Origin of the sequence: Dactylosporangium sp. NPDC000555 (assembly GCF_040300025.1) — a bacterium.
Taxonomy (GTDB): domain Bacteria; phylum Actinomycetota; class Actinomycetes; order Mycobacteriales; family Micromonosporaceae; genus Dactylosporangium.
In genome coordinates this window covers 1-57,062 of record NZ_JBEPDB010000032.1, presented here as the reverse complement: position 1 = coordinate 57,062, position 57,062 = coordinate 1, and the positions used below count along the sequence as shown (strand labels likewise).

Here is a 57,062-nt window from a genome sequence, read left to right as displayed (position 1 = left end):
TCGCCGAGGTACTGAAGAACGCGCTGCTGGCCGAGGAGCTCGGCTTCGACGGGTTCGGCGTCGGCGAGCGGCACGAGCGCCCCTTCATCTCGTCCTCGCCGACCGTCGTGCTCAGCCACATCGCCGCGCTGACCACGCGGATTCGGCTGTTCACGGCGGTCACCACCCTGAGCCTGCTCGACCCCGTCCGCGCCTTCGAGGACTACGCCACCCTCGACCACCTCTCCCAGGGCCGGCTGGACCTGATCATCGGCAAGGGCAACGGCGAGGCGCAGCGCAACCTGTTCAACGTCACGCCCGAGGACCAATGGGACCGCAACGCCGAGTCCTACGAGGTGTTCCGCGGCCTCTGGCACGAGAACAAGATCACCTACGCCGCGAAGTTCCGGCCGCGGCTGAAGGATGCCGAGGTCTGGCCGCGGCCCTACCAGCGCCCGATCCGGATCTGGCACGGTAGCGCCACCAGCAGAGAATCGGTGGACCTGGCGGCCCGCTACGGCGATCCGCTGTTCTCCGCGAACGTCACCAACCCGATCGACCCGTACGCGGAGCTGATCGACCACTACCGCGAGCGCTGGGTGCACTACGGCCACGACCCGAAGCTGATTACCATCGGTGCCGGCACCGCGGGTTTCTACGCCGCCAGGAACAGCCAGGACGCGATCGAGACGTACCGGCCGATCTTCGCGGGTCACCTCAAGTTCGCCGAACGGCTCGGCGTCCCGCCGGTGTTCCCGACGCTGGAGGACTTCGTTGAGCGCTCGTCAGCCCTGATCGGCAGCCCCGCGCAGATCATCGACAAGGTGCACCGCTACCACGAGCGGTTCGGCCACCAGGTGCTGCACCTGCAGGCGGACGCGAGCGGCCTGACCGACGCCCAGCACCGGGACAGCCTGGAACTGTTCCAGGCCGAGGTCGCCCCCGTGCTCCGCCGGGAGATTCCCGACCCGCCTCTGGGCTGGGAGCCCGGCCCGATCGTCTCCGACGAGGTGGTGGCGGGCACGCCGAGAACCGAATCCGCCAGCGGCATCGCCGCCCCCATCACCGTCACCGGCTGAAAGACATCACATGACCCGTACGCCGGCCGCGCCGTAAATCTCGATCCCGGAGGTGCGCAGGCTCTCCGCGGCGAGAGCGAGCGCGCCTCCGGCCGACTCGCCGACCTGGACCAGCAGGGTCGGCTTCGCATCAATGACTACCTCGTCGCCGGCCACGGGATCCGGGAAGTCCTCTCGTGCGACACCGCCGCCCTCATCGCAGCTCCTGGCCGAAGAACGCCGCGATCCGACGCTGCCAGGCCGGCATGAACCGGGGAGCACGGGCGGGCGAGTGGTTCCACCGCCGGGGCCACCTCCTGACGCCCCGCATGCCGGCCGGCACGCGGTCGGTGGGGGCTCGCGTGCTCTGGTGCGCGGTGAGCGATGCCTGTGCCTAGTCGGCGCCGGGGATCTGCACGGCGTGCATCGCCGCGCGGCGGCGCAGCCGGAAGCCCAGCTTCTCGTAGAGGCGGATCGCGTTGACGTTGGTACCGACGGCGTGCAGGAACGGGGTCTCCCCACGTTCGCGGATGCCGGCGGCGACGGCGAGGACGAGCCGGGTGCCCAAGCCTTGCCCGCGGAACTCGGCGTCGGTGCAGACGGCGCTGATCTCGGTGAAGCCGGGCGGGTGCAGTCGCTCGCCGGCCATCGCGATCAGGCGCCCGTGGCGGCGGATGCCGACGTAGGCGCCCATGTCGATCGTCCTGGGCAGGTACGGGCCGGGCTTGGTGTGCTCGATCAACTCCAGGATCTCGGGGACGTCGTCCGGAGTGAGCAGGACCGCCTCGGGGTCCGGTCGCGGCTGAACGGACTCGTCGATGAGTTGCACACCTTCACCGCCGCCGATCTCCTGCCACCCTGTCGGCGCTACGACCGTGGGGGGCAGGCCCACGGTCCCGCCAGGGCCGAGCAAACCGGCGAGGTCGGCCCAGTCCTGCTCGGTCGGTTGGTCGGGGATGCCGGTCCACGGGGACACGTCGGTGAGGTAACGGGCCACCTCGCCGCGGCGCTCGGCGAGGTGGGCGTGGTGGCTGTTCAGTGAGGCCAGCGCCGGGTTGTCCAGCGCCCGGGTGGGCGTGCCGTCCGCGGCGGTGGTCAGGTCCAGGCCGAACGCGAGCAGCCGTGTTCCGCCGTCCACGACGCGGGTCTCCCGCTCCGGCAGGCGCGAGAATCCCAACTGCTCGTAAAGGCGGTGCGCACCGAGCATCTGCGGGCCGCTGTTCATCACCACCGCGGCCGCGTAGCGGGCCCGGGCCAGGTCGATCACGTGCTCCGCCAGCAGTCGCCCAACTCCGCGCCGACGTGCGGCAGGAGAGACGGCCAGCAGCCGGAAGTCCAGCTCGCCGGGGCGTGCCAGTTCGCTGAGCCGCCCGCCTGGGCGTGGGGTGGCCACGGTCCCGACTAGCTCGCCGCTGCCGACGTCCACGGCGACCCACACCTGATGTTCGACCGCGCGGGTGGCGACGTCCCGGATGTCGGCCCGGTAGACGTCGCTGATCGTGTAGTCGTGGCGGTAGGCCGCCTCGGCCAGCTCACCGGCGGCGTCGTACTCGCTCGCTGTGACCAGCCGGACCTCGATGTCAGCCATCGTTTCGCACGTCCTGTCCCGTCGTTCCGTGAACGGCTTAATCCCTATCATGCCTACCGAGATAATAGTATTAACCGACGACAGCGACACCCCACGCAGCGTGTACCGCTGCCGGAACAGCCGGGCAATCAGCTCCGCCATCCGGGCCGGGGTCCAACGCTGGTTCTCGGTGTGGCCGGCTCGTCGTGCGGCAGGCACCGCCAGGTCGCCCTCGCTATGAACGCCCGGCGCGGTGTCGTTCTCACCTGGACGAACGGTCGCCGGTACCGACCGGCGGCGGCGGTGGCGTTCCGTTTGAGCGATCGGGCGTAGTCGCTCTGGCGCCGCGAAGGCTCCTTGACAGGGCGTGAGACTTACAGGACTATCGCGATGAGACACTGTCTTGTTTCCTGGAGGAGCTCTCATGACCGCGCCGCGCACGATCGCCACCGTGAAGGAACTCGGCCTGAAGTACAGCAACTGGGGCCGATGGGGTAACGACGACGAGCTGGGCACGCTGAACTACGCGTCGCCGGAGGCGGTCGTCCGGGCGGCAAAGCTGGTCAGGACGGGACGAATCGTGGCGATGGGGCTACCGATCGATGACACGGGGCCCCAGTCCGGTGGAGGCCCATTCGGGCGGTTCAACCCCATCCACCTGATGATTCGGGACGGTGCGGACGTCGTGGCCGGCACGACGATCCGCGACTTCTACGGTGGCGACGACCGGCACCTTCGCGGCGCCGACGACGTGCTGATCATGCCGCTCCAGAGTGGAACCCAATGGGATGCTCTGGCGCACATCTTCTTCGAGGGGAAGATGTACAACGGCTTCGCCGCCGATCAGGTGAGCAGCAAGGGCGCGCTGAAGAACGCCATCACCGCCGGCTGCACGCGTATGGTCGGGCGCGGCGTACTGCTGGATGTCCCTGCTGCCTTGGGCGTGCCGTGGCTCGAGCCTGGTCACGCGATCACTTCCGAGCAACTCGATGCGTGCGAACGCCGCCAGGGCGTCAAGGTTGGCCGAGGCGACTTCGTGTTCGTTCGCACCGGTCAGATGGCCCAGGTGCGGGACCGGGGAGCCTGGGGCGACTACGCGGGCGGGTCCGCGCCGGGTCTCGGCCTCGATGCGGTTCCTTGGGTGGGTGACCGGCAGATCGCCGCACTGGCCACTGACACCTGGGGAATGGAGGTGCGCCCGAACGAGACGCCAGACACCAACCAGCCGTTGCACATCATCTTCCTCGTCTACATGGGGCTCTGGGTCGGGGAGATCTTCGACCTCGAGGCGGTCGCCGAAGCCTGCGCGGAGGAGCAGCGCTGGGAGTTCATGTTCTCTGGGCCGCCCCTGCCGATCACGCGGGCCGTCGGTTCGCCGCTGACGCCCGTCGCGGTGTTCTAGGCGTGGCTGCCGCCAAGCTCAGCGCCATTCCCATGGGCGGACGTCGAGCTCGTCGGCTGCGCGTCATCTGAACTGCCCGGATCGGCGGCGTCCTCCGTCATCGGTCCGGGCACTCGGGAACCGGCTCATCTCGCCACGTGGGGCAGCGCCTGAGCCCGTACCGAGTGCGGCAAGCTGTCGAACTCACTGTCCACCTACGAGGAATGGAGACGGGCCGATGCCTTGCGACGGCGTTCGCATCACCGTTCTCGACGAGAACTTCATCGACATTCTGCTGCCCTCGACCAGCCGCGTCACTCGCTACGGGATGGACCAACACTTCAACTCGAAGTACGGCGAGATCCTCGCCGAGAACGGGCTGTGCTTCTACGTGGAGACGTTCTCCGCCGGAACTGTCACCACGGTGCTGTTCGACGCCGGGCTCACCGCGCCGGTAGTGCTGCACAACGCCGCCCTGCTAGGAATCGATCTTGCAGACGTCGACGCAGTCGTGCTCAGCCACGGCCATCCCGACCACACCGGCGGGGTAATTGGCGTACTGGAAGCCATCGGCCATCCGGTGCCGGTCATCGTCCACCCCGGCGCCTTCGACCCCCGAATGATCGTCAAACCGTACGTCACGCTGCCGATGATCAACATTGGCCTCAATCGCGAGCGGGTCGAGCGCGCGGGTGGCGGTCTGATCCAGGCGCGTGGACCGATTCAGCTCGGTCCTGGCCTGTTCACCTCCGGTGAGATGGAGACGACCTTCGACTTCGAACTCGAGGCGCCGACCGGCCGTTGGTGCGTCCACGCCGACGGCGCCGTCGAACCTGACGACATCAACGACCACCAAGTGCTCGGCATCGACATCGCGGGTGAGGGTGTCCTCGTGATCGACCCGTGCGGACATCGCGGAATCGTCAGCTCGACCGAGCACATGCGCAAGCTCCTCTCCAACGAGACCATCTACGGCGTCATGGGCGGCTTCCACACGGGTCATCCCGGCATCAGTGCCCATCGAATCGAGAACACCGCACGCCGGCTCGCGGAGTATTCACCGCAGCTCATCGCTCCCATGCACTGCAGCGGATTTTCGCTGAAACGTGCAGTCGCGGAGGTCGCACCTGATGCTTTCGAGCTGATGACCGCCGGATCCGTGATCACAGTCGGCGAGGTTCCCCCGCAGACACGCAAGCTCCAGACCAGTTCTGTGCGCATCAACTGAGAGGCAAGCCAAATGACGTTTCAGTATTTTCCCGATGAGCCCATGTACTCCCAAGGTGTACTGCTCGCTCTCAACACCGGAGCCGACGTCAACGAGGTCGATCGTGCCTGCCGGAGCTTCGCCGAGCGTGGCGATACCCCCGCCGGGGTGGCTTGGTACGAGTCCTGGTCGGCGGTCGCCAACCTGGTCGCTGGCCAGGCGAGCGTCGACGAGAGGGCCGGCAGGCTGTTCACCGCCGCGCACAAGCACCGCAGGGCGTGCATCTATTACATCCTCGCCGAGCGCTACCTGGACGCCACGGACGAGAGGAAGCAGGTCGCCTACCGCTCGGTCCTGGACGAGTTCGCTGCCTTTGTCGCGTGCTCAGGTGAACCGGTCGAGTTCGTGGAGGTTCCCTATGCGGGGACCAGCCTGCCCTGCCTCTTCATACCCGCCGGCGGTCCCGGGCCGTCGCCGACCGTCATCAACATCGACGGCTTCGACATGTTCAAGGAGATCTTGTACCTGCGTCGCGGTGATCAGGCCCGACTGCGCGGACTCTCCATGCTCGTCGTGGACACCCCGGGCGTCGGTGAGGCGTTGCGGCTGCGAGGCATGCCCGCACGGTTCGACACCGAGGTGCCCATCGCGGCCTGCGTGGACTATCTCGAGACTCGCGCTGACGTGGATCCAGACCGTATCGGCCTGCTGGGCAACAGCCTGGGCGGCTACTATGCGCCGCGAGCGGCCTCGTTCGAGAAGCGCCTGAAGTGCTGCGCCGCATGGGGGGCCGCTTTCAACGCCGGGCCGCGGGTCCGTCAGATGTACGGCTCTGACGCCGTGCTGTCGGCTCCCGCCAGTCAGCTCCTGTGGGTGACGGGACAGGAAACCCTGGAGGAGGCGCTACGGGTCATGGACGACTTCAACCTGGCGCCAGTCCTGTCGCAGCTGAACGTACCACTGCTCGTGCTGCACGGCGAGAACGACCACCTCGTGCCGTGGGAGAACGCGGAGCAGACCGTGGCGGCGGCAACGGGCTCACCGCGCGTGGACCTTGTCCGCGGAACGGCCGAGCTCGGCGGCGCCGGTCACGTGTCGATGGACAACTTCGAATCAGGCGCGGACATTATTTTCGACTGGCTCGCCGAGATCCTGTCCGGCCGTCTGAGCAACGATTCCGGTGCCCATGAGCGCACGCGCTCCTCGACCGGGCGCTGAGCGCCATCCATACGCGGTCACGTACGCACCGCCCTCGGCCACCGTCCGCCGCACGTCGTTGCGGCAAGGAGACGACAGCGCGATGAAAGCAAGGCAGACAATGGGAAAGCTTGAAGGCAAGTCCGCCATGGTGACCGGCGGCGGTCGCGGCATCGGTCGCTCGATCGCCCTGAAGCTCGCCGAGGAAGGCGCTCGGGTCGTGGTGAACGACCTCGACGCCGATCCCGCGAACGAGGTGGTCGCGGAGATCGTCAAGAGCGGCGGCGAGGCGCTCGCGGTCCCCGGCAGCGTTACGGGGAAGGGCTTCGCGGACCGCTTTGTGGCCGCCGCGGTAGACAACTTCGGCGGGATCGACATCATCATCAACAATGCCGGATACACGTGGGATGCGGTCATCCAGAAGATGACCGACGAGCAGTGGCACGCGATCGTCGACCTGCACCTCAAGGCGCCGTTCGACATCCTGCGCGCTGCGCAGCCTGTCATCAGCGCAGCTGTCAAGAAGGAGCGTGCGCAGGGGCTGGTCGTCCACCGCAAGGTGGTCAACATTTCCTCCGTCGCCGGTGTCTTCGGCATTGCCGGGCAGTCGAACTACTCGTCGGCCAAGGCCGGGGTCATCGGCCTCACCAAGACTCTCGCGAAGGAGTGGGGCCGCTACAACGTCAACGTCAACTGCGTCGCGTTCGGCTTCATCCACACGCGTCTGACCGAGACGAGCGCGGACGCCAATTCGACGATCACCGTCGAGGGGCGAGAGATCAAGGTTGGAGTGAACCCGCAGCTCCTGGACGCGCTCAAGGACCGCATCCCGCTCGGGCGACCCGGCAGCACTCAGGAGGCAGCCGGCTCGGTCGTCATGCTGACCTACCCGGAAGCCGACTACGTGTCGGGGCAGCTGATCGTCACCGGCGGCGGGTACGAGGGATGACGTCCGCGTGAGGCTGGACGGGCTCAGGCCCTCGTGACGGGTGGTTCCCCGCGGAGCGCCATCGATGCTGCGTCGACGGCAGCCCAGCGTCCATCCAGCCCACTGGTCCACCGGCCCCACGCCTCGGCCTAGCCAAAAGGATGACCCATGAACCTTGAACTCGCTCCCGACCTGAAAGACCTTCTACGGTCGTTGGACACCTTCATCGAGCGAGAGATCGTGCCGCTTGAGCAGGAGGACGACAACGCACGCTTCTTCGATCATCGAAGGGAGTTCTCGCGGACGGACATCGAGCAGGGCGGTGTTCCTCGCGAAGACTGGCTGGAACTGCTGGCCGAAGCTCGCCGGCGGGCCGATCGGGCGGGCTTCTATCGCCACAGCATGCCCAAGGAACTCGGCGGCAACGGCGGAGACAATGTTGAGATGGCCGCGATTCGTGAGCACCTGGCACGTCGCGGACTAGGACTGCACAACGACCTGCAGAACGAGCACTCGGTCGTGGGCAATCTCGTCATGGTCGAGCTGATGCACCGCTTCGGCACGGCGGCTCAGCGTGAACAGTTCGTCGAGCCGTGCATCACCGGGGACATGGGACTTGCCTTTGGGCTGACTGAACCCGAACACGGCAGTGATGCGACGTGGATGTCTACCCGTGCGGTACGCGATGGCGGTGACTGGGTGATCACGGGGACCAAGCGCTTCAACACGATCGCGCCGGGGACCACCCATGACGTGATCTTCGCTCGGACGTCCGGCAAGGCCGGCGACGCTACGGGCATCACCGCGTTCATCGTCCCACTGGACGCCCCGGGCCTCGACATTCCGTTCTACTGGTGGACCCTCAACATGCCCACCGACCATGCCGAGTTGACGATCGATCAAGTGCGGGTCCCCGACGACGCGATCCTCGGGGGAGAGGGGGAGGGCTTGGCGGTGGCTCAGACGTTCGTCCACGAAAACCGCATCCGGCAGGCTGCCACAGGCGTGGGTGCCGCCCTGTACTGCATCGATCGGTCGGTCGAGTACGCGAAGAACCGGGTCACGTTCGGTCGTCCGCTCGCTTCGCGCCAAGCGATCCAGTGGCCGCTGGTCGAGTTGCGCACGGAGGCCGAGCTTGTCCGGACGCTCATTCACAGGACCGCATTCGAAATGGACCAGCTTCACGCTGCGGGATTGCCGGCCGTGACGATCGGTCATCTGGTGTCGATGTGCAACTACCGGGGCAACCGGTTGGTGTGCCAGGCGGCGGATCAGGCCATGCAGGTTCACGGTGGCGTCGGCTATACCCGGCATGAGCCGTTCGAGCACATCTACCGGCACCACCGGCGCTATCGGATTACTGAGGGAAGCGAAGAGATGCAGATCCGGCGGGTGGCCGGCCACATGTTCGGGTTCCTATGACCGCGATGGAGAGTCAGCGCTCGCGGCGACTCGAGCAGATCGTCCGAGGCGCGATCGGCACGAACGATGACGTCTGCCTTGACCGGCTCACAGGTGGTGCGAGCCGGGAAACGCTGCTCGTGACCTTCGGCGAAGCGGGCCGCGAGCGGCGGTACGTCTTACGCATCTCCACTGCGGAGAACATTGGGTCCGGTTCGCTGCGGCTCGAGGCCGATGCCATGGCAGCTGCGGCGGCGGCCGGGGTCCCAGTTCCTCGCGTGCACGTCGTCGGCAGCGACGACGTCGTCGGCGGCACCTACATGTTGATGGACCATGTCGACGGAGAGACCATTGCGCGTCGCATCCTGCGCGAAGACGCCTTCGCGGATGTGAGGGCACATCTCGCCGGTGACCTGGGAAAAACACTCGGGCGCATCCACGGCGCCTCGATCGATTCCGAAGAGCTGCGAACGCTGGATCCGGACCCCATCCTGCGACTGCTCGCATCGTCCGGTCGCGACAGGCCGCCCGACCCAGGCCTCGCGCTCGGTGTGGCGTGGCTGCGCGACAATCGGCCCCCACCAGCGTCGCAGTGCCTGGTGCACGGTGACCTGCGGCTCGGCAACCTCATCCTGGGACGCGAGGGCTTGCGTGCCGTGCTCGACTGGGAGTGCGCCCATATCGGGGATCCCGTGGAGGACATCGGCTGGCTGTGCGCGAAGGTCTGGCGATTCGGCTCAGCGCTCCCAGCCGCCGGCGTAGGCACCCGGGATGAGCTGCTTGACGGTTACGAATCGGTCACCGGATGGCGGCCGAGTGCGGCGCAGGTTCATTGGTGGGAGCTGTACGCCACCATCAGGTGGGGACTCGGCTGCGCTCTGCAGGCTGACCGGCACCTCAGCGGGGCTGAGACCTCGATCGAGTTGCTCGCAATCGGTCGCCGTGCCGCTGAGCAAGAGTTCGACGTTATGCTCGGCCTTGGTCTTGACGCGCCGTTCCGTGCGGAAGACGTACTCGAGGAGGGCGGGCCGGAACCGCACGGCGGGTACGGCCGGCCTACCGCGGACGACCTGGCGGCCGGCGTCGAGGCATTCTTGGAGTCCGAAGCGATTCCCCTGGGGGCACGCTTCGGTTTCAACGCGCGAATTGCCGCCAACGTGATGCGCACGCTTCGCAGAGAGTTGCGTCTTCGCGATGAACATGGCGTTCGCCACCGTGCTCGGCTGGAAGGGCTCGGGGTTTGTGACGACGAGGCGCTGAGCCGAGCAATTCTCGATGGCTCTCTGAGCGACCGCTCTGATGAGGTCATTGAGACCGTCCGCGCGAGTGTGCGGGAACGATTGCTCGTGTCCAACCCGCACCATCTCTCGCGTCCTGCCTGACCGCCACGACCTGTAGCCTCTGGCAACGCCTGGTGTCAATCCCCTGGATACGATCTCGGCCGTGTCGCCGCACCGGGCCACGTCCGGCGCGGGCGTGGTGAGCTTCCGCTTGACCAGGTCCGGGGCGGCTGGCCGCATGCCCGGCCGGGTCAGCTCACGCCGGCGTCGTTGCACCCTGGCGACGAGGCCCAGCTCGGCCATGAGCTGGGCCTCGTGTTGTCCGGCATCGGCCAGCCCTGCTCGCGCAGCTCGTCACTGATACGTGGGCTGGCCTGGCGGTTCATGGTCGCTGGTCGCTCTTCTTCTTGGTGGTTCGTTCGGAGGCGCGGCCCATCGCGCGTCGCGCTGCGCCGGTCAGTCCTGCGATGACCTGAGCCCGTGCCTCGGCGTCGAGATGCTCGCGCAGGCCGGAGGATCCACCAGCGTTGATCAGATCCTTGCTCGTCTGGACCCCGAACGAGGGGAAGTCAGCCACCCCCGCGGCGTACTCCATCGCCTCCGCCAGTGGGTCGGCGCTGACGTGGGTCGCCAGCCCCCACTCGACAGCTCGATCGGCCTTGATCACGCCGGCGGAGTAGAACAGTTCAGCCGCTCGGCCGAGGCCGATGATCCGTGGCAGGAACCACGAGAGTCCGAGGTCGCCGACGGTCAACCCCAGCCGAAGGAAGGGGGCCGAAAACGCCGCCTCCGGGCCGATGACTCGGACGTCGGCGGCAGCAGCCAACGCGAACCCAGCGCCGATCGCGTGCCCCTGTACGACAGCGATCACCGGCTGACGGATCGTACGCATCGCCCAGATCACGTCTGTGCCGTGACGAAGCCCGGCCTGCATCGCCTCCACGGGGTCGCTGAACGACGTGTCGCCGACCCCAGCCTCGAGGTCGGCCCCCGCGCAGAAGGCTCGGCCTTCGCCACGAAGGACCACCGCACCGACCTCCCGACGCGCATCCATCGCGAGCAATGCGTCCCGCAACTCCACGGTCGTCTGGCTGGTCAGCGCGTTGAGCCGGTCGGGACGAGCGATAGAGATCAGCCCGACACCACCATGGACCTCCGCAGTCACCCCTGGCGCTGTAGGAGTCTCCGTCACTGCTTCAGATTGCACGAGAGATCAGATCCTTCTTGATGAACGTCTGGGTCCCGATGGCCTGCAGTTTTCGACCCGGTCCCGGGCTCGGACATCGCAATCGCGGCGACGACCTCAGAGAGTCAAGACCACCTTGCCGAGCACGCGACGCTCATCCATCTCGCGCAGGGCTTCGGCGGCCGTCTCAAGCGGGAACGTGGTGAGCTGCGGTAGATCGAGGAGCCCTGACTCGATATGCGGGAGCAATGCATCCCACTCGGCTTGCTCGTAGCCTGCGCGCCGAGATGTGTAGGCGCCGTGACCGGCACCGACGACGCTCACATTGTTGAGGAGTAGTCGGTTGACCTTGACTGTCGGGATCTCGCCGGCGGTGAACCCCACGACAAGGAGCCGACCGTCGTCACGCAACGCCCGCAGCGAATCGGTGAATCGGTCTCCGCCAACAGGGTCGACCACGATGTCGACGCCCCCCAGGTTGCGGGCATGGCTGACAAAGCCTTCGACCAGGACGAACTCGTCTGCGCCTGCGCGAATCGCGACCTCTCCCTTGGCCGGGGAGGATACGACGGCGACGACGTGCCCAGCGCCGAACGCTCTGGCGACCTGTATGGATGCGCTTCCGAGGCCGCCGGCCGCCCCGTGCACCAGAACACTCTCGCCGGCCGCAAGCTGGGCCCGGTGGACCAACGAGAAGTATGCGGTGAGGTAGTTGACAGGCATCGCGGCCGCGGTCTCGAGTGCGAGGCCGTCGGGGATCGGCAAGACGAACTCTTCATTCACGACGGCGTACTGCGCGAATCCGCCCAGCCCCGGAACTGCTGCGACACGGTCACCCGGTCTCCAACGCGACCCTCGCGCGGACTCGACCACAACGCCGGCGATCTCCGCGCCGGGCACGAACGGGAGCTCCGGCTTCATCTGATACCGGCCGCGAGTCATCAACAAGTCCGGGAACGACACCCCGGCCGCGGACACCTCGATCAGCACCTGACCTGGACCTGGCACTGGTCGTGGCATCTCCACGAGCTCGACCGCTGCCGGGCCATCATGACAGGCGATCTGAACCGCTCGCATGAGCGCAGGAGACGTCATCGACGTACGCCCTTTGAGCTCATTGGACCTCCGAATCGAACTACAATTGAGACGGTGTCTTACTGAAGCTATCCGCCTGCGGTGTCAGGTGTCAACGAGGGCGTGCAGGCGGATTCGTTGACAACGGGTGTGGACGTATGGCAGCTTGCGATGAGACAGCGTCTCAGTTTGATGGGAGTCCTATGAGTGCGCGGCCGGACGATGAGTTCTGACAAGCCGGTCCCGGTTGCCCGGGGCGAAGAGGCCACTTGGTTCGCGGCGGCGCGGGAAGGTCGCTTGGCGTACCAGCGCTGCGGGGATTGTGGTGCCGTGCCGTCGTACCCGCGGGCGATCTGTCCGACCTGCTGGTCGTCGAAGCTGCACGAGGAGCAGTCAGCCGGCCACGGCATCGTCTACTCGTTCACGGTTCAGTATCGCGCCGGTGCGAAGGGCTTTGAATCCGAGGTGCCCTACACGCTCGTGCTGGTCGATCTCGACGAGGGATTTCGCGTCCTGGCCGACCTGCACGAATGCGACGTCGATTCGGTTGTGGTGGGACTCGAGGTTCAGGCCTACTTCGACGAGGTTGCGACGTTGCCGCACTTCCGTCCCGTGGAAAAGGTGAACGCCGCATGAGCATTCGGAGCAAGGTCGCCATCGTGGGAGTGGGCGAGGCGGATGTTGCGCCGGGTCACGGCCTTTCGCCCCTGGGCCTGGCGGCTCAGGCATCCCAGCGTGCGATAGCCGACGCGGGGGTGACGAAGAATGAGATCGATGGCGTATTCGTCGCCTCGGCGTACCACGCGTTCCCGGCTCTCAGCGTGTCGGAGTACATGGGACTTCGACCACGGCACATGGACTCCAGCAATCTTGGAGGTTGCTCCTTCATCGCTCATCTGGCTCACGCCGCGGCGGCGATCGAAGCCGGCCTGTGCGAGACGGCTCTGGTCACGTATGGCAGCACCCAGAGGTCGGACGGAGGCAAGCTTGTCAGCCTTTCGGAAAAGCTGGCTTACGAGGAGCCGTACGGACTCATCCACCCGGTGGGCAGTTTCGGCATGATCGCGAATCGTCACATGTCCGAGTTCGGTACGACGAGCGAACAACTCGCGCAGGTTGCGGTCTCCGCACGCGAGTGGGGAGTCAAGAACCCGAGGTCTCGATTTACGGATCCGCTCTCCGTGCAAGACGTGCTCGCCTCACCACTGATCGCCTCACCTCTGCACAAGTACGACTGCTGCCTCGTCACCGATGGAGGTGCGGCCGTCATCGTGACGTCCGCAGCCAGGGCGCGGTCGATGCGAAGGCCGCCGGTGTATGTGCGAGGCGTAGCCGAGGAAAGCAACCATCGCAACATTCTCGGCATGTCTGACCTGACGAGGACGCGCGCCGACGTGAGCGCCACACGTGCACTACAGATGGCAGACGTCGACCTTGCTGACATCCATACGGCCCACGTCTACGACGCCTTCACGATCAGCCTGCTGATCCTGCTCGAAGATCTCGGATTCTGCCCCAAGGGTGAGGGTGGGCCTTTCGTCGCCGACGGCAATATTGCTCCGGGCGGCTCGCTCGCACTCAATCCGAGTGGCGGAGGGCTTGCTTACCTGCACCCGGGCATGCTGGGTCTCTACCTGATTCTCGACGCAGTGGAGCAACTGCGAGGGGAGGCGGATGAACGGCAGATCCCCGGCGCCGCGGTGTCGCTGGTGCACGGTATGGGGATGACCCTCGCCGCTCACGCCACGGCAGTCCTGTCCATCGAGCCCTAGATCGTGGTGTCGCCGGGCGGTCTCCGGTCGAGGCGGCGACACATCGCGACCGAGCCCTCAACAACCCCATCAGTGAGGACACCATGACCAACAGCCAGGCGGCCAACTCATCAGTCAACTCCGTTCCCTTCGGAGCATTCGAGTACTTCCCCGACAACCTCGAGTGGTCGACGCAAATGCTTCGGCTTTTCTCCTACTGCTACGTCAGGGGCGCCGACTTCAGCGAGGTCCACTCCGTGGCGAAGGCGCTTCCTGTGGGAGACGACGCGGCATGGCAAGCGGGCTTCTCCAAGCTCGCGCACTCGATCGAGGCGGACGCCCGCGAATCAGCAGCCGGTGGACATGACATCACGGCGCGCGATGCGTTCCTGCGCGCCACGATCTACCACCGGATCTCAGGACAGCTGGCGGACATCTCCGGCGCCTCCGAAGTCGCGCCGGGGCTGGAGGACTCGGTGCGCTGCTTCCTGGAGGCGGCGCGCCGCATGAAGCCCGCGTTCGTTCCGGTTGAGGTGCCGTTTCAGGGGGCGAGCCTCCCCGGCTATCTGTGTGTTCCCGACGTCGCCGACGGCACCCAACTCCCAGCCGTGATCGACTTCGGCGGTATCGACGCGTGGGCAGAGGAGCAGTACTTCAAGATCGGTGCGGCGTTGGCCGAGCGTGGGTATGCCGTTCTCCTGCTCAACGGCCCGGGTCAGGGCGCGGCGAAGATGCGAGGAATCTACGGGAGCTATGACTTCGAGGTCGCTGCCGCTGCGGCGGTCGACTACCTGGAAGGGCTGGTGGAGGTCGATGCCAACCGCATCGGACTCATCGGGTCGAGCCTCGGCGGGTACTTCGCCGCACGTGCTGCTGCGTTCGAGCCAAGGCTGCGGGCGACGGTGATCTGGGGCGCTATGAACGGGATCGACCCCCGCGTCTTCGACGAGAAGGCCGCGTCTGGTCGCAGAGGTTCCCGAATCCGGCAGCTGGAGCGGTTCCTGGGGGTCGAGGGACGTGAAGCGCTCATCGAGCACGCACGCAAGTTCCAACTGGGGCCCGATGTGATGGGCAACGTGTCGGCACCGGTGCTCGTGATGCACGGCGAGAGTGACGCCCTGGTTCCGGTGTCTGACGCTCGCGCCGTTTATGACGACATCAAGCATCCCGACAAGGCCCTGAAGCTGTACCCGGCAGGAACGCCTGGATGTGCGCACTGTCAGCTGGACGCGCTCGCGATCGCTCAACGTGACATCTGCGACTGGCTTGACGATCAGCTCAAGCCCTGAGTGACGGGGTGGCTGGGCGGCGTGCCACTCGTAATAGCCTGCCGTCGGGATACCGCCAGGCCGCGGCGCAGCGGTGTGACGCCGTAGGTGACGCGGTGCTCGGAGATGAACCGGTAGCGGTGGATCATCGGTCAGCCCGAACCGGCATCGCGAGCACCACAGCGTCGCCACCACGGCATCAAGATCACCGACGCCCCGCCCGTTAACCACTGGCGGGGCGTTCCTGTGCCGCCCATCCTCACCGATTACGCCGGCAACACTCGGCGCTCAGGCAAGCCGACGCGTGATGAGCCCCCGTCAAGACGCTGGTTCACCCACGGATTGGTTCCCGGTCGTCGTGGCGTCGCCCCAAGGGGCACCTGAGTAGCCCAGCCGCCGCGACAAAGCCCGTGCCGACTCTCTGACCACGGAACCGATGGCCGACGCGCGATCGGCCGGCAGACGGTCGATCGGAACGCTGACCGTGATGGCCCCCATGCAGTCGCCTGCCGCGTTGAAGAACGGCGACGCCACACCTCCGCCACCGGCGACCCACCCGCTCCTCGAATAGCTGTAGCCGAGGGAGCGATCTTCGTCGACTTGCGCTCGGTACCGCTCGGGATCGGTGACGCTGCTCGGTGTGTACGCGATGAGCCCCTCGGCAAGGACTTCGTCGCGCTCGGCCGGCGTCAAGGCGGAGAGGATCGCCCTGCCGGCCGCGCCGGTCGTCAGGGGGAATGGCTCGTTCAGCTCCAGCACGTACCGGATGCGCTGGGTGCAGTCCACCTTGTCGCGGAAGACCACCCGGTGTTCGCGCTTCACGGCGAGGTAGGTTGTCTCGTCGAAGCGCTCCGTCAGGCTTGCGAGCAGCGGCCCCGCGGCCTTCCAGAGCGAGTCTCGCTGCCTGACCGCCGCCGCAACGGCGAACATCTCGGGTCCGACCGTGTACGTGCCACGGTCGTCAACCTGCTCGACCCAACCGAGGCCCTCCAACTGGCGGAACAATCGGCTGGCTGCGGATCGATCGATTCCGGTGACTCGCTCCGCCTCGCGCGGACCGATCCCATTCTCTCGTCGCCCCACCAAGCCGAGCAGCGTGGTGACGCGAAATGTCACGGTCGGGGCAGAGGTGGATGCCGATTTGTCGGAAGTGTCTGGGCTGGAGCTCACGCGTGTACCTTCCCGATCTCGCAGTGGAGTCGCCGTCTGGAACAGTATGTCTTTCCCACTGAGACAGCTGTGCAGTGATCGCGACACGCTATTGACAGCGCCTGTGACTGTAGCCACACTAGCATAATCAAGACGCTGTCTTAGTCAACGCGACACCCCAGAGCGCAAAAGGACAGGTGTGGGTATGGACCTGGCGTTTCCCAGTGCAACGATGCAGCGAATCGTGAGGATGTCCGCTCGGCGGGGGCCTCGCCGCCAACGCCTCCGGGGCGTGGCGAGTGTGGCCCTGTCGGTCTTGGTGCTCGGCGCTGGAGCCTGCTCCTCCGCCGGTAAGGACAGCGGCCCGAGCGGACAGGTGACCGTGGTGCTGAACAGCTTCGGCAACGACACGGCGCTGTCGTGGAACGCGGTGCTCGCCAACCTGCCTGTCTACGGCCAGGTTTACGACACGTTGGTCACGATCTCGGGCGACGGCGCCCCGGAGCCCGACCTCGCGGAGAGCTGGCAGGTCTCGGAAGACCGGTTGACCTACACGTTCACCCTCCGTGAGCGAGTCCCGTTCCACAAGGGATACGGCGACCTCACCGCCGACGACGTCGTCTTCACGGCACAGAAATGGCTGGAGCCGTCCAGCACGGGCTTCACCGCCCAGGCGATCCGCTCGAACGTCGCATCCGTCGAGAAGGTCGACGATCGCACCGTCAGCTTCCACCTGAAGAAGCCGAACCCATTCTTCTTGGAGTCACTGGGCGACACGGCATGGATCCTGTCCCGCCGTTATGTCGAAAAGGTGGGCGACAAGACCGCAGCGCGCGAGCCCGTCGGTACGGGACCGTTTGAGTGGACCTCGACGAGCGCCGGCTCGCAGGTGACCTTCACGCGCGTCAAGGGGCACTTCGCTCGCGACGCCGATTACCCGACTCTTGTGCTTCGAGTCATTCCTGACGTGAGCACCCAACTCGCGGCGCTCGAGTCAGGCGAAGTGGACGTGGTCCAGGTGGCCGGCGATACCTTGAAGCGCGCCAAGTCCCAGAACTTCAAGATCATGGAGACCCGCGATGCGACGCAGAGCTGGGTCGTCCTCCCGGGACTCTCGGCTCCGGCGACCAGTGACTACCGCCCACAGATGCCATGGGTCGGCGACAGCAAAGACCCCGCCTCAGCGAAGAACGCCAAGACGGTCCGGCACGCCCTGGCGATGGCGATCGACAAGGAAGAGATCGTCAAGTCCATCTACGCGGGTGCGGGAGCCACCGATTCGTTCGGCTACTACGTGCGCAAGGGCTTCCCCGGCTACAGCGAAGCGTGGAAGCCGCTGTCGTACGACCCCGATCAGGCGAGGAAGCTGCTGGCTGCCGCTGGGTATCCCAATGGGTTCTCTATCAAGCTCGTCGACTCGGGGGGCGCGAGCGAAACGTCGGCTATTACCCAGGCGATCGGGCAGTACTGGGAGGCGATCGGGATCGACGTCAAGCTGTCCAAGCTCGACCCCGCCACCGTGATCGCCAACAACCAGTCCAGGAGCAAGTCCGCGGACTACGCGGTTGTCTACTCGGTGCCTGGGGCGATGAAGCCGTCGGCGTCCACCCGCGCCATCGCGTCGACGGGTGGCTTCCGGTTCGTGGTCAATGACGCCGAGACCGACGCCGAGATCGCACGGATCGTTCAAGAGTCTGACGCCAAAGCCAGGGCAGCTCTGATCGAAACGATGATGAGCCGCTTGATCGATGAGCAGTACGGGCTGCAGATCGCGGTTCAGAACGCCACCTTCGCAGTCTCGGGCCGCGTTGCCGGGTGGACACTGCAGGCGGGCAACGGCAGCCCGAACAACTACCAGTTCATCACACTGGCGGGCCGATGATTCCGCGCCACCGCGCCACCTCAGCTGACGAACCGGCCCGCTGACAGGGCCCCGGCGGAGGTGCCGCGGTGGCAGCAATGTCCTGTGACCCTTATCCATCCAGTCAGAGTTAGTTGCGTACTGATGCTCAAGTTCATCCTCGTCAAGCTTACTCAAGCGCTCGTGTCCGTGTTCGGCGCATCGATCATCGTGTTCCTGCTGGCACGTGCGTCGGGCGACCCGGTGAACCTCATGGTGTCGGCCAACGCGACCACGGAAGAGATAGAGAGCCTGCGGGCCACTCTGGGGCTCGATCGCTCGCTTCTGGAGCAGTACCTCACGTTCTTGTCCAATGCGCTGCGCGGCGACTTCGGCCAGTCGATCCACTACCACCGACCGGCCGTCGATGTGGTCATGAGCAGCGTTGGTGCAACCCTGATGCTGGGATCGATCGCCTTCCTGGTCACGGTACTCCTGGCCGTGCCCGCCGGCGTCTATGCCGCCGCGCGACGCGATGGACGCTTCGATCGATGCGTCCGTGGACTGGCTGCCGCCGCCCAGGCACTGCCGAGCCCTTGGGTCGGCACTCTTCTCATCCTGCTGTTCAGCGTCACCCTCGGAGTGCTCCCCACCTCCGGCTCGCAGGGGTGGCAGAGCTTCATTCTTCCGGTGACCACCTTGGTGATCTTCGCCATCGCAGGGCTGCTTCGACTGACTCGCTCTTCCATGCTCGAGACGCTCGGAACCGAGTACGTCCGATTCGCTCGTGTCAAAGGCGTCAGCGAGCGAGCCGTGCTCTGGCGGCACGCGTTCCGCAATGCCTCACTCAGCGTCCTGACGCTCGGCGCGCTCGTCCTGCTGAGCATGCTCTCCGGATCCATCATCGTCGAGACCGTGTTCGGATGGCCGGGGATCGGGCGGGCCGTCGTCCAGGCAGTGAACCAGCGTGACTTCCCTGTGGTCCAGGTCATCGTGCTGTTCATGTCTGTCGCCTACATCATGGGCAACTTCGTCGTCGACGTTCTCTACGCCTGCCTCAACCCCCGTATCAGGAGCGCCTGATGAACGACCTCACCAACGCCGTCTCCCCGCCAGAACAGGCGGGCCGTCCAGGTGGTCGGATCCGTTCGCGTCGCCCTGTCCGCCGTGTTCTGCCGTGGCTACCCATGGCAGGCGTCGCTCTGCTCACGGTCTTCGCGGTCGTAGGCCCATGGCTCATTCCCTACGGGGAAAGCCAAGGCAGTCTCCAGGGACGCCTCGCGCCGCCGTTCCGGACTGGAGGTGATGGGGCGTTTCACCTGCTCGGCACCGATCAACTGGGCAGGGACATATTCGTTCGCCTCGCCTACGGGGCCCGCGTCTCACTCCTGGTCGGGGTCGTCGGGGTGGCGCTGGCATGCCTGATCGGCACCGCGGTCGGTCTCCTGGCCGGCATCCTCAACAAGTCGGTCGACGCCGTCTTGATGAGAGGAACGGACGTAGCGTTGTCCATCCCGGGTCTGCTCATCGCGATCCTGCTCGCGTCCATCTTCACCCCGTCCATCGTGACCGTGTTCGTATCCGTCGGCCTGCTGCTCTGGCCGACCTACGCCCGGCTGATTCGCGGTGAGGTCCTGGTGCTGAAGAACTCCGACTTCGTCGCCCTGGCGCGGGTGGCCGGATGCTCCACGTGGAAGATCATCGTTCGTCACCTTCTGCCCAACGTGCTGCCCTCGATCATCGTGCTGGCCACGCTACAGATCGGTGCCGCGGTGGTCCTCGAGGCATCCATCAGCTTCCTGGGCGTCGGTCTGCCCCCGAACAAGGCGTCGTGGGGTTCGATGATCGACCAAGGTCGCCAGTACATGAGCACGTCGTGGTGGCTCACGGCGATCCCCGGACTATTTATCTTCCTCGCTGTTATGAGCTTCAATGCACTTGGTGATTGGGCGCGGGTTCGGTTTGACCCGCGATTGGAAGGCCATCGATGAACATCTCAGGTGCCGCAGTGCCGCGCAGGGCATCAAGTTCGACGTCCCAGTCGCAGCAAGGTGACGACATCTTGCTGTCGATCCATGGCCTGAGCCTCTCGATCGACACCGCTCGTGGCAAGCTCTCGATCCTCCACGACGTATCACTGCAGCTCGCCCGCGGCGAGACGCTCGGGATCGTGGGTGAGTCTGGATCAGGCAAGTCGATGACCGTTAACGCGGTGCTCGGGCTGCTGCCTCACGGCGCTCGTATCGACGCGGGCGCGGTCGTGTTCCTCGGAAAGGACATGGGCGCCCTGGACGAGAAAGCGAAGCGGGCCTTGCGGGGAAGCCGCATCGGCACGATCCTGCAGGATCCCACAGCGTCCCTGAACCCTGCGCTGCGTATCGGCCACCAGGTTTCCGAACCGCTGCGGGTTCACGGCGGAGCCAGCGCCTCGCAGGCGCATGAGGCCGCCGTCGACCTCATCGAACGAGTGGGGATCCCCGACGCGCAGCGGCGTGTCAGGCAGTACCCCCACCAATTCAGTGGGGGAATGAGGCAGCGAATCGTCGGTGCCTCGGCGATCTCCTGCAAACCGGACCTGCTCATCGCCGACGAACCAACGACAGCGCTGGACGTCACGGTGCAGGCCGCCTACCTGGACCTGTTGTCCGGCCTCCAGGCCGAACTCGGCGCTGGGTTGCTGTTCATCTCTCATGACCTGGGAGTGGTCTCGCGCATCTGCGACCGGGCAGCCGTCATGTACGCGGGGAGGGTGGTTGAGACAGCGGCCACCAGGACCCTGTTCAGCTCCGCACGCCATCCGTACACCATGGGACTGGTGAGCTGCCTGCCGTCGATCACCGAAGTCGGTCAACGGCTGACCCCGATCCCGGGGAATCCGCCTGACCCGGCTGAAGGGCAGGCGGGTTGCCCCTTCGCGAACCGTTGCCCCGCAGTGGTGGACCGATGTGTATCGGAGATACCCGCACTGCGCGAGATCGCGCCCGGTCACCAGGTGGCCTGCCACCGTGCCGACGAGGGATTGCGGACTCAGCAGCTGTGGCCCGTTACGTCGAGCATCACTGTGAGCGACCGGGACGATGTGCCCGAGCGGTCCGACCGTACACCACCCACACTTGAGCTGAGTCGGGCCAAAAAGCTGTTCACCATCAAGCGCACCCTTCTCGGCACCCCGAGCGTCCAGTTCTGCGCCGTGGACTCGGTGGACCTTCAGGTCTTTCGAGGCGAATCAGTCTCGGTCGTCGGAGAAAGCGGCAGTGGCAAGACGACCTGCATTCGCATGGCCCTGGGCCTGGAACAGCCGACGTCGGGCGTAGTCTGCTTCGAAGGGAAGGACATCGCGCGCCTTGACCGGCCGGGGCGACGTGAGTACCGCCGGCGGGTCCAGGCGGTGTTCCAGGATCCATACACATCATTCAATCCACGAATGTCGATTGCCAGAGTGGTCGCTGAGCCACTGATGGAACTCGGGGACATGTCCCGGCAGGACATCTCCACCAGGGTCGACGAGGTGCTCGCGCAGGTCGGCCTGGAACCCCGCCGTGTTCGTGACTGCTTCCCACATCAACTCTCCGGCGGCCAGCGCCAACGAGTCGCGATCGCCAGAGCCCTCAGCACCAAGCCGCATTGCCTCGTGCTCGACGAACCTGTCTCCGCGCTCGACGTGTCGATCCGTGTGCAGATCCTCAACCTCCTGCGAGACGTTCAGCAAGACACGGGAGTGGGAATTCTGTCAATCTCGCACGACCTCGGCGCCGTCAAGTACATGAGCGACCGCGTGATCGTGATGCACCGCGGTGTCTTCGTCGAAGAGGGGACCGCCGAGCAGATCTACCACCGTCCGCAGCACGAATACACGCAAAAACTCCTGGCTGATGCCGCCGCAGGGCTCGGCGTAATCACGTCGTAGGCGTCTCTGCTGCGGCATCTCGCCCGGCACCTACCCGACCACCTCACCTTTCGCTGATTTCAACGGAGGTTCATCCAGCATGTCGTCCCTGCCTGGTTTTGGAGAATGGATCGCGCGGAGATCCGCCCGGTCGCCTGACCGAATCGCTTTGGTGTTCGAGGGCAAGAGCTGGAGTTATGCCGAACTCGATGCTGAGTGCGCCCGGGTTGCCGCGGGGCTGAGCGCCCTGGGCGTAGGTCCCGGGGACCGCGTCGCCTACGTGGGTGTCAATCACCCCGCGTTCGTCGCCGTGCTGTTCGGCTGCGCCCGGCTTGGAGCGGTCATGACGCCCATCAACTGGCGCCTGACGGCTCGGGAGATTCAGTTCATCGTCGAAGATTCCGGCGCTTCGTGCCTCATCTACGACACGACGCTTGCGCCGGCCATCGAGAGCATCTCGGTCGAGTCCCCGTGCACGTCGATCCTCGCCAACGACCTGGGTGTGAGCCCGATCCTGTCCTCGCTGGCCGCCGAGGGGTCAAGTCCACCGCCTCCTGTCGCGACGGCCGGGACGGATCTGGCCATCCTGATGTACACCTCGGGCACAGAGGGGCTGCCGAAGGGGGTGATGATCACGTTCGATAATCTCATCTCCGCGATTGTTTCGCACGACTGCACCTTTGGGCTCGGGCCCGATCACGTTGCCCTGGTGGCTGCACCCCTGTTCCACATCGGTGGGATCAACGTCAACTTCCTCAACACGTTCCTCAAGGGCGGAACCGTCGTGCTGGAACGCGGCTTCGACCCGGCTCGAATCCTCGAACTGATTCCTGCGCATGCGGTCAACTCATTCTTCGGTGCCTCGGTCATGCTGGAGATGCTCGCGTCCCAGCCCGAGTTCGACGAGGCCGACCTGAGCTCGGTCGGTTGGATCTATTGCGGCGGGGCGCCCGTCAAGGCCGAAGTCGTCCGCCTGTACGCGCAGCGTGGCATTCCCGTCTGCAACGGCTACGGCATGACCGAGGCCACGGCGATCATCAGCACGATGTCGCCGGAAGAAGCCGTCGAGAAGATCGGATCGTCAGGCAGGCCGTCGTTCTTCGTCGACGTGCGTATCGTCGACGAAGGCGGCCATGAGCGTGACCGGGGAGAGCGCGGCGAGATCGTCATCAAGGGCCCCAACGTGGTCCGCGAGTACTGGAACCGTCCGGACGCGACAGCCGAATCCATGCGCGATGGCTGGCTTCACACGGGCGACGTCGGAGTCATGACCGAGGACGGCTATCTCTATGTCGTCGACCGTCTGAAGGACGTGATCATCAGCGGCGGGGAGAACATCTCATCGGCCGAGGTTGAGCAATGCCTGCTCGAGCACCCTGACGTCATCGACGCGGCCGTGATCGGCAAACCCCACCAGAAGTGGGGCGAGGTGCCTCTCGCGTACGTGGTGCTCCGCAAGGGCTCGCCCGACGATGAGGACCGACTTCGTCTCCACACGTCAGGACGCCTCGCACGCTTCAAGCAGCCGGCCGAGTACGCGTTCGTGTCGGAGCTTCCGCGGAACGCATCGGGGAAGCTGATGAAGCACCGGTTGCGCCTGCAAGCCATCGGCCCGAACGGGAACACCACCTCGCCGTGATCGGCAGCCCTGCTCGCTTTCCTGCGGTGAGCGCCTGCGGCAACGGTTGATGAGAAACAGTCTTGTTAGGAGAGTCAATGACTACCCCCGCACTCGATTTTCGGTCGTTCTACGAGACGGCGGCCGCTCGCGTGCCCGCTCGTCCTTATCTCATCTGGACGGGTGATGACTCCGAGACCAGCTATGAGGACTTCGACACCAGCGTGAACCGCGCCGCGAACGCGTGGATGGGGCTCGGCATCCGGCGGGGCGACCGCGTGGCGTTCATGATGGACAACTCCCCGGAGTTCATGTCGGCTTGGCTGGGACTCGCCAAGATCGGAGCGTGTCTCGTAGCGATCAACACCGGATTCCGACACCAAGAAGCGTCGTACCTGATCGGCAACTCCGAGGCGCGTTTCGTTCTGACCGAGCCAAAGTATCTGCCCGTGCTCGACGGCGTCGAAGTCGAGCACCCGAACCTCCGGGCAGTGCTGACCATCAATGGTGATGCCCAGCACGAAAGCTTCGCGGAAGCCGCGGCGAGCGCGAGTACTGTTGCGCCGCAGGTGACCCCTCGTGGTGATGACTTGATGAGCCTGATCTACACCTCGGGGACGACGGGAGATCCGAAAGGGGTCATGCAGACGCAGGCCAACTTCGTGCTGACCGGACAGAGTTACCCCACGTGGATGGGTATGGCCGACGGTGGACGGATCTATGCTTGCCTCCCCCTGTTTCACATCAACTCCCAGGCATACTCCTCCATGGGCGCCATAGGCGCGCACGGTGCGATTGTCCTCGCTCCCCGATTCAGTGCCCGGCGGTTCTGGCCTGAGGTCAAGCGTCACAAGGTCACAGCGTTCAACTACATCGGGGCCATGGCGACCATCCTCTCCAAGAAGGACGCCGCCGACGACGACCGCGATCACTCCGTCGAGGTGGCCTACGGCGTGCCCGCACACACCCACGAGGCTCGCCTTGCGCTTGAGGAGAGGTTCGGCATGACGATCATCTCCGGGTTCGGGATGAGCGAGACGACTTTCGGGCTCGCGGAGTCGCTGACCGGGGAACGCCGACCCGGCGCGATGGGGAAGCCCCGCCACCATCCCGATCCAGCGGTGCCGCGTACCGAGGCGCGCATCGTTGACGAGGATGGAAGGGACGTCCCGCCAGGCACCACGGGGGAGCTGCTCATCCGCAATGCGGCCATGATGCGCGGTTACTTCAACAACCCCGAGGCCACGGCTGAAGCACTGGACGGCGACGGATGGCTCCACACCGGCGACAACGCCTGGATGGATGCCGACGGGTTCTACTACTTCGTCGACCGCAAGAAGGACATCATCCGCAGGCGCGGCGAGAACATCTCGTCGTTGGAGGTGGAACGGATCATCGAGCAGCACCCCGACGTCCAAGAAGCAGCAGTCGTGGGCGTGCCGTCAGAGCTGTCCGACGAGGACGTCCTCGTCTATGTGGTCCGGCGACCGGGCCGGGACGTGCAGCCGGAGACCATCGTCGCGTGGTGCTCGGAGAATCTCGCTCCCTTCAAGGCGCCGCGGTTCGTCGAGTTCCTCGACCAGATGCCGAAAACCCCCACGGCGAAGATTCAGAAGGCCAAGCTCCGGAACCTGCCGGTGGGCGATCGGTACGACCACGAGGTGACGACGTCACGCGCACGATGACGTCCGGCGGTACCTCACCAGACCCCTCGGCTCCTGGTGGGAACCCAACTCGACGACATTGCCGGGACGAGCCAGTACCGGCTCGCATCCCCTACCTGCAGACGGGATCACGATGACCAATGAGAATCGACTGAAACCCGGGCCGCTGGACGGCATCCGGGTGATCGAGATCGCGGGGATCGGACCATCTCCGTACGCGGCGATGCTCCTCGCCGAGCTCGGGGCAGACGTTGTCCGCGTGGACCGACCGGGCGGCGCGGGGCTTCCGCATGCGCCATCCGACGCGCTGAACAGAAGCCGACCGAACCTGGCGATCGACCTCAAGCACCCCAGGGCCACAGACGTGCTGTTCAGGCTCGTGCGCCACGCCGATGTCCTGATCGAGGGGTTTCGACCAGGCGTGGCCGAACGCCTCGGCATCGGACCTGCTGACTGTCACGCAATCAATCCCGGACTTGTGTACGCGCGCATGACGGGCTGGGGGCAGGACGGGCCGCTCGCCGTACGGGCGGGCCACGACATCACGTACGCCGCACTCACCGGGGCGCTCCACGTCAGTGGTGGGACCGACAAGCCGCGCCAGGCGGCCAATCTGATCGCTGACTTCGCAGGCGGCTCGATGTTCCTGGTGGTGGGGATTCTCGCGGCTCTGCTCGAGCGGTCCCGCAGTGGTGCCGGCCAGATCGTCGATGCTGCCATGGTCGACGGAGCAGCGTCGCTGATGACAATGCTCTACGGCATGCACGCGCACGGCGTGTGGCGTGATGAGCGCGAGGCCAACCTCGTCGACGGCGGCGCTCCTTTCTACGACACATACCGCTGCAAGGACGGCAAGTTCGTTGCCGTAGGCGCTATCGAGCCGCAGTTCTTCGCTCAACTCCTTACAGGACTCGATCTGGAGTTCGACCAGTTCGACCGGGCCTCGTGGCCGGCGATGAGGGACGCCTTCAAGGACACCTTCGCTGGCCGGACGCGGGACGAGTGGGCTCGACATTTTGAAGGCACCGACGCCTGCGTAGCCCCGGTGCTGAGCCTGGCCGAGGCGCCCTCGCATCCCCACATGGCGGCTCGCGGCGTGTTCCACCAGTTGGCGGACGGTTACGAGCCGCAGGTCGCTCCGCGATTCTCGCGCACGCCCGGTCGCTTGCCGGGATCGGTTCGCACAGTCGGACAGGACAGCGCAAGCGTTCTCGCGCAGGCAGGGTTCTCGCCGGCAGAAATCGAGGAAATGGCACGAGAGGGTGTCGTACATCTGGCGCGCTCATCTTGATGGGCACCGTTCCACTCCCGGTTGTGGCCAGTGAATTGATCTTTTGAGGGTCCTTCGGGGCCGCGAGACTTGCGGTGCCAACCAGCACGTCCGCAAGCCCCGAAGAATCCCGGGCCGGTGGCGGGCGCCGGTACCAGGTTGGCCGAACCGTTCAACGCGAAGCGGCTGCTGCCGGTGGCCCGTACGGCTGGCTACACGGGTTCGGTCCATCACGGTCACCTCGGCTCCCCGCCGGCGCGGCCAGCGCGGGCCCGCGATGTTCGCCCCCACCACCAACATCCTGGGACCGCTCACCCGCGTCCCCTGCTCGCCAGTCCGGATTACTCCAACGCGCGGGTGGGCGTGGTGACCACGCAGCCGTCGGCGTACTCGGCCGTCTCGATGTCGGTACCGCCGCGGATGCGCAACGGCGCCCCGAGGTTGACGATGAGCAACGCCGACGGCATCGGCGGCAGCATCAGCCGGGCGTACGGCGGCGCACCCTCCGGGATGGTCCAGCCGCGCTGCCGCCAGCATCGAGCCGGCGCCGATCCCGGACGAGCGCCCGGCCGCTTCAACCAATGGCTCGACCACCTGCCCACCGCATCTCCGAACCCACCTCGGCCGAGCGCCGCGCGATGGCCGCCGAACTGGAAGCCGAACGCGCCGCCTACGCCGCGACCCGCGGCAAGCCCACCGGCTGACCCCCGCCGGCGTCGCGGCACCGGTCACGCTCCGTTGACCGAGGTGTGCGCACACCCAAGCCGTGCGCACACCCGCCCGCCCTATAGGAAACCCAGCGTGCGCACACTCGTGCGCACACCCCGCAGAGAAGTAGTCAATACCTGTGGATCAAGCGTTCTAGACTTCGCGGATGACCAGCGAGCCTCTCCGTCTTACGGTTCTGGGTTGTGCAACGCCATACCCGAGTGTGGATAACCCTTGTTCCGGCTACCTGGTGTCCGGTGGGGGCTCCCGGGTGTGGGTGGATGCGGGCAGCGGGACGCTGGCTCAGCTGCAACGACATGTCCGGCTGGACGAGTTGGACGCGATCTGGATCTCGCATCTGCACGCCGATCACAGCGCAGACCTCCTCAGTGCCTACTACGGCGCGCTCTACGCCGACATCCAGCTCGCGGCTCCGATCCCCTTGTACGGCCCGCCGGGCATCGCCGACCGGCTGGCCCACTTCCTCACCAACACCGCCACCCGCAGCCCGATCGAATCCGCCTTCGCCGTCGAGGAACTGCACGACGGACATCAGGTGCGGGTCGGGGCGCTCACGCTGACCAGCCGAGCAGTGGCGCACGGCATCCCCGCTTTCGCCCTGCGCGTCGAGGCCGCGGGCCGGTCGCTGGTGTACTCCGGGGACACGGCCCCCTGCCCTGGCCTAACGAGGCTGGCCAAGGGGTGCGATGTGCTGCTGTGCGAGGCCGAGAGCGCCCAGGCCCCGAGTGTGGGGGAACAGGTCCACCACACACCAGAGGACACCGGCGACACCGCCCGTGCGGCTCAGGCGGGACGGTTGATCGTCACGCACGTCGGGCGTTTCCTCACCCCGCAGCAGGCAGTAGCACGTGCCTCGACCCGATTCGACGGTCCCATCGACTACGCCGCACCTGGTGCCACCTTTCCGGTCGGCTGAGCCGCTGCGGCCTCGGGGCGTTCGACGAGATGACCGTTTTCGAAGTGGGCTCCGGCGCGGACCAAAGCGACGAGGTGGGGTGCGGTAACTGCCCTCCAGCGTTCTTGGGCTGATTCGGCGAGCTTGAACACCATGGCCAGCGCGGCGGCCGGGCGGCCGGCGCCGCGGTTCACCTGGGTGCTGCCATGGGTCGGTGTCGGTGACCAGCGCCGCGATGAAACGGGCCAACTGGGTGGTCAGACCCCCGCAGGGCCTGCATCACCGATACGGTGATCAACTTGTCGTCGATGCTGACGTAGAGTGCGGTCGCGAGGGTTTCCAAGACGTGCACGTTGCCTCAATGGTCTCGTGGCCAAGGCAACGTCGATCATGGACGCCCTCGCGTCTGCACCCTGTCCCGTGTCCCTTGGAATCGATCATCCAGCTCAGGTAGGTTGTCCATGACGGATTCGATCCGCTCAGCACCGACGGCCAGCTCGCAACCGGATCCCGCGCTCGCCGGCAACGCCGAGACCCTGAGGCTCACGCTCGCGTTGGTCATGGTGGCGCTCTCCCTTGGATTCGGGTCTGGCACCTTTCTGGCCGTGCTGCCGGACTTGTCTAAGTTCGTCGGCGTTTCCGCCGGTCAGCTCAACTGGCTCACTTCGGCGCAGTTGCTGTGTACGGTCGTCGCCGTTCCCATCGTGGGCCGACTGGGCGATATGTTCGGTCACCGCCGCATACTCTTCCTCGCAGTGGCCATGACGGCGATCGGCGGAGTTCTCCTGGCCTTGGCTACCAGCTTCGCCGCCATGCTGATCGGGCGCGCCATGCAGGGCGCGATCGGGAGCCTTTTCGCTCTGGGACCAGCCCTCGTGCGAGACCGGCTCCCCACAACCAGAGGGCACACCGTCATCACGGCTTTGGCGGGTTCGCTGCTCTTCGGTGCGGTCCTCGGCCTGCTGTCAGCGGCAAGCCTCAGCAAGGCCGAGCATGGAACGCAGACCGCCCTGGCGATCTCGGCCGTGGTGTACGCCACTGCTGCCGCACTCGTCCTGGCCGCTCCTGAGTCCGTGGTCCGGGCTCGCCGGAGCGTGGACGTCCCGGGAGCCATCCTGCTGGTTGTCGGACTGGGTTGCGTCGTCCTCGGACTCAGTCGGGTGGAGGTATCAGGATGGGCGGCCCCGTCGACCGCGGGCTTTCTGATTGCTGGTCTTCTTGTGGTGGCAGGGTGGGTTCGGTTCGAAGCGAGCACGCGCCACCCACTGATCGATGTTCGTGCGATGGCCAACCGCCGGGTGCTCCCGCCGGCTGTCATCGCTTTCGCGTTCGGCGTTGCCCAGTACGGCGCCCAGACAGCGGCGGTCACGTTCATGGCCAGCCCTGCCGACAAGCTGGGGTACGGCCTGTCCATGTCGATCAGGGACATCGCCCAACTGCTGGCGCCGTGCGTGATCGTCGGCTTCATCGCAGCCCTGTGCGCGGCCCGTCTGGCAGCGTTTGTGGGGGAGCGCGTAGCGTTCGTCGTCGGTAGCGTGCTGCTAGTTCTCGGCTTCGCCTCGATGATCGCGTTCCACGAGTCGAAGACGTCGTTCGCATTGGCGCTGACGGTTCAGTTCGCTGGCCAAGGTATCGCGCAGGCCATGTGGCCCGCCGTCCTGAGCGCAGCAGCGGAACCGACGGAGCGTGGCGCCATCACCAGCGTCGGTCAGTCGCTTGAGACCTTGGGTGGGGGACTCTCGACCGCGCTCTTCGCAACGATCCTCAGCTCGCTCGTGATTACTGGGACTGATGCTCCCACCGTCGGGGCATATGTATGGGTCTGGCTGATCTGCGGGGGGATTTCGGCGACGATCGTTCCGCTCGCGTACGTCCTTCGGCCGTCACGTCGGACTGTCCCGCGACTTTGAGGCTGCTCACATGAACGGCGTTGGTGCGGCGTGGTGCATGCAGGCGACCGCGTCGCCGGGCCTCGTGCTGCGGCTGTCAGTTCGCGATCTTGGCGAGTGTCTGTAGCTTGTCGCGGCCGTTCACCACGATCAGTGTGGTCACGAGGGACTCGCGCCAGGCCGCCAGTTCGTCGGCCACCTTCTCCGGCGGGCCGACCAGTGCGACCTTCTCGACCATGGCGGTGCTCACCGCCGCGATCGCCTCGGCGTGGTGCCCGTCGAGATAGGCGCTTTGGATGCGGCGGCACTCGTCCTCGAAGCCGAGCCGCGCGAAGGCGTTGTAGTGGAAGTTGGCCCCCTTCGCGCCCATGCCTCCGATATAGAGCGCCAGCAGGGGCCGAACCCGGTCGGCGGCCTGCTCGAGTTCGCCGAACTCGACGGACACCAGGCTCGCGATCTCGAAATCGTCAGGTGCGCCGCCGCGCCGGGCGAACCCCTCCTGGAGGCTGGCGCGGTGGACCAGGTCGTCGTAGGGGGAGTAGAACGCTGGGATCCAGCCGTCTGCGATCTCGGCGGCCAGCGCCACGTTCAACGGACCCTCGGCCCCGAGCAGGATCGGAATGGTCGGCCGCAGCGGTCTCAGCGACGAACGCAGCGGCTTGCCAAGCCCGGTGCCCGGACGATACGGCAGCGTGTAGTGCCGGCCCTCGGCGACGGTCACCTGCCTGGCCATGACGCTGCGCACGATCCCGATGTACTCGCGGGTGCGCTCGAGCGGGCGGGCGTAAGGCTGGCCGTACCAGCCTTCGACGACCTGTGGGCCCGATACGCCGAGTCCGAGGACCATCCGGCCGCCGCTGAGGTGGTCGAGTGTCATCGCGGCCATCGCCGTGGCCGTCGGAGTGCGCGCCGACATCTGGACGATCCCGGTGCCTAGCCTCAGATCGCGCGTCCTGGCGGCGTGCCAGCCCAGTGGTGTCAAGGCGTCGGCCCCGTACGCCTCGGCGCTCCAGATCGACTCGTAGCCGAGTTCCTGCGCCTGCGCGACAAGGGAGTCGGCGGCCGCCAGGTCGGCCTGGTCGGCGTAGCCGAGGCTGATGCCGAGTTTCACTTCCCATTCACCTCCGTGTTTTGGGCCTGCTGCGCCAGTGCGTGGTGCGACACTTCGCCCGGCGCCTGCCGGCCGCGCACGTAGAGCGCGTCGATCTCGGTTGCGTACTTGCCCGCGATCGACCGGCGGCGCAGCTTGTTGGTCGGCGTCAACTCGTCGCCGCCCGGTGCCCACGTGCCGGCGAGGATACGGAAGTACTTGATCTGTTCGGTGCGTGAGAGCCTGTTGTTCGCGCGGTCGATCGCTTCAGCCACCTCGCGGGTGACCTCCGGGTGAGCCACGAGATCGGCCGGTGCGTCGGCGACGATGCCCCGGGAGTGCGCGAAGGCGGCCAAGGCGATGGGATCGAGGGTGAGCAGCGCCACGACGTACGGCCGGGCCTCCCCGACCGCGACGATGCTGGCGGCCAGCGGCAGGCTCGCTTGCACAGCGGCCTCGATATTCGCGGGCGACATGTTCTTGCCCGACGAGTTGATGATCAGGTCCTTCTTGCGGTCGATGATCCGCACGCAGCCCTCGTCGTCGATCTGGCCGATATCGCCGGTGTGGTACCAGCCGTCGATCAGCGCCTCCCGGGTGCGTTCCGGATCGCCGCGATACCCGCGCATGAGCGCGGCCGACCGGATCAGTAACTCGCCGTCGGGGGCGACCCGGACTTCGAGGCCGTCCATCGGCAAGCCCACAGAGCCGGGCCGATTGCGACCCACGCGATTGATCGTCCCTGCGGCCGCTGTCTCCGACATCGCCCATCCCTCGCACACCTCGATGCCGAGGGACTGGAAATACTCGATGGTCTTCGGCGCGATCGGCGCGGCTCCGGCGATCAGCATGCTCGCGGCATCCAGCCCCAGTCGCGCGTGGATCGCCTCGCGCGCAGTCGGCGTCATCTTCGCGGGGTCCGCAACGAGGCCCTCGATCATCGCGCGCAGCTTGTACCAGAATGCGGGCACGCCGCCGAAGATCGTCGGCCGGGTCTGCGGCAGCACCTGGGCCACGGTCGACGGTTCGCGCACGGTCGTGATCGACGCGCCGTCGACCAGTGACAGATAGTGGCTGTAGTACCGGTTGGCGATATGGGCGTCGGGCAGGTACGACATCAGCCGCCCCCCACTGCGCGCGCCCGCAGCGATCTCCGGGATGCGACATCCGGCGCGTAAGCTCGCCAGCAACGCGTGGTGTTCGATCTCGACGCCCTTGGGGTTGCCGACCGTGCCCGACGTGTAGATCAGCGCAGCGAGATCGGTCGGCTCCACGGCCCGCCACGACTTGTCGAAATCGAATCCTGCACCGTCTTGCCGCTCCAGGCGGGCGAGCGCGATCGCCCCGTCGGCGTCACCGTCCACGCAGACGATGTCCTCCGCCGAGCCGCCGGCGGCCTTGATCCGGTCGACGAACTGGCGTTCCGTGACCACCACGGTGTTGCGGGCGTTGCGGAACAGGTAGCTGATCTGCTCGACGGAGCTGGTGTTGTACACGGAGAACGGTGCGGCGCCCAGGTGCAGCACGGCCATGTCCACTAGATGGAACTCCGGCCGGTTCGTCAGCATGATCCCGACGACGTCGCCGCGCCCGATCCCCAACGAGGCGAGCCCGCCGGCGATCGTGCGCACCCGCTCGGCGTAGTCATGCCAGGTCAACTCGACGCTGCCGTCACTGGCGCGCAACGCCACCTCTCCGGCGTGCGCCGCTGCGGTGTGCTGGAACAACTCGCAGAGACTGGCCATAGTCCCCGTCGAAGCGTCGCTGTACATGGACCCGACCTCCTGAATGCCGAGACGTCAACGTTCGATTCTGTGTCAGGAATCTCACGTGGCTCCCCACATGCTGGTGTGCGTCCGAACGAGGCTGAAGGACCGAACCGCGCGTGAAACGGGACCAGGAGGCATCGGCTTCGGTAGCCGGGTGGGTCCCGGCGTGGCGTAGTCGATAGCTGAAGAGACCTCCGGTAGATGGTTCTGCGGAGGCTACGACTGGGCGATGCCGGACGGCGGAGACGGCGCCGCGCCCCGCGCGAGGGCGCGGAACTCGGCCGGTGGTTGTCCGGTCCAGCGGCGAAACGCCCGGCGGAACGCGCTCGCCTCGGAGAAGCCGAGGCGGGTGGCGAGGCTCTCTACGGACTCGTCGCCGCGGCGCAGGCTGGCGATTGCGGTGTCGCGGAGGATCTCCTGCTTGATCTGGCCGATCGAGGTGCCGTGTTGGCGTAGCAGGCGCCGCAGGTGTTGGGTGCTGACGTTCAGCCGTGCGGCGATCTCGTCGGAGGTCGGCCAGTGACCGCGCAGGCCCTGTTCGAGGATGCGGCGGATGTGGTCGGCGACCGTCACGCCGTAGTCCCGTGTCGCGAACCACGTCCGCGGCTGGTCGTTCAGGTAGTCGGCCAACTCCGGCTCGTCGCGGACCACGGGCGTGCGAAGCAGCGCGGCGTCGAAGGTCAGTGTCAGCCGGTCGGTGCCGAATGTCGGTGTCAGCCCGAACACCGGCTCGTACTCGGCGGCGTAGTCCGGTGCGGGCCACGGCAGGTGCATCGCCCGCAGGGGGATGCGTCGGCCGGCCAGCCAGCCGAGCACGCGGTGGATCAGCGTCGCCATCAGTTCGGCGACCAGATGGTCCGGGTCGTCCACCTGGGTGGTGTCGATCTCGATGTGGGCCAGCGGGCCGTCGATCTCGACCGACAGCGGTGTCAGGCCGGGCAGCACGCGGCTGGCGCTGACGAGCCGTTGCAGGCTCTCGCCGAGGTCGTCGACGTGAATCACCGAGCGCATGATGAGCTGAAAGGAGCCCAGCGGGGCCGGCGGGCCGAGCCCGAACAGCTCGTCACCGGTGAGGATCCACAGCTCCTGGGTCAGCTCCGCTGCCTGCGTGACGGTCAACGGCGCCACGCCGCCGCGCATGGCGTCGGCCGGGATGCCGGTGCGGCGCAGCAGCAGCGCGGGGTCGAGCCCGCGCCGCTCGGCGATGACCAGCAGGCGCCGCACGACGATGCGGGGGATTGGAGAAGCTGCCACGCTGCCACGCTATCGGCTCGTGCGTGTCATGCGCGCTGCGGTCATGGATTCCGCTAGCGGCGGTACTCCTCGAAGCTCCGGCCAGTTCCTAGGTTCGTTGGTGTGTTCACCATCGAGCAGCTTGGCTCCTGGAGCAGGATCGTAGAGTTCCCCGTCACCCGCGACCGCATCGCGGCCTACGCGGCGGCGACAAACGACCTGACCCCGCAGCATGTCGACGGCACCGTCGCGCCCCCGGTCTTCGCCGTCGTGCCCGGGTTCGAGGTAATGGCCGAGGCCACGCTGGGCGTGGCACCGCCCGAGGCGGCATCGCGGATCCTGCATGGCCGGCACGACATCCACGTCACCCGGCCGATCGTGCCCGGCGACCTGCTGCGGTGCCGGGCCCAGGTCATCGGCGTGCACGCGCGCAGCTCCGGCGTCGCCGTCACGACGCTGCTGGAGACGACCGGCGCCGCCGGCGACCCGGTCAACGAGCAGTACTTCACCGGCTTCTTCCGCGGCGCGACCCATTCCGGCGACGCCGGACACACGGCCCCGGACCACAGCGCCGACCCGCAGGCGTCCGCCGACGTTCCGGAGCTGGCCGTCACCCAGCACATCGACACGGATCAGCCACGACGGTATGCGGAGGCGTCGGGCGACTTCATGCCCGTTCACCTCGACGACGCTTTCGCCCGGAAGGTCGGCCTGCCCGGCGTCATCGTCCACGGGTTGTGCACGATGGCATTCACCTCGCACGCGCTCGCCGGCGGGACCGGCCTCGGTGACCCCACCCGGCTGCGGCGCCTGGCGGTGCGGTTCAGCGCACCCGCCTTCCCCGGCCGCGCGATCACGACGAACGCGTGGCGCATCGGGGGGAACCGCTACTGCTTCGAGACCGTCTCCGACGACGGCGCGCAGGTCATCAAGGACGGTCTGGCGGAGTACACCGCCTGAGACCCGTAGGGAGGCAACGATGAGCAACAAGGCGTACGTCATCGGCGTCGGCATGACAAAGTTTGAGAAGCCGGGCCGGCGGGAGGACTGGGACTACCCGGACATGGCGCGCGAGGCCGGCACTGCGGCCCTGCAGGACGCCGGGGTCGGCTACGGCGAGGTGCAGGAGGTCTACGCCGGATACGTCTACGGCGACTCCACCAGTGGTCAGCGCGCCGTGTACGAACTCGGCCTGACCGGTGTCCCCATCGCCAACGTGAACAACAACTGCGCCACCGGTTCCACCGCGCTCTGGCTCGCCGCCCGCGCGGTGCGCAGCGGCGCCGCCGAGTGTGTCCTGGCCGTCGGCTTCGAGAAGATGGCGTCCGGTTCGCTGTCGGAGCACTACGCCGACCGCGCGCTGCCGCTGGGTCGGCACGTACGCGAGCTGGAGCGGCTGCGCGGCCCCGGCCGCCCGATGGCGCCGTGGATGTTCGCCGAGGCCGGCCGCGAGCACATGGAGCGCTACAGCACGACGGTCGAGCAGTTCGCCCGGATCGCGGTGAAAAACCACCGGCACTCGGTCAACAACCCCTACGCCCAGTTCCAGCGCGAGTTCTCCCTCGAGGAGGTGCTCGCCTCACCAGGGATCGTGGAGCCGCTCACCCGTCTGCAGTGCTCGCCCACCTCGGACGGCTCGGCGGCCGCGGTACTCGTGAGCGAGTCCTTCGTGGACCGGCACGGCCTCGCCGAGCAGGCGGTCGAGATCGTGGGTCAGGCGATGGTGACCGACTTCGAGGACACCTTCGACGGCACAGCGGCCGCGCTAGTCGGTGCGCACATGAGCCGGGCCGCCGCGCAGGCGGTGTACGACCAGGCCGGCATCGGGCCCCAGGACCTCAGCGTCATCGAGCTTCACGACTGCTTCGCCACCAACGAGCTGCTCACCTACGAGGCGCTGGGCCTGTGCGCCATAGGCGAGGGCGGCAAGCTCGTCGATGCCGGCGACACCACGTACGGCGGCCGCTGGGTGGTGAATCCGTCCGGCGGCCTCATCTCCAAAGGCCACCCGCTCGGCGCCACCGGTCTGGCCCAGTGCGCCGAGCTCACCTGGCAGCTGCGGGGCGCCGCCGGGGCGCGGCAGGTCCCGGCCGCCGCCGAGCGCACCGCCGTGGCACTCGCCCACAACATCGGCCTCGGCGGCGCTGCGGTCGTGACCGCCTACCGTCCCGCCGACCGCTGAACATCGCACATCAGAGAAGGGCACCACGACATGGGCAAGCTGAACGGTCGCGTCGCGCTGGTCACCGGCGGCGGGCGCGGGATCGGCCGGGAGATCGTGCGCAAGCTGGCGGCGGACGGCGCCAGCATCGTCGTCAACGACCTCGATGCCGAGCCGGCGGCACAGACGGTCGCTGACGTCACGGCGGCCGGCGGTACCGCCATCGCCTGTCCCGGCAGCGTCACCGAGGCCGGTTTCGCGGAGCGTTTCGTCGGCACCGCGGTCGAGCAATTCGGTGGTGTCGACGTCATCGTCAACAACGCCGGCTACACCTGGGACTCGGTTGTGCAGAAGATGACCGACGAACAGTGGGACGCGATCCTCGACGTCCACCTCAAGGCGCCGTTTCGGATCCTGCGAGCCGCCCAGCCGGTCATCGCCGCCGCGGTCAAGCGCGCCCGGGAGGCCGGCGAACCAGTGCCGTGCCGCAAGGTCGTCAACATCTCGTCGGTGGCCGGGTTGAGCGGCAACGTCGGCCAGGCCAACTACGCAGCCGCGAAAGCGGGGATCACCGGTCTCACGAAGACCCTCGCGAAGGAGTGGGGGCGGTACAACGTCACAGTCAACACCGTCGCGTTCGGTTTTGTCACGACCAGGCTCACCGAGACGGCAGCCGGGGGCGGCAGCACCATCGCCGTCGAGGGCCGCGAGATCAAGGTCGGCGTGAACCCGCAGCTGCTCGCTGCCATGGAACAGGCGATCCCGCTCGGTCGCGCCGGTACCCCGGCGGAGGCCGCCGGCGCGGTCTACCTGTTCTGCCTGCCCGAGTCCGACTACATCAGTGCACAGACCGTCGTGTGCAGCGGTGGGCTGACGATCTGAAGGGGAGGTCGCCACCATGCGTCGGGTGCTCTACGACCACGACCACGAAACCTACCGCGACAGCGTTCAGACATTCCTGCGCAAAGAGGTGGTGCCGAACTACGCCGAATGGGAACGTGCGGGCATCGTCCCTCGGGCACTGTTCACGACCGCCGCGGACCTTGGAATGTTCGCCGCCGTTCCGTCCGAGTACGGCGGGGAGGGTGTCGATGACTTCCGGTACAACGCCATCATGCTGGAGGAGTCGGCGCACGCCGCGGTCTGGCCGGCGATGGCCGGACCGTCGCTGCAGGCGGACATCGTGCTGCCGTACCTGCTGCGGCTCACCACCGGTGAACAGCGGCTGCGGTGGCTGCCTGGCGTCGCCTCCGGACGCACGATCACCGCACTGGCGATGACCGAGCCGGGCACGGGCTCCGATCTCGCCGGCATCCGCACCACCGCGGTCCGCGACGGCGACTGCTACGTCGTCAACGGTGCGAAGACCTTCATCACCAATGGCATCAACGCTGACCTCGTCATCGTCGCCGTGCGCACCGGCGAGCACCCCCACCGCGGCCTGAGCCTGCTGGTCGTCGAAAGAGACTCGGCGGGGTTCGAACGCGGCCGCAACCTGGACAAGATCGGCCACCACGCCCAGGACACGGCCGAGCTGACTTTTTCCGACGTCCGCGTGCCGGTCGCCAACCTCCTCGGCGAGGAGGGGTCAGGGTTCGCCAGCCTCACCGGCAACCTGGTGCGAGAGCGGGTGTCCATCGCGGTGTCGGCGGTCGCACAGGCGACCGCGGCGCTGCGCTGGACCGTCGAATACGTGCGGGAGCGGCGGGCGTTCGGCGCGCCCATCGGCGCGCTGCAGTACACCCGGTTCCGGCTCGCCGAGATCGCGACCGAGATCGAGTTGGCGCAGCACTTCGTCGACCGGTGCGTCCTCGAGCTCAACGCCGGCACGCTCGGGGCGGTCGACGCGGCGAAGGCGAAGTGGTGGACCACCGAAATGCAGGGCCGGGCCGTCGACGCGTGCGTCCAGTTGCACGGCGGCTACGGGTACATGCTCGAGTACCCGATCGCGCGGGCGTTCATGGACTCGCGGGTCAGCCGGATCTACGCGGGCAGCACAGAGATCATGAAGGAGATCATCGGCCGCTCGCTCGACCTCGGCGGAGCGGCTCGATGAGCGGAGCCGTGGGGGACGGCGGTTCACATAAATAGACCTTTACGAATGGAATCATGTGCCGTAAAGTGCCCGATGGGACCGGCGTCTTCCCCCGTGGATGCCGGTCCCCTTTTGGGTGCGGCCCGTTTCAGCCTTGCAACGTGACGCGCAGCGTCGACAGGGACCGGCTGCGGAACGAGCGGCGCCACGCGGGGCCGTCAGACGGCTCCGCCAGGGTCAGGCGCGGGTGGCGTCGAAGCAGTTCACCGACGGCCACGTCGGTCTTCAGGATGGCCAGCGCCGCGCCGAGGCAGTGGTGCGGACCGTGGCCAAGGCCCAGGTGCGGCGCGCTCGGGCGGCGCAGGCGGAACACGTCAGGGTCGTCGACGACCGACGGGTCGCGGTTCGTGGCGGCCAGGCTCAGCAGGACCGTGGCGCCTTTGGGGCTCGTCACCGGGCCGTAGGCCAGGTCTTCCAGGGCGAACCGGCGGATCGACAGCTGACACGGCCCCTGCCGGAGGGCAGGGGCTCCCTCGCCTTTGTGGTCGGGGCTGGTCAGAACTGGGTGTGGGTCATCGTGTACCAGGTGGGCACGAACATCGTCAGTACCATCGCCACCAGCAAGGCGGCCGACATGACGGCGCGACGGGTGGTGAGGGGCCCGGGCTCGGTGGGCCGCTGGGTCCGGCGTCCTACCGCGATGAACGCGGACACGCCGCCCAGCACGGTGTTGGCCGGCACCAGTTCGTATTCGCCGCGGATGATGTGGAAGCCGGCCGCGAGGAGCATGGTGAGAGCGAGGGCGGCCGCGGCGAGTGGGGTCAGGGCGGGCCTGACCCTGGTGACCGCCGGCAGGATCAGGCCGATGCCGCCGAGGACCTCGCAGATGCCGATGAAGACGATGAGTGGCTGCGGCACTGCGGCGTACCAGGCCACCGCCCGGGGTGCCGCCGCGTACAGGTCCGCGTCGTAGAGCAGCACCTTGCCGAAGCCGCTGCCGGCGAAGAAGAAGCCCCACACGATCTGCAGGGTCCACAGGACGCCGTTGAGGGTCAGGCGCAGCCGACGCGGGGTGGCGGTGACGTGTGAGCTCATGTCGTGTCTTCCTTGCAGGCGTTTGTCGCTGACGGGAGAGATCGGACCATCGCGGGGCCCCGGCGCGCGCCGGGCGTGGGACACCGTGGGACACCCAAGACACCCCTGCCTGCGCGAACGCGACCGCATTCCAGCGTCGTGGAAGGGACATGCGCGCGGCGGGGCGGCGCCGACGGCCCCGTCCGGCCGGTGGCCTGGGCCACGCCGAACACGTCGGCGTGGCCCAGGAGGTGGTTCGCCGCGGCTGCATGGCCGTCGTGCACCGCGCTCACCGGGAACGCCATGCCCTCGCCGGCCGGTTCGCCTGCGCGCCGCGCTGCGAGGTCGCGGCACGGCCGGTGGAAGTGATGCTGCCGGTGCTGAGCGCGGACAGCGCCTCGGCGGCGGTCTGCGCGGACGGCGCCGGGAACGGCTCGCCGAACAGGGCGAACCAGACTGCCGGAGGCCGGCAGCGTCGATCCGTCCAGCAGTGGCACCGCCGCCACCGCCTGGACCCAGCCGGTGTGGCCGGTCAGCGGCGCACCCACCGGCTCAGGCGACCGACGTCGGCCGCCCTCGCACCCGGCCCGACGCGGTCGCCGGGGGCAAGGCCTACTCGTCCCGGGGCAACCGCTCCCACCTGCGCAGACGCGGCATCACGGCCGTCATTCCGGAAAAGAGGGACCAGGCCGCCAACCGGAAGAAGAGGGCCCCAGGGTGGCCGCCCCGTCGGCCACGACGCGGACCTGTACGAGGAGCGGAACACCGTCGAGCGCCTGATCAACAAGCTGAAGGCCTGGCGAGGTATCGCGACCCGGTACGACAAAACCCCGGAAGGTTACCTCGCCGGCCTCCACACTTGATCACAGCTCGGTCGCAGCCTAGGGGCGGGCGTAGGGCCGAGTCATGATCTCCATGTTGTGGCTGTCCGGATCGTCGAAGTAGGCGCCACGGCCTCCGAATAGGCCATTGACGTTGCCGGGGTCGGTGTGGTCGGGGTCGGCGTAGTACGTGACCCCGATCGCCTCCAGACGGGCGATCGCGGCGTCGAACTGCTCGTCAGGCACGAGGAAGGCGTAGTGCTGTGACTGGATCGGCTCGTCCCTCTTCTCGTAGTAGTCGAGCGTCACGCCGTTGCCAAGGTCAACGGGCAGGAACGGCCCGAACGGGGCGCCGACCTTCAGGCCCAGGACCGCGGCGAGGAACTCCGCGGACAGGTACCGGTCGCTTGCGTAGACGGCGGTGTGGTTCAGCTGCACGCCGACCGTCGGCAGCTCGAATTCATGCGGGTACTGCTGGGCATAGGGCATCAGTGGCGTGTCTCCGGTCTTGGGATCCGTTGGAACGGGCGCCGCGCGCGGGCGCAGGGAGCAAAGACGCGGAGAAGGGGGGCGGGCCTCGTGCCCGCCTCGCGCTCACGCCGAGGCCGGGAAACTCACTCGTGCATGGCCCAAGGCCGACCCGGCAGTCACCCGGCCGACCTTAGCGATCAGCGCAGGAGAGGGCAACACCGTTCTTCGGCCGTACTCCGGCCGTCTTCACCTGCCGGACGGAGGCCTGCGTCGCCGTTCGAGCTTCCATCGTCGCCACTGGCGACTGGCCGTTGAAGGCAACCCGAACCGCGGAGTACCGGCCGTGGTGTGCGTCCCCCTCCGTGTCAGGTGCAGTCGCAGTCCAGGCAGAGCTGCTCGTCGTGGACGTGCTCGTCCGCGTGGATGTACGCGCCGCCGCGCAGCAGGGAGACCACCGCGCCGGCGGCGGACAGGGCGGCGGCGAGCACGAAGACCACGACGAGCCCCTGGTGGAACGGGCCGGCCAGCACCCCGGGCAGGTAGGTGCGGGCGGCCAGCGTCGCCACCGTGGCGGCGGGCAGGGAATGCAGCACCCCGGCGGCGTTCAGCAGGGCGGCGAGCGGGTTGTACCCAAGGAAGGCGGCGAACATCATGCCCACCGGCGGCACGGCCGTGACCCGGTCGATCGCCGGCCCCGGGACGCCCTCGGCGGCCAGGGCGCCGTGCAGCGTGGCCGGCAGCGAGTCGGACAGCCCGGCGATGAGCAGCGAGAAGAACAGCCCGATGGACAGCACCATGCCGGCGTTCTGGAAGGTGGCCCGGATGCCGGACGCGACGCCGCGCTGCGCCGCCGGTACCGCGTTCATCACCGCGGTGGTGTTCGGGGCGGAGAACAGCCCCGAGCCCACCCCGTTGAGCAGCAGCAGGACCGCGAACGCCGGGTAGTGGAAGTCGACCGGGATCAGCAGCAGGCCGACGAAGGTCAGGGCCATGAGGACCAGGCCGCCGGTGGCGAAGAGCTTGGCGCCGTACCGGTCGGACAGGTGGCCGGAGACCGGGCCGGCCGCGATGAAGCCGATCGTGAGCGGTAGCAGATAGATGCCGGCCCACAACGGGGTCTCGGCGAAGTCGTAGCCGTGCAGGGGCAGCCAGATGCCCTGCAGCCAGATGATGAGCATGAACTGCAGCCCGCCCCGGGCGATCGCGTTGAGCAGCGCGGCGGCGTTGCCTGCCCAGAATGCCTGGATGCGGAACAGCCGCAGGTCGAACATCGGCTGTGGCACCCGGGTCTCGATCGCGCAGAAGGCGACCAGCAGCGCGCAACCGGCGGCCAGGCCGCCGAACACGAGCGGGTTGGTCCAGCCCTCGGTGTGCCCGCCGTACGGCTGGATGCCGTACGTCATCGCCGCCAGCAGCAGGGTCAGGCCGGTCGCTAGGGTCACGTTGCCGAGCCAGTCGACCCGCACGTCGTGCGGCGGCGGCGCGGTGACGCGCAGGTTGCGATACGCCCAGAGCGCGCCGGCCGTGCCGACCAGGACGCTGACCCAGAAGATCGCCTGCCAGTGCCACGCCGAGAGCAGCCCGCCCAGGACGAGCCCGATGAAGCTGCCCGCGAGGCCGGCGACCTGGTTGACACCGAGCGCGGTGCCGCGCTGCCGCGGCGGGAACGCGTCGGTGATGATCGCGGTGGAGTTGGCCATCAGCATCGCGCCGCCGACGCCCTGTACCAGGCGCCAGCCGATCAGCCACAGCGCCCCGGCGCGCCCGCCCGCCGGGGTGAGCGCCAGCGCGACCGAGGCGGCGGTGAACACGACGAAGCCGGCGCGGAAGATGCGCACCCGCCCGTACATGTCGCCGAGCCGCCCGAGGCTGACCACCAGCACCGCGGTGACGAGCAGGTAGCCCATCAGCATCCACAGCAGGTAGCTCACGTTGCCGGGGGCGAGCGGGTCCAGGTGGATGCCGGTGAAGACCGCCGGCAGCGAGATGATCATGATGGAGCTGTTCACGGTGGCCAGCAGCATGCCGAGCGTGGTGTTCGACAGCACCGACCACCGGCTGGGAACAGGTGCAGCACCCGGCATGACCCACTGGCTACCCCCGGGTCGCCGCAGTACGCGGCACGGCTATCGGCCGATGCCCGTCGCGTTCTTGTCCTGCAGCGCGGTGTCGATGTCGGCCGTGGTCCTGGTCAGGATCGCCTGCACCCGCTCGCGCGACAGCGCGCCCGGTGCGCGCCACAGCTCGGCGAAGTCCTTGGCGATGACGGTCTCCACGGTGATCCAGGCCGGCACCGAGGGGTACGTGCGGCCGTGGTCGATCATCTCGCGGAAGGCGTCGTACGCCGGGTCGGTCGCCAGCCTGGTGCCCGCCACCGCCTCCGTGCGCGGGGGCCAGAAACCGGAGTTCACGGCGTACCGCTGCTGGCTCTGCTTGCCGGTGAGGAACCGGACCCACTCGAAGGCGGCCTGCGGGTGTTTGGCGTGCTTGAGGATGGCCAGGTTGGACCCGCCGAGGAAGCCGAAGCGGCCGTTCTTGCCGGCGGGCATCGGGGCCGTCGCCCAGCCGGCCTTGAGACCCGCGCGGTCCGGGTCGTCGAGGAAGTCCGCGACCGCCTGGGAGCTGTCGATGGTGACCGCGCCGGTCCCCGCGGCGAACGCGGCCGGGATGTCGACGGAGGACAGCGGCATCGCCTTCGGGTCGTCGTACAGCGCGACGAGCCGCTGGTAGTAGCTCACCGCGTCGACGGCCGCCGGCTCGGCCAGCCGTGACCGGGTGCCGGACTCGTCGAGCAGGTCCCCGCCGGCGCTCCAGATGAACGGCGCGATGTTGTGGATGGTGCCGAAGGTGTTCTGGGTGCCGATCGCCAGCGGCTGGACCGGGCCGCCGGAGTCCTTGATCTTCTTGAGGGTGGCCTCGAAGGACTCCCAGGTGGCGAACGCCGTGGACGGGTCGATACCGGCCTGGGCCAGGACATCGGTACGGTAGAGCAGCGCCCGGGCGTCGACCAGCCACGGCAGCGCGGTGATCTCGGCCGATCCGGCACGGTGGCTCGAGCTCCAGCTGGCGGCCGCGAATGCGTCCTGCCCGCCGACCGCGGCGATTTCGGCGGCGGTGTAGGGGCGCAGCGCGCCGAGCGCGCTGAACCCGCCCACCCACGTCGTGCCGAGTTGCGTGACGTCCGGGCCCTCCCCACTGGTCGAGGCGGTGCTGATCCGGGTGAGCGCATCATCCCAGCTCACCCGCACCGGGTTGACGGTGATGTTGGGGTGTGCGGCGTGGAACTCCTGCGTCTCCTTGATGACGGCCTGGTCCTGGATCGGGCCGCCGGCCGGCATGTACCAGAAGTCGATCGTGACCGGCGGCCGGTCCGCGGCGTAGCCGAGGGTCGCCGGTGCCGTGCCGACGGCGGCGCAGCCCGTCATGCTGAGCGCGGCGACCGCCGCGAATGCCATCATCCTGTACACGTCGCTGTTATCGGCCGGCCGTTCGGCGGACTGAGCGCAAATTCCCGAAGTTCCGCCGCGCGTTGCCGATAGCGAAGGGCATGCGTGAGGGAGGGCCACCCGGGTTGAGCTGGCGATGGCCGCGGGTGCTGGCGGTCGCCGCGCTCCTGCTCGGCGGCGCCACGTTCGCCAACGTCGCCCTGCACGGTGCGAGCCGCCAGCACGAGGTGACCCGCTCGCAGCTCAGCGAGCTCAACATGCTGCTGCACGAGGAGAGCTCGCTGCAGTGGAAGACGCTCGCCGACCGCAACTCGCCGGTCCGGGTGGCCCGCGAGCTGGGCAGCATCCGGGCCCGGGAGCGGGCCATCCTGCGGACGCTGACGGGCGCGGGTGACCTGGACAAGCAGATCAGCGACTACCACGCCGTGCTGGACCGGGAGCTGGGGCTGCTCGGCGTGGGCAAGACCGAGGAGGCGCTGGCGCTGGAGCGCCGCGAGACCGACCCCCGCTTCGCCCGGCTCAACATCGCGCTGCAGCGACTGGAGAACGAGGCGGTCAACGCGGCCGACCGGGCCAACAACGTCGCCGACCTCGCCCTGGGTATCGCCATGGCCGCCGCGGTCGCCGCGATCGGCTTCCTGCTGTTCCGGTTCGAGCGCGAGCACCGCGCCACCCAGCGGGCCACCGAGGAGCTGCTGTACCAGCAGCAGGTCGCCCTGGACACGCTCGCGGAGCACGAGGCGCTGGTCCGCCACCAGGCGTCGCACGACCCGCTCACCAGCCTGCCCAACCGCCGGGCCCTGACCGAGCTGCTGGGCTCCCGCGGCTGCACCGCCCTGCTGCTCGTCGACCTCGACGACTTCAAGCCGGTCAACGATCGCCTCGGCCACGCCGCCGGGGACGAGCTGCTCGTCGCGGTGGCCGGCCGGCTGCTGGCGGCGGCCGGCCCGGGGGACACCGTGGTCCGGCTCGGCGGCGACGAGTTCGCGGTGGTGGTCGCCGCGGGGGACGCCACCGCCGCGGTCCGCGTCGCACAGAACGTCGTCGCGGCGATCGGGGAGCCGTTCGCCGTTGCCGGCACCCGGGTGCGCATCGGCGCGAGCGTCGGCGTCGCGGTCGACGACGGGACGGGCGACGACGGGACGGGCGAAGGCACCCGGCTGCTGCGCGAGGCGGACCAGGCGATGTACCTGATCAAGCAGGCCGGCAAGGGTGGCTACGGGGTGTACGGGCGCGGCAGTCTCGCCGCGGCCTGACCGTCAGGTCCAGTCCGGTGGGTCGGCGGGGTGCAGCCGGGGGTCGTGGGCGGCGAACGTGCGCACCGGGCCGGGGCCTGTGCGGGGGCCCTCGAAGCGGACCGTGACGCGGTCGAGCCCGCTGCCCCAGACCCAGCCCGGCCCGTACTCGTCGTGGCGCACGTCCGCGCCGGTGCGCCATCCCGGCGGACCGGCCGGGCCGGGCTGCTCCGGCTCGGCCGGCGCGTCCGGTGTGCCGGATGCCGGCGCCTCCGTCGCGGGGGAGGCCGGCGACGGCTGGGGTGCCGGGGGCTCGAGCAGGGAGAGCAGGTCGTCCTGGGCGAACTCGGACAGGCCCGAGACGCCGACGCCGAGCAGACGCAGCCCGCCGGTGACGTCGATGTCGGCCAGCAGGCGCCGGGCGGCCTGCAGGATGCTCTGCGCGTCGTCGGTGGGCTGGGCCCGGGTGGTGGACCTGGTGATGGTGGTGAAGTCGAAGTAGCGCGCCTTGAGCGTGACGGTGCGGCCGGACAGCCCGGCGGCGCGCAGCCGGCCGCCGACCTGGGTGGCGAGCAGCCCCAGTTCGGCGGCGAGCCGGGTGCGGTCGGCGATGTCGGCGGCGAAGGTCTCCTCCGCCGAGACCGACTTGGTCTCCCGCTCGGCGACGACGGGCCGGTCGTCGTCGGCGTGCGCCAGCCGGAACAGGCCGGCACCGTGGGCCTGGCCGAATCGGTCGACCAGGTCGTCCCGGCCGACGGCGGCGAGGTCGGCGATGGTGTGCACGCCGCTGCGGCGCAGCCGCTCCGCGGTGGCCGGGCCGACGCCGGACAGCCGGGTCACCGGCAGCGGGCCCAGCAGGTCGCGCTCGGTGCCGGGCGCGACGACCGTCAGCCCGTCGGGCTTGTGCAGGTCCGAGCCGATCTTGGCGATGAGTTTGGAGGTGCCGGCCCCCACCGAGCCGGTGACGCCGCCCGTGGCGGCCGCGATGCCGGCCTTCAGCCGGATGGCGAGGGCCGTGACGCCCGCGAGCGTGAGGTCGTGGTCGCCGGCGGCCAGGTCGACGTACGCCTCGTCGATGGAGACGGCCTCGACGAGCGGGGACAGCCCGGCGAGCAGGTCCATGACGACACGGCTGGTGGTGCGGTAGGCGGCGAAGCGCGGGGCGAGGAACGCGGTGCCCGGCGGGCACCGTCGCCGGGCCTCGGCGACCGGCATCGCGGAGCGAGCGCCGTAGGGTCGGGCCTCGTAGGACGCCGTGGCCACGACGCCACGCCCGCCGATGCCGCCCACGACGACCGGCCGGCCGCGCAGCGACGGCTTGTCGCGCTGCTCGACGCTGGCGAACATCGCGTCGAGGTCCACGTGCAGGATGCTGGCCGTGTCCCGCACGCGGTACCTCCGTCCTGGCCGTCGCCCCGAACGGTAGCGCTGTCAAGTGGCCCGGTAGCAAGAAGGCCGGCAGGCGGACCGGAGTGCCCGAGTCCGGTCTGTTTCGTGACGCCCCAGCTCAGGTGCCTGATCGTTGACGATTCTGTTACGTCCGCGTGTCCGCTGTGGTCCTTGACACGTTCGTCGGCCGTCGCCAAGATGTATAAACCAAGCGCTTGTTAGGTTTTGAATCGAGCGACAATTACTCCCAAAGCTGGCGATTCGTATAATCCGGACAGGGGTACACATGGGCGTTTCAACGACGAGGTCTCGTCGTATCGTCGGCTGCCTGGCGCTCATGGCGCTCGCGCTGGCCGGCTGCGGCGGCAAAACGGCTGACGAGAAGCCGAACAACGGTACGGCCACCGGCGCTCCCATCATCATCGGCCTGGACGAGGACAGCACCGGCCCCGGCGCGTCCTACAGCACCATCGCCGGCAAGACGATCCGCCTGGCCGTCCAGGACATCAACAACAAGGGTGGCGTCCTCGGCCGGCCGCTGCAACTGGTCGTCGAGAACGATGAGTCCGACCCGACCAAGGTGCCGGCCGTGCTCCAGAAGCTCGCCGGCCAGGGCGCGAAGGTGCTGCTCCTGCAGAGCGGCACAGCCGCCGTCATGCAGGCGAAGTCGACGCTCACGCAGCTCGGCCTGCCCGCCATCGCCCCCACCGGCGTGATCGCCACGCTTGTCCAGCCGCCGGACAACGAGCTCATCTACATGCTGGCCAACACCACCACGGACTGGGCCGATGTCTACTGCGGTGCGTTCAAGGCGGCCGGCGTCAGCAAGCTCGGCGTGCTCACCGACGACACCACGACCATCGCCGGCCTGAACAAGGCCCTGTTCGCCGGCATGAGCTGCGTGGAGTTCGTGGCGACGGAGAAGGGCGCGTCCAACGCCAGTGACCTGTCCGCCCAGGTCGCGCGGCTCAAGAACGCCAAGCCGGACGCGGTGCTCGTGACCAGCGTCGGCGGCGCGTTCGAGGTGCTGGCCCACAACACGCTGGGCACCCAGATGGCCGGCACCAAGCGGTTCTCGCTCGCGTCCATCGGCAACCAGCCCGCGTCGTGGAAGCTCGCCGCCCCCGGCGCGCTCAACGGGCTCATCTTCATGGGCTCCATCAACACCGAGAACCCGCGCACGAAGGAACTGGTCAAGCTGCTGCACGAGAAGAACGGCAAGGACTACGACATCACCGCGTACGACGCGCAGGCGTGGGACGCCGTGCATCTGCTCAAGCACGCCATCGAGAAGGCCGGCGGGGTCGACGACTCGAAGAAGCTCAACGAGGCCATCCAGAACATCAAGGGATACCCGTCCACGTTCGGTCAGGCGAACTTCACGCTGAGCTTCGGCGCGGACAAGCACCTGGGCGCGGACGGGCCGTGCGGCCTGTCTCTCGTCGAGTTCGGCTCGGATAACAAGCCGAAAGGTCCCTGGGCGACCTACCAGCCCCCGTGTAGCAAATAACCCAACCAGGTAACGGCAAGGAGACGACGTCGTGGGCCAGTTGCAGCTGTGGTTGTCCGCGCTGGAGATGGGGTGCTTCTTCGGCCTGCTCGCGCTGGCCTACTACCTGGTGCTCGTCGGGGCGGGGTTCTTCAACTTCGCCATCGGCCCGTACGCCATGGTCGGCGGCCTCTGCACGTCCTACCTCGTGATCCACGAGGACGTGAACGTGTGGGCCGCCGCCGGGGTGGCGGTGCTTGTCGCCGCGGCCCTGGCCGTGATCACTGAGCTGGCCGTGGTGCGGCAGGTGCAGCGCCGCTCCGGCCGGGGTGAGCTGCCCGCACTGGTCGCGGTGGCCGCCGTCCTGTTCGCCATCCAGCAGCTCGGCGGCTACCTCTTCGGCTACACCACGCTGCCGGGTCAGAACCTGCTCACGTTCGACCCGGTGGCGATCGGCGACATCGTCGTGCCGCCGAGTGCCGTGCTGCTGCTCAGCTTCACCGTCGTGGCGTTCGCCGCCGCCGCGCTGTGGATCCGCTACACCCGGACCGGCCGGCTGCTGCGGGCCGTCGGCGACAGCACGCACGCCGCCGGACTGCTCGGCCTGCCGGTCAACCGGGTCCGGCTCATCGCGTTCCTCGTCTCCGGGCTGCTGGCCGGCATCACCGGGCTGCTGTTCGCGCCGAAGGCGGGCGTCAGCTCGCTGTCGGGGCTCAGCTGGGCGCTGTCGGGCTTCCTGGCGATGGTGGTCGGCGGCACCGGGTCGGTGTGGGCCCCGCTCGTCGGCGGCCTGCTGCTGGGCCTGGTAGAGGTCTTCGTTCCGTACTACTTCGGCGGCCAGTCCCACGTCTACGGGCTGCTGCTGGTCGCCCTGCTGTTCTTCGCCTTCAAACCCAGCGGCTTGTTCGTGCGAAGGATCCGAGCGTGACTTGTCCGGAGGACCAAACATGAAACGCGTTCCCGGCTCCATGGGCCTGGTCTGCGGTGTGGTGGGCGCGGCGCTGATCCTGCTGTGGGTTGGCGCCGACGGCTACAAGCAGACCCTGATCACCACCACCGCGACCTATGCGCTCATCGCGCTCGGCATGTATGTGCCGTACCTGATGGCCGGCTCGCTGTCGATGGCCTACGGCGCATATGCGGGCATCGGCGGCTACGCCGTCGGCCTGATCTCGGCCCGCTCCGGCCTGCCGCTGATCCTGGCCTGGGTCGCCGGCCCGGTCGTCGCGGCTGCCCTCGCCGTGCTGCTCGGGCTGGCCACCCGGCGGCTGTCCGGCTTCTTCCTGGCCGCCGTAACACTGCTGTTCGGCATGGCCTTCACCGCGCTGCTGGTCGACGCCGAGGGCCTCTCCGGCGGCTCCGCCGGCCTCGGCTCGCTGCGCAAGCTCAACATCCTCGGCTGGGAGCCGACGCACTACCAGATCGTCGTCGGCTCGGTCGTCGTCGTGTGCGTCATCGCCTTCCTGCTCGACCGGCTGCGGATGTCGCCGTGGGGCGTCATCGTGCGCACGATGCGCGACGCGCCCCGTGCCGTCGAGGCGGCCGGCGTGCGGGTGCCGGTCATGAACCTCGTGGCGCTGGCCATCGGCGCCGCGATCGCGGCCGTCGGCGGCGGCCTGTTCACCTACTCGGCCGGCAGCGTCACCCCCGACACGTTCACGCTCAACCTGGTGTTCCTGGCCATCTTCATGCCCCTCATCGGCGGCTCCGCCACCCCGTGGGGCGCCGTGCTCGGCGCGGTCATCGCCGTCGAGCTGACCCTGAACTTCCCGGTGATCCAGACCAGCGGCACGCTGATCCTCGCCCTCGGGGTGCTGGTCATCCTGCTGCTCGCGCCGCAGGGTGTGATCGGCTACGCCGCCCGGCTGGCCCGGCTCGTGGGAGGACGACGTGGCTGAGACGCTGCTGGTCGGCGAGGGCCTGACCAAACGGTACGGCGGGGTCACCGCCCTGCAGGACGCCTCGTTCTCGCTGTCGGCGGGCGAGATCCTCGGGCTCGTCGGGCCCAACGGCGCCGGCAAGACCACCCTGGTCGACCTCATCTCCGGCGCCCAGCCGGCCACGGAGGGCACGCTCACCCTGCGCGGGCAGCCGCTGTCCGGCCCGGCCGCCCGCCGCGCCAACGCCGGCCTCGCCCGCACGTTCCAGTACCCGCAGCTGGCCCTGGAGCTCACCGTCGCCGAAAACCTGCTGCTCGGCCGCGCCGCCCGCCGGCACGGGACCGTATGGCGGATGATCGCCGGCGCGTTCGCCGGCGCCTTTCACCCGCACAGTGGAGCCGACGCCGAGGCGGTGCGGGCGCTGGCCGACGAGCTCGGCATCGACCGCCTCGACCGCCCGGCCGGCGACCTCTCCCTGGGCGAGCAGCGCCTCGTCGAGGTCGGCCGGGCGCTGGGCCAGGACCCCCTCGTCCTGCTGCTCGACGAGCCGTTCGCCGGCTCCGACGCGGGTGGCGTGCACGGCATCGTCGAGGTGATCCGCACCGTCCAGCGCCGCGGCCACGCCGTCATCCTCGTGGACCACAACGTCGACCTCGTCGCCGGCCTGGTCGACCGCATCATGCTGCTGGACCGCGGCCGGGCGGTGTTCGACGGCGACCCGCGCGAGTGCCTCGCCAGCCCGCAGATGCAGCAGGTGTACTTCGGCATCACCGACGCTTCGGAAGAGGACGTGCCGCATGTCGTCTCATGAGCTGCGCCTCGAGGGCCTGACCGTGCGCTACGGCCACGCCAGCGCCGTCACCGGCCTCGACCTCACCGCGCCGGGTGGCGTCGTGACCGCCCTCGTCGGCCCCAACGGCGCCGGCAAGAGCAGCGCCCTGCTCGCCGCCTACGGCTCCGTCGCCGCCACCGGCCGGGTCTTCCTCGACGGCGAGGACGTCAGCCGGCTCAAGCCGGCCGCGCGGGCCCGGGCCGGCATCGCCGTGGTACCGCAGGGCCGCCAGCTGTTCCCGAAGCTCAACGTCGCCGACAACCTGCAGGTGATGGCCGAGCTGCTGCGGCTGCCCCGCTCCGCCGTGGACACCGCCATCGACCGCTTCCCGATCCTGCGCACCCGGCTGCGCAGCCTGGTCGGCGTGCTCTCTGGCGGCGAGCAGCAGATGCTCGTGGTCTCCCGCGCGCTGATGGGCTCGCCGCGAGTGCTGCTGCTCGACGAGATGATGACGGGCCTGGCCCCACTCATCGTGCAGGAGTTGCTGCGCACGGTGACCCAGCTGGCCGGCGAGGGCGTCGCGGTCCTCATGGCCGAGCCCGCCCTGGGCGCGGTGCGCGGCGCGGTGGACCGCGGCTACGTGCTGGTCCGCGGCGAGACCGTGGCCGTCAGCGAGGACGGCGGCAAGGCGCTCGACGCGGCGTACCAGGCGAAGATGGGGGTCCTGAAGACCGCCGCCCACTGAGTGCCGGACCCGCCCGATGGGTATGGTCATTTCGTTACCGCCCCGCAGGAGGTAGCGAAATGACCTATCCATCGAGATCGGCCGACGTCCACGTGACCGGCCGCCGCGTGGTGGCCACCATCGTCGACGCCGTGCTGCTCGGCTGTCTCGGCGGCATCGTCGCGCAGGTGGCCGGCGTCGAGACCACGGCCTCGGGCTTCAGCTCCACCCGGTTGTCCAGCGGCGGCAGCGTCCTGTGGTTCGTCCTCGTGGTGCTGTACTACGTGCTGCTGGAGGGTGTCTTCGGCCGCACGGTCGGCAAGCTGGTCACCGGCATCCGCGTCGTCGACGAGACCACCGGCGCCCCGCCCGGCATCGGCAAGGCCATCATCCGCACGCTGCTGCGCATCATCGACGGCCTCTTCGCGTACCTGGTCGGCTACATCGTCGTGCTGAGCTCGCGGCACCGCAGGCGCCTCGGCGACATGGCCGCCCGGACCCTGGTCGTGCGCGCCTGAGCCGGGTCAGGCGAAGGCCCGACCCAGCAGGAGACGGCGCAAGGCGGCCGGGTCGCCGGCGAGCAGGTGGTTGGCGGTGGCCCGCTTGAGGTACTGGTGCGCCGGATGCTCCCACGTGAAGCCGATGCCGCCGAGGAGCTGGATCGCCTCCCGCGTGACCGTGTAGGCGGCCTCGGTGGCGGCCAGCTTCGCCAGCGGGGCGGCGAGCGCGAACTCCGGCGTGCCGGCGACCCGCAGCGCGTGGCGGGCGGAGGACGTGGCCTGCTCCAGCAGCACATGCAGGTCGGCGACGCGGTGGCGCAGTGCCTGGAATGTGGCCAGGGGCACGCCGAACTGGTGGCGGGTGCGCAGGTGCTCGATCGTGGTGCGCAGCGACGCCCGGGCGACGCCGACAGACTCGGCGGCCAGCGCGGCGTGCAGCACGTCGAGGGCGTGCGCCGCGCCGCCGCGTGCGACGAGGCGGGCCGGGGTGCCGGTCAGGATCAGGGTGGCCTGGCCGCGGGTCAGGTCCAGGGTCGGCGTCGGCCGCACGACCGGGGCGTCGGTCAGGTAGAGGTCGCCGCCGGCCTCGACGACGAACACGTCGGCCAGATCGCCGTCCAGCACGTGCTCGACGCGGCCGTCCAAGATGTGGCTGTCGCCGGCCGGCATCGCGTCGACGGCGCCGCCGAGAGCGAGGGCGCCGACCGTGGTGCCGGCGGCCAGCGCCGGCAGGAGCTCGGCGGCGGCCGGCATCGCCGGGTCCAGCGATAGGGCGGCGGCGGTGGTCGACAGCAGCGGGGCGGACAGCAGCGCCGCGCCGGCCTCCTCCAGGACGATGCCGGCCTCGACCGCGGTCGCGCCGAAGCCGCCGTGCTCCTCCGGGACGGCCAGGGCGGTGAGACCGAGCTCGCCGGTCAGCCGGGCCCAGCTGTACCCGGGGGAGGCCAGGAACTCGCGGACCGAGTCGCGCAGGGCGACCTGCTCGGGTTCGAACTCCACTGTGGACACTCCTAGCGTCGGACGCGGCCGAGCAGCGCCTCGGCGATGATGTTGCGCTGGATCTCGTTGGAACCGCCGTAGATGGTGTCGGCGCGGGTGAACAGGAACAGCCGCTGCGCGTCGGTCAGCTCGTAGGGCTCCTCGCGCAGCAGCGTCGCGGCCGGGCCGTCGACGGCCATCGCCAGCTCGCCGAGCGCCTGGTGCCAGTTCGCCCAGAGCAGCTTCGCGACCGACGCCGCGGCCGGGTCCGGGTCGGTGGCCGACAGCGTGCGCAGCGCGTGGTGGCGCAGCCCCTGCAGGCCGGCCCAGGCGGTGACGATCCGGTCCGCGACGAGCGGATCGGCGAAGGTACCGTTGGCCCGGGCCCGGTCCACGATGGACTCCAGCTCGCGGGCGAAGCCGAGCTGCTGGCCCAGCGTCGCCACGCCGCGCTCGAAGGCGAGGGTGCTGGTGGCCACGCGCCAGCCGTCGCCGGGCGCGCCGACGACGTTGCCGGCGGCGGTGGCCGCGGCGTCGAAGAAGACCTCGTTGAACTCCGAGGTGCCGGTCAGCTGCACGATCGGCCGGACCTGCACGCCGGGCTGGTCCATGGGCACGAGCAGGTACGACAGCCCCGCCTTGCGCGCACCTTCGCCGGTGCGGGCGAGCACGAAGCACCAGTCGGCGACGTGCGCGAGCGACGTCCACACCTTCTGCCCGGTGACCCGCCACTCATCGCCCTCGAGGACCGCCCGGGTCTGCACGCCGGCCAGGTCGGAGCCGGCGTCCGGTTCGGAGTAGCCCTGGCACCACAGCTCCTCGGCGCGCGCGATCGGCGGCAGGAACCGGGCCTTCTGCTCCTCGGTGCCGTGCGCGATGAGCGTGGGCGCGAGCAGGTACTCGCCGACGTGGCTGAGCCGGCCGGGCCCGCCGGCGCGGGCGTACTCCTCGAAGAAGACGACCTGCTCGGCGATGCTCGCGCCGCGGCCGTACGGTCGCGGCCAGCCCAGGCCGATCCAGCCGCCGGCGCCGAGCTCGTGCTCCCAGCGGCCGCGCAGCTCGATGTGCTCGTGTTCGCGGCCGGGGCCGCCGGTGCCGACGAGGGGTGCGAACTCGCCGGTGAGATGCTCGGCAAGCCACGAACGAACCTCGTCGCGGAAGCCGGGAGCGAGGGCCTCAGGCGCCATACACGGCCGCCGGATGCGGTGCGCGGGCGAGCAGGTCGCGGACCACGGGGCCCAGCTCGGCCGGGTCCCAGCGGCGCGCGGCGTCGACGGCGGGGCCGTGCTGCCAGCCGTCGGCGACGCTCACGCTGCCGCCGGAGACCTCGAACACGCGGCCGGTGACGAAGCCGGCCTCCGCGGAGGCGAGCCACACGACGAGGGGCGAGACGTTCTCCGGCGCCATCGCGTCGAAGCCGGCCTCGGGCGCGCGCATCGCGTCGGCGAAGACCTGCTCGGTCATCGAGGTGCGGGCGCTGGGCGCGATCGCGTTGACGGTGACGCCGTAGCGGGCCAGCTCGACGGCGGCGACCTGGGTCAGCGCGGCGACGGCGGCCTTGGCGGCGCTGTAGTTGACCTGCCCGACGCTGCCGAGCAGCCCGGCGCCGGACGTGGTGTTGACGACCCGGGCGGCGGCGGGGGTGCCGGCCTTGGCGAGGGCCTTCCAGTGCGCGGCCGCGTGCCGCAGCGGCGCGAAGTGCCCCTTGAGGTTCACCCGCACCACGTCGTCCCACTCGGCCTCGGAGACGTTGGTGAGCATCCGGTCGCGGGCCAGGCCGGCGTTGTTGACGAGCGCGTCCAGCCGGCCGGTCTCGGCGACCGCCCGCTCGACGAGCGCGGCGGCGAAGTCCCAGTCGGCGATGTCGCCGGGTGCGGCGAGCGCCTTCCCGCCGGCGGTGGCGCACTCGGCGGCGACCGCGTCGAGCCGCCCGGCGTCGAGGTCGTTGAGGACCACGTGATGCCCGGCCGCGGCGAAGGCCAGCGCGTGCGCGCGGCCGAGCCCCTGCCCCGCCCCGGTGACGACAACCGTTCTCATGCCGATACCTCCGCTTCGCTCCGGCAGCGGCACGAGATGAACCTGTGCCCCTGATGAGCGGCCACTCCGCCCAGTCTGGCTCGGTGAGGCTTCGCGCTGATCGACCCAGACCAGGCGCCGCTCCGCTCCGTACCGCTCATGCCCCCAGGACCTCCCGCTGGTAGCGACGTACCTTGTCCCGCACCCCGGCCGGATCGTTCGGGTCGGCTCGGATGACGACCCGTGCGACGCCGAGCGCCCGCAGGGTCTCCAGCTCGCCGCGCTTGCCCGGTGCGCGCATCGTGATCTCGACGTCGCCGGGGTCGCGGCCGGCGGCGCGGCACTCGTCGCGCAGCGCGGCGCACAGCTCGGCGAAGGCGTCGCCGTCCACGCCGAGCGGGTACCAGCCGGCGCCGTAGCGGGCGGCGCGGCGTACCGCCGCCCGGCTGTGCCCGCCGACGACGATCGGGACGGTGCCGCGGACCGGGCGGGGGCGGCTGTGCACCGCACCGAACGACACGAACCGGCCCTCGTACCGCGCCGGCGCGCCCGTCCACAGTTCCCGCATCGCCTCGAGGTACTCGTCGGCGCGGGCGCCGCGCTCGGCGAAGGGCACCCCGAGCGCGTCGTACTCCTCGCGCAGCCAGCCGACGCCGATGCCGGCCAGCAGCCGGCCCCCGCTGAGCACGTCGACCGTGGCGAGGCGCTTGGCCAGGTCCACCGGGTTGTGCTCGGGCAGGATGAGCATCGCGGTGCCGAGCCGCAGCGTCGTGGTGTGCGCGGCGGCGAAGGTCAGCCAGTGCAGCGGATCCGGGATGTCGTCGTGCGGGCCGAGGCTCATCCGGCCGCTCGGGTCGTACGGATACGAACTGTTGTACTCGTCCGGCACGACCACGTGCTCGACGGCCCAGACCGACTCGCAGCCGAGCTCCTCCAGCAGCCGCACGAACCTCGCGATCGTTGCGGGGTCGGCGCCGCCGTTGCTCGGCATGACTCCGAGTTTCAGCTCCACGGCCGGTACTCTACCAAACGCTTGCTTGGTTATGCACCGGCCATCCGGCAGGATTTCGCCGGCGGCGGCTACCCGGCCTGAGGTTCGCCATGGGGGCGGGCCGTCTCGGAGTACCGCGGCAGCTGCCCGCCGCCGTCGACCACCAGCGACGCGCCGGAGAGGTACGCGGCCAGGGGCGAGGCCAGCAGCAGCACGGCGTCGGCGATGTCCTCCGGCGTGGCCAGGCGGCCCAGCGGCACCGTGGCGGCGACCGCGGCCAGGGCGGCCTCGTCGCCGTAGTGCGCCGCGTTGTCGTCGGTGCGCACCGCCCCGGCCGTCACCGTGTTGACCCGCACCTTCGGCGCCCACTCCAGGGCCAGGGCCCGGGTGAGCACCTCCAGGCCGCCCTTCGCCGCCGCGTAGGCCGCGGTGCCGGGCGCCGGGCGCAGCGCGGAGACGCTGCCGATGTTGACGATGAGCCCGCCACCGGGCTGGTCCTGCATGACGGCGTTGGCGGCCTGGGCGACGAAGAACGGCGCCAGCAGGTTGAGCCGCACGACCGCGGTGACGAGGTTGGGTGACGCCGTCGCCGCCGGCGCGGGCGGGGAGCCGCCGGCGTTGTTGACGACGAGGTCGAGCCGCCCGAACGCCGCCACCGCCGCCCGGACGAGCCCGGCACATGACCACGCCGCCGTTGGGGCTGAGCGTCGCGCCCACGTAGTAGTCCCCCGCGGCGGAGACGAGGAACAGCACGGTATGAGCGATCTCGGC

Annotated in this window: 51 protein-coding genes and 2 pseudogenes (1 of these 53 running past the window's edge); 32 read left to right on the top strand and 21 right to left on the bottom strand. The window is 68.6% G+C overall.

Going from position 1 to position 57,062, the window contains the following annotated elements:
* Positions 1-1,058, top strand: the 3' portion of a protein-coding gene (locus ABT297_RS20560) for an LLM class flavin-dependent oxidoreductase (RefSeq protein ID WP_350551793.1). It extends 79 nt beyond the left edge of the window; 1,058 of the gene's 1,137 nt are visible here — the last part of the coding sequence; the start codon falls outside the window, past its left edge; the stop codon is at positions 1,056-1,058.
* Between the two features lie 6 nt (positions 1,059-1,064).
* Here the strand turns inward: ABT297_RS20560 and ABT297_RS20555 are convergent, their stop codons facing one another.
* Together ABT297_RS20555 and ABT297_RS20550 are read right to left on the bottom strand one after the other, a co-directional pair.
* On the bottom strand, positions 1,065-1,214 hold the full coding sequence (locus tag ABT297_RS20555; protein WP_350551790.1) for a hypothetical protein: 150 nt from the start codon (positions 1,212-1,214) through the stop codon (positions 1,065-1,067).
* Positions 1,215-1,431: 217 nt separating this feature from the next.
* Positions 1,432-2,625 carry a GNAT family N-acetyltransferase gene (locus ABT297_RS20550; protein ID WP_350551788.1) on the bottom strand — a complete coding sequence of 398 codons (1,194 nt, stop codon included), beginning with the start codon at positions 2,623-2,625 and terminating at the stop codon, positions 1,432-1,434.
* 403 nt (positions 2,626-3,028) lie between these two features.
* Here ABT297_RS20550 and ABT297_RS20545 point away from each other — a divergent pair, with 403 nt between their 5' ends.
* From ABT297_RS20545 to ABT297_RS20520, 6 genes are all read left to right on the top strand, one after another.
* A complete protein-coding gene (locus tag ABT297_RS20545) occupies positions 3,029-4,006 on the top strand; it encodes a cyclase family protein (protein ID WP_350551785.1) in 978 nt (325 codons plus the stop codon).
* Between the two features lie 217 nt (positions 4,007-4,223).
* Positions 4,224-5,213, top strand: coding sequence for an MBL fold metallo-hydrolase (locus tag ABT297_RS20540; protein ID WP_350551783.1), 990 nt, complete (start codon positions 4,224-4,226; stop codon positions 5,211-5,213).
* A 12-nt stretch (positions 5,214-5,225) separates the two neighbouring features.
* On the top strand, positions 5,226-6,410 hold the full coding sequence (locus ABT297_RS20535; protein ID WP_350551781.1) for an alpha/beta hydrolase family protein: 1,185 nt from the start codon (positions 5,226-5,228) through the stop codon (positions 6,408-6,410).
* Positions 6,411-6,492: 82 nt separating this feature from the next.
* On the top strand, positions 6,493-7,338 hold the full coding sequence (locus ABT297_RS20530) for an SDR family NAD(P)-dependent oxidoreductase (RefSeq protein WP_350551779.1): 846 nt from the start codon (positions 6,493-6,495) through the stop codon (positions 7,336-7,338).
* A 147-nt stretch (positions 7,339-7,485) separates the two neighbouring features.
* The gene (locus ABT297_RS20525) at positions 7,486-8,739 is read left to right on the top strand and encodes an acyl-CoA dehydrogenase family protein (RefSeq protein ID WP_350551777.1); all 1,254 of its coding nucleotides are present in this window, start codon (positions 7,486-7,488) and stop codon (positions 8,737-8,739) included.
* The gene (locus tag ABT297_RS20520; RefSeq protein WP_350551775.1) at positions 8,736-10,100 is read left to right on the top strand and encodes a phosphotransferase family protein; all 1,365 of its coding nucleotides are present in this window, start codon (positions 8,736-8,738) and stop codon (positions 10,098-10,100) included. Before ABT297_RS20525 ends, ABT297_RS20520 begins: the two co-directional genes overlap by 4 nt.
* 280 nt (positions 10,101-10,380) lie before the next feature.
* Here the strand turns inward: ABT297_RS20520 and ABT297_RS20515 are convergent, their stop codons facing one another.
* The gene (locus tag ABT297_RS20515) at positions 10,381-11,163 is read right to left on the bottom strand and encodes an enoyl-CoA hydratase/isomerase family protein (protein ID WP_350551772.1); all 783 of its coding nucleotides are present in this window, start codon (positions 11,161-11,163) and stop codon (positions 10,381-10,383) included.
* 138 nt (positions 11,164-11,301) lie between these two features.
* The gene (locus ABT297_RS20510) at positions 11,302-12,174 is read right to left on the bottom strand and encodes an NADPH:quinone oxidoreductase family protein (protein WP_350551769.1); all 873 of its coding nucleotides are present in this window, start codon (positions 12,172-12,174) and stop codon (positions 11,302-11,304) included.
* A gap of 306 nt (positions 12,175-12,480) precedes the next feature.
* Here ABT297_RS20510 and ABT297_RS20505 point away from each other — a divergent pair, with 306 nt between their 5' ends.
* The 3 genes from ABT297_RS20505 (at position 12,481) to ABT297_RS20495 (ending at position 15,298) form a co-directional block, all read left to right on the top strand.
* Positions 12,481-12,894: a Zn-ribbon domain-containing OB-fold protein gene (locus ABT297_RS20505; RefSeq protein WP_350551766.1), complete on the top strand. Its 414-nt coding sequence runs from the start codon at positions 12,481-12,483 to the stop codon at positions 12,892-12,894.
* Entirely contained in the window at positions 12,891-14,030 is a 1,140-nt protein-coding gene (locus tag ABT297_RS20500; protein ID WP_350551764.1) for an acetyl-CoA acetyltransferase, read from the top strand. Before ABT297_RS20505 ends, ABT297_RS20500 begins: the two co-directional genes overlap by 4 nt.
* An 83-nt stretch (positions 14,031-14,113) precedes the next feature.
* Positions 14,114-15,298 carry an alpha/beta hydrolase family protein gene (locus tag ABT297_RS20495; RefSeq protein ID WP_350551762.1) on the top strand — a complete coding sequence of 395 codons (1,185 nt, stop codon included), beginning with the start codon at positions 14,114-14,116 and terminating at the stop codon, positions 15,296-15,298.
* Positions 15,299-15,595: 297 nt separating this feature from the next.
* On the opposite strand, the gene ABT297_RS20490 is transcribed toward ABT297_RS20495, so the two are convergent.
* On the bottom strand, positions 15,596-16,447 hold the full coding sequence (locus ABT297_RS20490; protein WP_350551759.1) for an IclR family transcriptional regulator: 852 nt from the start codon (positions 16,445-16,447) through the stop codon (positions 15,596-15,598).
* Positions 16,448-16,802: 355 nt separating this feature from the next.
* Between ABT297_RS20490 and ABT297_RS20485 the strand changes: the two genes are divergently transcribed.
* From ABT297_RS20485 to ABT297_RS20455, 7 genes are all read left to right on the top strand, one after another.
* Positions 16,803-18,308: an ABC transporter substrate-binding protein gene (locus ABT297_RS20485; protein ID WP_350551757.1), complete on the top strand. Its 1,506-nt coding sequence runs from the start codon at positions 16,803-16,805 to the stop codon at positions 18,306-18,308.
* A gap of 123 nt (positions 18,309-18,431) precedes the next feature.
* The gene (locus ABT297_RS20480; protein WP_350551755.1) at positions 18,432-19,349 is read left to right on the top strand and encodes an ABC transporter permease; all 918 of its coding nucleotides are present in this window, start codon (positions 18,432-18,434) and stop codon (positions 19,347-19,349) included.
* Positions 19,349-20,257 (top strand): ABC transporter permease, encoded by a 909-nt coding sequence (locus ABT297_RS20475; RefSeq protein WP_350551753.1) that lies wholly within the window; start codon positions 19,349-19,351, stop codon positions 20,255-20,257. Before ABT297_RS20480 ends, ABT297_RS20475 begins: the two co-directional genes overlap by 1 nt.
* Before the next feature lie 71 nt (positions 20,258-20,328).
* Complete coding sequence (locus tag ABT297_RS20470) at positions 20,329-22,173, top strand: dipeptide ABC transporter ATP-binding protein (protein WP_350551750.1); 1,845 nt, start codon at positions 20,329-20,331, stop codon at positions 22,171-22,173.
* A gap of 79 nt (positions 22,174-22,252) precedes the next feature.
* Positions 22,253-23,791, top strand: a complete 1,539-nt coding sequence (locus ABT297_RS20465) for an acyl-CoA synthetase (protein WP_350551747.1) — start codon at positions 22,253-22,255, stop codon at positions 23,789-23,791.
* Between the two features lie 77 nt (positions 23,792-23,868).
* Complete coding sequence (locus ABT297_RS20460) at positions 23,869-25,455, top strand: AMP-binding protein (RefSeq protein WP_350551744.1); 1,587 nt, start codon at positions 23,869-23,871, stop codon at positions 25,453-25,455.
* Between the two features lie 112 nt (positions 25,456-25,567).
* Positions 25,568-26,725: a CaiB/BaiF CoA transferase family protein gene (locus ABT297_RS20455; protein WP_350551741.1), complete on the top strand. Its 1,158-nt coding sequence runs from the start codon at positions 25,568-25,570 to the stop codon at positions 26,723-26,725.
* Between the two features lie 320 nt (positions 26,726-27,045).
* Here the strand turns inward: ABT297_RS20455 and ABT297_RS20450 are convergent, their stop codons facing one another.
* Complete coding sequence (locus tag ABT297_RS20450) at positions 27,046-27,183, bottom strand: hypothetical protein (protein WP_350551739.1); 138 nt, start codon at positions 27,181-27,183, stop codon at positions 27,046-27,048.
* Between the two features lie 102 nt (positions 27,184-27,285).
* Here ABT297_RS20450 and ABT297_RS20445 point away from each other — a divergent pair, with 102 nt between their 5' ends.
* Both ABT297_RS20445 and ABT297_RS20440 read left to right on the top strand, forming a co-directional pair.
* A complete protein-coding gene (locus ABT297_RS20445) occupies positions 27,286-27,408 on the top strand; it encodes a hypothetical protein (protein ID WP_350551737.1) in 123 nt (40 codons plus the stop codon).
* Between the two features lie 170 nt (positions 27,409-27,578).
* A complete protein-coding gene (locus ABT297_RS20440) occupies positions 27,579-28,349 on the top strand; it encodes an MBL fold metallo-hydrolase (protein WP_350551735.1) in 771 nt (256 codons plus the stop codon).
* Here ABT297_RS20440 and ABT297_RS20435 read toward each other — a convergent pair.
* Positions 28,313-28,528, bottom strand: a pseudogene (locus tag ABT297_RS20435) (IS256 family transposase); the annotation flags it as partial. The gene ABT297_RS20440 and the pseudogene ABT297_RS20435 sit on opposite strands and share 37 nt — an antisense overlap.
* Before the next feature lie 261 nt (positions 28,529-28,789).
* Between ABT297_RS20435 and ABT297_RS20430 the strand changes: the two are divergent.
* Positions 28,790-30,238 carry an MFS transporter gene (locus tag ABT297_RS20430; RefSeq protein ID WP_350551732.1) on the top strand — a complete coding sequence of 483 codons (1,449 nt, stop codon included), beginning with the start codon at positions 28,790-28,792 and terminating at the stop codon, positions 30,236-30,238.
* A 76-nt stretch (positions 30,239-30,314) separates the two neighbouring features.
* Here ABT297_RS20430 and ABT297_RS20425 read toward each other — a convergent pair whose 3' ends face one another.
* The 3 genes from ABT297_RS20425 to ABT297_RS20415 form a co-directional block, all read right to left on the bottom strand.
* The gene (locus ABT297_RS20425; protein WP_350551729.1) at positions 30,315-31,328 is read right to left on the bottom strand and encodes an LLM class F420-dependent oxidoreductase; all 1,014 of its coding nucleotides are present in this window, start codon (positions 31,326-31,328) and stop codon (positions 30,315-30,317) included.
* On the bottom strand, positions 31,325-33,079 hold the full coding sequence (locus tag ABT297_RS20420) for an AMP-dependent synthetase/ligase (RefSeq protein WP_350551726.1): 1,755 nt from the start codon (positions 33,077-33,079) through the stop codon (positions 31,325-31,327). Before ABT297_RS20420 ends, ABT297_RS20425 begins: the two co-directional genes overlap by 4 nt.
* 213 nt (positions 33,080-33,292) lie before the next feature.
* Positions 33,293-34,330: an AraC family transcriptional regulator gene (locus ABT297_RS20415; protein WP_350551724.1), complete on the bottom strand. Its 1,038-nt coding sequence runs from the start codon at positions 34,328-34,330 to the stop codon at positions 33,293-33,295.
* 102 nt (positions 34,331-34,432) lie between these two features.
* Between ABT297_RS20415 and ABT297_RS20410 the strand changes: the two genes are divergently transcribed.
* Genes ABT297_RS20410 through ABT297_RS20395 form a run of 4 tightly spaced genes read left to right on the top strand, consistent with a single transcriptional unit; the run spans position 34,433 to position 38,526 of the window.
* The gene (locus ABT297_RS20410) at positions 34,433-35,269 is read left to right on the top strand and encodes a MaoC/PaaZ C-terminal domain-containing protein (protein WP_350551722.1); all 837 of its coding nucleotides are present in this window, start codon (positions 34,433-34,435) and stop codon (positions 35,267-35,269) included.
* 19 nt (positions 35,270-35,288) lie between these two features.
* A complete protein-coding gene (locus ABT297_RS20405) occupies positions 35,289-36,491 on the top strand; it encodes a lipid-transfer protein (protein WP_350551719.1) in 1,203 nt (400 codons plus the stop codon).
* A gap of 30 nt (positions 36,492-36,521) precedes the next feature.
* The gene (locus tag ABT297_RS20400) at positions 36,522-37,352 is read left to right on the top strand and encodes an SDR family NAD(P)-dependent oxidoreductase (protein WP_350551717.1); all 831 of its coding nucleotides are present in this window, start codon (positions 36,522-36,524) and stop codon (positions 37,350-37,352) included.
* 16 nt (positions 37,353-37,368) lie between these two features.
* The gene (locus ABT297_RS20395; RefSeq protein WP_350551715.1) at positions 37,369-38,526 is read left to right on the top strand and encodes an acyl-CoA dehydrogenase family protein; all 1,158 of its coding nucleotides are present in this window, start codon (positions 37,369-37,371) and stop codon (positions 38,524-38,526) included.
* Positions 38,527-38,653: 127 nt separating this feature from the next.
* Here the strand turns inward: ABT297_RS20395 and ABT297_RS20390 are convergent, their stop codons facing one another.
* Both ABT297_RS20390 and ABT297_RS20385 read right to left on the bottom strand, forming a co-directional pair.
* Positions 38,654-38,998 carry a cytochrome P450 gene (locus ABT297_RS20390; RefSeq protein ID WP_350551845.1) on the bottom strand — a complete coding sequence of 115 codons (345 nt, stop codon included), beginning with the start codon at positions 38,996-38,998 and terminating at the stop codon, positions 38,654-38,656.
* A gap of 62 nt (positions 38,999-39,060) precedes the next feature.
* Positions 39,061-39,600 carry a DoxX family protein gene (locus tag ABT297_RS20385; protein WP_350551714.1) on the bottom strand — a complete coding sequence of 180 codons (540 nt, stop codon included), beginning with the start codon at positions 39,598-39,600 and terminating at the stop codon, positions 39,061-39,063.
* A 547-nt stretch (positions 39,601-40,147) separates the two neighbouring features.
* Between ABT297_RS20385 and ABT297_RS20380 the strand changes: the two are divergent.
* Positions 40,148-40,442, top strand: a pseudogene (locus tag ABT297_RS20380) (transposase); the annotation flags it as partial.
* An 18-nt stretch (positions 40,443-40,460) separates the two neighbouring features.
* Here the strand turns inward: ABT297_RS20380 and ABT297_RS20375 are convergent.
* From ABT297_RS20375 to ABT297_RS20365, 3 genes are all read right to left on the bottom strand, one after another.
* Entirely contained in the window at positions 40,461-40,889 is a 429-nt protein-coding gene (locus ABT297_RS20375; RefSeq protein WP_350551712.1) for a VOC family protein, read from the bottom strand.
* A gap of 347 nt (positions 40,890-41,236) precedes the next feature.
* Positions 41,237-42,955 carry an MFS transporter gene (locus tag ABT297_RS20370; RefSeq protein WP_350551710.1) on the bottom strand — a complete coding sequence of 573 codons (1,719 nt, stop codon included), beginning with the start codon at positions 42,953-42,955 and terminating at the stop codon, positions 41,237-41,239.
* A 42-nt stretch (positions 42,956-42,997) separates the two neighbouring features.
* Positions 42,998-44,329, bottom strand: coding sequence for an extracellular solute-binding protein (locus tag ABT297_RS20365; RefSeq protein ID WP_350551707.1), 1,332 nt, complete (start codon positions 44,327-44,329; stop codon positions 42,998-43,000).
* Between the two features lie 113 nt (positions 44,330-44,442).
* Between ABT297_RS20365 and ABT297_RS20360 the strand changes: the two genes are divergently transcribed.
* Positions 44,443-45,573, top strand: coding sequence for a diguanylate cyclase domain-containing protein (locus ABT297_RS20360; RefSeq protein WP_350551705.1), 1,131 nt, complete (start codon positions 44,443-44,445; stop codon positions 45,571-45,573).
* 3 nt (positions 45,574-45,576) lie between these two features.
* Here ABT297_RS20360 and ABT297_RS20355 read toward each other — a convergent pair whose 3' ends face one another.
* Positions 45,577-46,941 carry a DNA polymerase IV gene (locus ABT297_RS20355; RefSeq protein ID WP_350551702.1) on the bottom strand — a complete coding sequence of 455 codons (1,365 nt, stop codon included), beginning with the start codon at positions 46,939-46,941 and terminating at the stop codon, positions 45,577-45,579.
* 286 nt (positions 46,942-47,227) lie between these two features.
* Between ABT297_RS20355 and ABT297_RS20350 the strand changes: the two genes are divergently transcribed.
* From ABT297_RS20350 to ABT297_RS20325, 6 genes are read left to right on the top strand one after another with little or no spacing between them, the layout of a single operon-like run.
* Positions 47,228-48,451 carry an ABC transporter substrate-binding protein gene (locus ABT297_RS20350; protein WP_350551700.1) on the top strand — a complete coding sequence of 408 codons (1,224 nt, stop codon included), beginning with the start codon at positions 47,228-47,230 and terminating at the stop codon, positions 48,449-48,451.
* A gap of 31 nt (positions 48,452-48,482) precedes the next feature.
* The gene (locus ABT297_RS20345; protein WP_350551697.1) at positions 48,483-49,358 is read left to right on the top strand and encodes an ABC transporter permease subunit; all 876 of its coding nucleotides are present in this window, start codon (positions 48,483-48,485) and stop codon (positions 49,356-49,358) included.
* A gap of 19 nt (positions 49,359-49,377) precedes the next feature.
* Complete coding sequence (locus ABT297_RS20340; protein WP_350551695.1) at positions 49,378-50,328, top strand: branched-chain amino acid ABC transporter permease; 951 nt, start codon at positions 49,378-49,380, stop codon at positions 50,326-50,328.
* On the top strand, positions 50,321-51,121 hold the full coding sequence (locus ABT297_RS20335; RefSeq protein WP_350551693.1) for an ABC transporter ATP-binding protein: 801 nt from the start codon (positions 50,321-50,323) through the stop codon (positions 51,119-51,121). The genes ABT297_RS20340 and ABT297_RS20335 overlap by 8 nt, the downstream gene beginning before the upstream one ends.
* The gene (locus tag ABT297_RS20330; protein WP_350551690.1) at positions 51,108-51,827 is read left to right on the top strand and encodes an ABC transporter ATP-binding protein; all 720 of its coding nucleotides are present in this window, start codon (positions 51,108-51,110) and stop codon (positions 51,825-51,827) included. Before ABT297_RS20335 ends, ABT297_RS20330 begins: the two co-directional genes overlap by 14 nt.
* Positions 51,828-51,886: 59 nt before the next feature.
* A complete protein-coding gene (locus ABT297_RS20325) occupies positions 51,887-52,324 on the top strand; it encodes an RDD family protein (protein ID WP_350551686.1) in 438 nt (145 codons plus the stop codon).
* Positions 52,325-52,330: 6 nt separating this feature from the next.
* On the opposite strand, the gene ABT297_RS20320 is transcribed toward ABT297_RS20325, so the two are convergent.
* From ABT297_RS20320 to ABT297_RS20300, 5 genes are all read right to left on the bottom strand, one after another.
* Entirely contained in the window at positions 52,331-53,305 is a 975-nt protein-coding gene (locus ABT297_RS20320; RefSeq protein ID WP_350551683.1) for an acyl-CoA dehydrogenase family protein, read from the bottom strand.
* Between the two features lie 11 nt (positions 53,306-53,316).
* On the bottom strand, positions 53,317-54,471 hold the full coding sequence (locus ABT297_RS20315) for an acyl-CoA dehydrogenase family protein (RefSeq protein ID WP_350551680.1): 1,155 nt from the start codon (positions 54,469-54,471) through the stop codon (positions 53,317-53,319).
* On the bottom strand, positions 54,461-55,321 hold the full coding sequence (locus ABT297_RS20310) for an SDR family oxidoreductase (protein ID WP_350551677.1): 861 nt from the start codon (positions 55,319-55,321) through the stop codon (positions 54,461-54,463). The genes ABT297_RS20315 and ABT297_RS20310 overlap by 11 nt, the downstream gene beginning before the upstream one ends.
* A gap of 136 nt (positions 55,322-55,457) precedes the next feature.
* The gene (locus ABT297_RS20305) at positions 55,458-56,312 is read right to left on the bottom strand and encodes an LLM class F420-dependent oxidoreductase (protein ID WP_350551674.1); all 855 of its coding nucleotides are present in this window, start codon (positions 56,310-56,312) and stop codon (positions 55,458-55,460) included.
* Positions 56,313-56,380: 68 nt separating this feature from the next.
* Positions 56,381-57,049 carry an SDR family oxidoreductase gene (locus ABT297_RS20300; RefSeq protein ID WP_502885603.1) on the bottom strand — a complete coding sequence of 223 codons (669 nt, stop codon included), beginning with the start codon at positions 57,047-57,049 and terminating at the stop codon, positions 56,381-56,383.
* Positions 57,050-57,062 lie beyond the last annotated feature (13 nt).

Bases quoted from the DNA above. Each gene is read 5' to 3' on its own strand.
- ABT297_RS20310 (WP_350551677.1), bottom strand. From the start codon at position 55,321: ATGAGAACGGTTGTCGTCACCGGGGCGGGGCAGGGGCTCGGCCGCGCG.
- ABT297_RS20405 (WP_350551719.1), top strand. From the start codon at position 35,289: ATGAGCAACAAGGCGTACGTCATCGGCGTCGGCATGACAAAGTTTGAG.
- ABT297_RS20385 (WP_350551714.1), bottom strand. From the start codon at position 39,600: ATGAGCTCACACGTCACCGCCACCCCGCGTCGGCTGCGCCTGACCCTC.
- ABT297_RS20400 (WP_350551717.1), top strand. From the start codon at position 36,522: ATGGGCAAGCTGAACGGTCGCGTCGCGCTGGTCACCGGCGGCGGGCGC.
- ABT297_RS20535 (WP_350551781.1), top strand. From the start codon at position 5,226: ATGACGTTTCAGTATTTTCCCGATGAGCCCATGTACTCCCAAGGTGTA.
- ABT297_RS20545 (WP_350551785.1), top strand. From the start codon at position 3,029: ATGACCGCGCCGCGCACGATCGCCACCGTGAAGGAACTCGGCCTGAAG.
- ABT297_RS20465 (WP_350551747.1), top strand. From the start codon at position 22,253: ATGTCGTCCCTGCCTGGTTTTGGAGAATGGATCGCGCGGAGATCCGCC.
- ABT297_RS20475 (WP_350551753.1), top strand. From the start codon at position 19,349: ATGAACGACCTCACCAACGCCGTCTCCCCGCCAGAACAGGCGGGCCGT.
- ABT297_RS20450 (WP_350551739.1), bottom strand. From the start codon at position 27,183: ATGCTGCCGCCGATGCCGTCGGCGTTGCTCATCGTCAACCTCGGGGCG.
- ABT297_RS20350 (WP_350551700.1), top strand. From the start codon at position 47,228: ATGGGCGTTTCAACGACGAGGTCTCGTCGTATCGTCGGCTGCCTGGCG.
- ABT297_RS20530 (WP_350551779.1), top strand. From the start codon at position 6,493: ATGAAAGCAAGGCAGACAATGGGAAAGCTTGAAGGCAAGTCCGCCATG.
- ABT297_RS20500 (WP_350551764.1), top strand. From the start codon at position 12,891: ATGAGCATTCGGAGCAAGGTCGCCATCGTGGGAGTGGGCGAGGCGGAT.
- ABT297_RS20430 (WP_350551732.1), top strand. From the start codon at position 28,790: ATGACGGATTCGATCCGCTCAGCACCGACGGCCAGCTCGCAACCGGAT.
- ABT297_RS20365 (WP_350551707.1), bottom strand. From the start codon at position 44,329: ATGATGGCATTCGCGGCGGTCGCCGCGCTCAGCATGACGGGCTGCGCC.
- ABT297_RS20525 (WP_350551777.1), top strand. From the start codon at position 7,486: ATGAACCTTGAACTCGCTCCCGACCTGAAAGACCTTCTACGGTCGTTG.
- ABT297_RS20480 (WP_350551755.1), top strand. From the start codon at position 18,432: ATGCTCAAGTTCATCCTCGTCAAGCTTACTCAAGCGCTCGTGTCCGTG.
- ABT297_RS20455 (WP_350551741.1), top strand. From the start codon at position 25,568: ATGACCAATGAGAATCGACTGAAACCCGGGCCGCTGGACGGCATCCGG.
- ABT297_RS20440 (WP_350551735.1), top strand. From the start codon at position 27,579: ATGACCAGCGAGCCTCTCCGTCTTACGGTTCTGGGTTGTGCAACGCCA.
- ABT297_RS20315 (WP_350551680.1), bottom strand. From the start codon at position 54,471: ATGGCGCCTGAGGCCCTCGCTCCCGGCTTCCGCGACGAGGTTCGTTCG.
- ABT297_RS20370 (WP_350551710.1), bottom strand. From the start codon at position 42,955: ATGCCGGGTGCTGCACCTGTTCCCAGCCGGTGGTCGGTGCTGTCGAAC.
- ABT297_RS20520 (WP_350551775.1), top strand. From the start codon at position 8,736: ATGACCGCGATGGAGAGTCAGCGCTCGCGGCGACTCGAGCAGATCGTC.
- ABT297_RS20445 (WP_350551737.1), top strand. From the start codon at position 27,286: ATGGCTCGACCACCTGCCCACCGCATCTCCGAACCCACCTCGGCCGAG.
- ABT297_RS20540 (WP_350551783.1), top strand. From the start codon at position 4,224: ATGCCTTGCGACGGCGTTCGCATCACCGTTCTCGACGAGAACTTCATC.
- ABT297_RS20330 (WP_350551690.1), top strand. From the start codon at position 51,108: ATGTCGTCTCATGAGCTGCGCCTCGAGGGCCTGACCGTGCGCTACGGC.
- ABT297_RS20505 (WP_350551766.1), top strand. From the start codon at position 12,481: ATGAGTTCTGACAAGCCGGTCCCGGTTGCCCGGGGCGAAGAGGCCACT.
- ABT297_RS20495 (WP_350551762.1), top strand. From the start codon at position 14,114: ATGACCAACAGCCAGGCGGCCAACTCATCAGTCAACTCCGTTCCCTTC.
- ABT297_RS20375 (WP_350551712.1), bottom strand. From the start codon at position 40,889: ATGCCCTATGCCCAGCAGTACCCGCATGAATTCGAGCTGCCGACGGTC.
- ABT297_RS20395 (WP_350551715.1), top strand. From the start codon at position 37,369: ATGCGTCGGGTGCTCTACGACCACGACCACGAAACCTACCGCGACAGC.
- ABT297_RS20325 (WP_350551686.1), top strand. From the start codon at position 51,887: ATGACCTATCCATCGAGATCGGCCGACGTCCACGTGACCGGCCGCCGC.
- ABT297_RS20550 (WP_350551788.1), bottom strand. From the start codon at position 2,625: ATGGCTGACATCGAGGTCCGGCTGGTCACAGCGAGCGAGTACGACGCC.
- ABT297_RS20420 (WP_350551726.1), bottom strand. From the start codon at position 33,079: ATGTACAGCGACGCTTCGACGGGGACTATGGCCAGTCTCTGCGAGTTG.
- ABT297_RS20460 (WP_350551744.1), top strand. From the start codon at position 23,869: ATGACTACCCCCGCACTCGATTTTCGGTCGTTCTACGAGACGGCGGCC.
- ABT297_RS20340 (WP_350551695.1), top strand. From the start codon at position 49,378: ATGAAACGCGTTCCCGGCTCCATGGGCCTGGTCTGCGGTGTGGTGGGC.